This window comes from Sphingomonas lycopersici, assembly GCF_026130605.1.
Lineage (GTDB): Bacteria > Pseudomonadota > Alphaproteobacteria > Sphingomonadales > Sphingomonadaceae > Sphingomonas > Sphingomonas lycopersici.
The window spans coordinates 1-51,913 of sequence record NZ_JANFAU010000021.1 but is presented as its reverse complement, the minus strand read 5'-3'; the positions used below and the strand labels follow the sequence as shown (position 1 = coordinate 51,913).

The 51,913-nt window shown below is 66.6% G+C and carries 50 protein-coding genes and 2 pseudogenes; 29 read left to right on the top strand and 23 right to left on the bottom strand.

The window, feature by feature from the left end; translation table 11 throughout:
- From NED98_RS22445 to queE, 10 genes are all read left to right on the top strand, one after another.
- On the top strand, positions 1-496 hold a 496-nt coding region (locus NED98_RS22445), incomplete at its 5' end, for a GcrA family cell cycle regulator (protein WP_265314558.1).
- A gap of 233 nt (positions 497-729) precedes the next feature.
- Positions 730-1,146, top strand: coding sequence for a TadE/TadG family type IV pilus assembly protein (locus NED98_RS22440; RefSeq protein ID WP_179510790.1), 417 nt, complete (start codon positions 730-732; stop codon positions 1,144-1,146).
- Entirely contained in the window at positions 1,146-2,807 is a 1,662-nt protein-coding gene (locus tag NED98_RS22435) for a pilus assembly protein TadG-related protein (protein ID WP_265314557.1), read from the top strand. Before NED98_RS22440 ends, NED98_RS22435 begins: the two co-directional genes overlap by 1 nt.
- 112 nt (positions 2,808-2,919) lie before the next feature.
- Entirely contained in the window at positions 2,920-4,902 is a 1,983-nt protein-coding gene (gene parE / locus NED98_RS22430; protein WP_265314555.1) for a DNA topoisomerase IV subunit B, read from the top strand.
- Between the two features lie 320 nt (positions 4,903-5,222).
- Positions 5,223-6,413, top strand: a complete 1,191-nt coding sequence (locus NED98_RS22425; protein ID WP_179510794.1) for an aspartate aminotransferase family protein — start codon at positions 5,223-5,225, stop codon at positions 6,411-6,413.
- A gap of 42 nt (positions 6,414-6,455) precedes the next feature.
- A complete protein-coding gene (gene argF, locus NED98_RS22420) occupies positions 6,456-7,379 on the top strand; it encodes an ornithine carbamoyltransferase (RefSeq protein WP_265269076.1) in 924 nt (307 codons plus the stop codon).
- 80 nt (positions 7,380-7,459) lie between these two features.
- Complete coding sequence (gene hslO, locus NED98_RS22415; RefSeq protein ID WP_265314554.1) at positions 7,460-8,368, top strand: Hsp33 family molecular chaperone HslO; 909 nt, start codon at positions 7,460-7,462, stop codon at positions 8,366-8,368.
- A 47-nt stretch (positions 8,369-8,415) separates the two neighbouring features.
- A complete protein-coding gene (locus NED98_RS22410; protein ID WP_265269078.1) occupies positions 8,416-8,817 on the top strand; it encodes a hypothetical protein in 402 nt (133 codons plus the stop codon).
- A 179-nt stretch (positions 8,818-8,996) separates the two neighbouring features.
- On the top strand, positions 8,997-9,695 hold the full coding sequence (gene queC, locus NED98_RS22405; protein WP_265269079.1) for a 7-cyano-7-deazaguanine synthase QueC: 699 nt from the start codon (positions 8,997-8,999) through the stop codon (positions 9,693-9,695).
- A 1-nt stretch (position 9,696) separates the two neighbouring features.
- On the top strand, positions 9,697-10,329 hold the full coding sequence (gene queE / locus NED98_RS22400; RefSeq protein ID WP_265314552.1) for a 7-carboxy-7-deazaguanine synthase: 633 nt from the start codon (positions 9,697-9,699) through the stop codon (positions 10,327-10,329).
- 141 nt (positions 10,330-10,470) lie between these two features.
- Here queE and NED98_RS22395 read toward each other — a convergent pair whose 3' ends face one another.
- The 3 genes from NED98_RS22395 to lipB all read right to left on the bottom strand — a co-directional run bounded on the left by NED98_RS22395 (position 10,471) and on the right by lipB (position 12,366).
- Entirely contained in the window at positions 10,471-11,109 is a 639-nt protein-coding gene (locus tag NED98_RS22395; protein WP_265269081.1) for a hypothetical protein, read from the bottom strand.
- A gap of 242 nt (positions 11,110-11,351) precedes the next feature.
- Positions 11,352-11,600: a hypothetical protein gene (locus NED98_RS22390; RefSeq protein WP_265269082.1), complete on the bottom strand. Its 249-nt coding sequence runs from the start codon at positions 11,598-11,600 to the stop codon at positions 11,352-11,354.
- 88 nt (positions 11,601-11,688) lie between these two features.
- Positions 11,689-12,366 carry a lipoyl(octanoyl) transferase LipB gene (gene lipB, locus NED98_RS22385; RefSeq protein ID WP_265314550.1) on the bottom strand — a complete coding sequence of 226 codons (678 nt, stop codon included), beginning with the start codon at positions 12,364-12,366 and terminating at the stop codon, positions 11,689-11,691.
- Positions 12,367-12,473: 107 nt separating this feature from the next.
- Between lipB and NED98_RS22380 the strand changes: the two genes are divergently transcribed.
- Both NED98_RS22380 and NED98_RS22375 read left to right on the top strand, forming a co-directional pair.
- Positions 12,474-13,244: a hypothetical protein gene (locus NED98_RS22380; protein WP_265314548.1), complete on the top strand. Its 771-nt coding sequence runs from the start codon at positions 12,474-12,476 to the stop codon at positions 13,242-13,244.
- The gene (locus NED98_RS22375) at positions 13,241-13,987 is read left to right on the top strand and encodes a hypothetical protein (protein ID WP_265269085.1); all 747 of its coding nucleotides are present in this window, start codon (positions 13,241-13,243) and stop codon (positions 13,985-13,987) included. Before NED98_RS22380 ends, NED98_RS22375 begins: the two co-directional genes overlap by 4 nt.
- On the opposite strand, the gene NED98_RS22370 is transcribed toward NED98_RS22375, so the two are convergent.
- Both NED98_RS22370 and hemF read right to left on the bottom strand, forming a co-directional pair.
- Positions 13,957-14,550 carry a GNAT family N-acetyltransferase gene (locus NED98_RS22370; protein WP_265314546.1) on the bottom strand — a complete coding sequence of 198 codons (594 nt, stop codon included), beginning with the start codon at positions 14,548-14,550 and terminating at the stop codon, positions 13,957-13,959. The two genes, NED98_RS22375 and NED98_RS22370, sit on opposite strands and share 31 nt — an antisense overlap.
- Before the next feature lie 8 nt (positions 14,551-14,558).
- Positions 14,559-15,401: an oxygen-dependent coproporphyrinogen oxidase gene (hemF, locus tag NED98_RS22365; protein WP_265314545.1), complete on the bottom strand. Its 843-nt coding sequence runs from the start codon at positions 15,399-15,401 to the stop codon at positions 14,559-14,561.
- A gap of 181 nt (positions 15,402-15,582) precedes the next feature.
- Here hemF and NED98_RS22360 point away from each other — a divergent pair, with 181 nt between their 5' ends.
- Complete coding sequence (locus NED98_RS22360) at positions 15,583-16,977, top strand: amino acid permease (RefSeq protein WP_265314544.1); 1,395 nt, start codon at positions 15,583-15,585, stop codon at positions 16,975-16,977.
- A gap of 54 nt (positions 16,978-17,031) precedes the next feature.
- Here NED98_RS22360 and NED98_RS23435 read toward each other — a convergent pair.
- The 5 genes and pseudogenes from NED98_RS23435 to NED98_RS22340 form a co-directional block, all read right to left on the bottom strand.
- Positions 17,032-17,142: pseudogene (locus NED98_RS23435) on the bottom strand (PEPxxWA-CTERM sorting domain-containing protein); the annotation flags it as partial.
- An 84-nt stretch (positions 17,143-17,226) separates the two neighbouring features.
- Positions 17,227-18,285 (bottom strand): annotated as a pseudogene (locus NED98_RS22355) (NF038122 family metalloprotease); the annotation flags it as partial.
- Between the two features lie 145 nt (positions 18,286-18,430).
- The gene (locus NED98_RS22350; RefSeq protein WP_265269090.1) at positions 18,431-19,726 is read right to left on the bottom strand and encodes an NF038122 family metalloprotease; all 1,296 of its coding nucleotides are present in this window, start codon (positions 19,724-19,726) and stop codon (positions 18,431-18,433) included.
- A gap of 188 nt (positions 19,727-19,914) precedes the next feature.
- Positions 19,915-22,602 carry an aconitate hydratase AcnA gene (gene acnA / locus NED98_RS22345; RefSeq protein WP_179510809.1) on the bottom strand — a complete coding sequence of 896 codons (2,688 nt, stop codon included), beginning with the start codon at positions 22,600-22,602 and terminating at the stop codon, positions 19,915-19,917.
- Positions 22,603-22,877: 275 nt separating this feature from the next.
- A complete protein-coding gene (locus NED98_RS22340; protein ID WP_265269091.1) occupies positions 22,878-24,191 on the bottom strand; it encodes an MFS transporter in 1,314 nt (437 codons plus the stop codon).
- A 115-nt stretch (positions 24,192-24,306) separates the two neighbouring features.
- On the opposite strand from NED98_RS22340, the gene cyoA reads away from it, so the two are divergent.
- Genes cyoA through NED98_RS22305 form a run of 7 tightly spaced genes read left to right on the top strand, consistent with a single transcriptional unit; the run spans position 24,307 to position 30,822 of the window.
- On the top strand, positions 24,307-25,320 hold the full coding sequence (cyoA, locus tag NED98_RS22335) for a ubiquinol oxidase subunit II (protein ID WP_432423358.1): 1,014 nt from the start codon (positions 24,307-24,309) through the stop codon (positions 25,318-25,320).
- A gap of 4 nt (positions 25,321-25,324) precedes the next feature.
- Entirely contained in the window at positions 25,325-27,325 is a 2,001-nt protein-coding gene (gene cyoB, locus NED98_RS22330) for a cytochrome o ubiquinol oxidase subunit I (protein ID WP_179510811.1), read from the top strand.
- A gap of 36 nt (positions 27,326-27,361) precedes the next feature.
- A complete protein-coding gene (cyoC, locus tag NED98_RS22325) occupies positions 27,362-27,976 on the top strand; it encodes a cytochrome o ubiquinol oxidase subunit III (RefSeq protein ID WP_265314560.1) in 615 nt (204 codons plus the stop codon).
- Complete coding sequence (cyoD, locus tag NED98_RS22320; RefSeq protein ID WP_265314540.1) at positions 27,973-28,356, top strand: cytochrome o ubiquinol oxidase subunit IV; 384 nt, start codon at positions 27,973-27,975, stop codon at positions 28,354-28,356. Before cyoC ends, cyoD begins: the two co-directional genes overlap by 4 nt.
- A complete protein-coding gene (locus NED98_RS22315) occupies positions 28,353-29,021 on the top strand; it encodes an SURF1 family protein (RefSeq protein ID WP_265314538.1) in 669 nt (222 codons plus the stop codon). The genes cyoD and NED98_RS22315 overlap by 4 nt, the downstream gene beginning before the upstream one ends.
- Positions 29,018-30,295 (top strand): ATP-binding protein, encoded by a 1,278-nt coding sequence (locus NED98_RS22310; RefSeq protein WP_265314536.1) that lies wholly within the window; start codon positions 29,018-29,020, stop codon positions 30,293-30,295. The genes NED98_RS22315 and NED98_RS22310 overlap by 4 nt, the downstream gene beginning before the upstream one ends.
- A complete protein-coding gene (locus tag NED98_RS22305; RefSeq protein WP_265314535.1) occupies positions 30,292-30,822 on the top strand; it encodes a response regulator transcription factor in 531 nt (176 codons plus the stop codon). Before NED98_RS22310 ends, NED98_RS22305 begins: the two co-directional genes overlap by 4 nt.
- Before the next feature lie 88 nt (positions 30,823-30,910).
- On the opposite strand, the gene NED98_RS22300 is transcribed toward NED98_RS22305, so the two are convergent.
- The 3 genes from NED98_RS22300 to NED98_RS22290 all read right to left on the bottom strand — a co-directional run bounded on the left by NED98_RS22300 (position 30,911) and on the right by NED98_RS22290 (position 33,490).
- Complete coding sequence (locus NED98_RS22300; protein ID WP_265314534.1) at positions 30,911-32,095, bottom strand: acyl-CoA dehydrogenase; 1,185 nt, start codon at positions 32,093-32,095, stop codon at positions 30,911-30,913.
- Positions 32,096-32,156: 61 nt separating this feature from the next.
- On the bottom strand, positions 32,157-32,501 hold the full coding sequence (locus NED98_RS22295) for a DUF6285 domain-containing protein (RefSeq protein ID WP_265269098.1): 345 nt from the start codon (positions 32,499-32,501) through the stop codon (positions 32,157-32,159).
- A complete protein-coding gene (locus tag NED98_RS22290) occupies positions 32,498-33,490 on the bottom strand; it encodes a phosphotransferase family protein (RefSeq protein WP_265314532.1) in 993 nt (330 codons plus the stop codon). The genes NED98_RS22295 and NED98_RS22290 overlap by 4 nt, the downstream gene beginning before the upstream one ends.
- A 79-nt stretch (positions 33,491-33,569) precedes the next feature.
- Between NED98_RS22290 and NED98_RS22285 the strand changes: the two genes are divergently transcribed.
- Positions 33,570-34,940, top strand: coding sequence for an acyl-CoA dehydrogenase family protein (locus NED98_RS22285; RefSeq protein WP_265269100.1), 1,371 nt, complete (start codon positions 33,570-33,572; stop codon positions 34,938-34,940).
- A gap of 165 nt (positions 34,941-35,105) precedes the next feature.
- Complete coding sequence (locus tag NED98_RS22280) at positions 35,106-36,101, top strand: NAD(P)H-dependent flavin oxidoreductase (protein WP_265314531.1); 996 nt, start codon at positions 35,106-35,108, stop codon at positions 36,099-36,101.
- Positions 36,102-36,233: 132 nt separating this feature from the next.
- Here the strand turns inward: NED98_RS22280 and NED98_RS22275 are convergent, their stop codons facing one another.
- Complete coding sequence (locus tag NED98_RS22275) at positions 36,234-36,683, bottom strand: tRNA (cytidine(34)-2'-O)-methyltransferase (RefSeq protein WP_265269102.1); 450 nt, start codon at positions 36,681-36,683, stop codon at positions 36,234-36,236.
- A gap of 219 nt (positions 36,684-36,902) precedes the next feature.
- On the opposite strand from NED98_RS22275, the gene petA reads away from it, so the two are divergent.
- From petA to NED98_RS22255, 4 genes are all read left to right on the top strand, one after another.
- Positions 36,903-37,487 carry a ubiquinol-cytochrome c reductase iron-sulfur subunit gene (gene petA, locus NED98_RS22270; RefSeq protein ID WP_179510821.1) on the top strand — a complete coding sequence of 195 codons (585 nt, stop codon included), beginning with the start codon at positions 36,903-36,905 and terminating at the stop codon, positions 37,485-37,487.
- A 12-nt stretch (positions 37,488-37,499) separates the two neighbouring features.
- On the top strand, positions 37,500-38,789 hold the full coding sequence (locus NED98_RS22265) for a cytochrome b (RefSeq protein ID WP_179510822.1): 1,290 nt from the start codon (positions 37,500-37,502) through the stop codon (positions 38,787-38,789).
- A gap of 24 nt (positions 38,790-38,813) precedes the next feature.
- Positions 38,814-39,656, top strand: coding sequence for a cytochrome c1 (locus tag NED98_RS22260; protein WP_265269103.1), 843 nt, complete (start codon positions 38,814-38,816; stop codon positions 39,654-39,656).
- 227 nt (positions 39,657-39,883) lie between these two features.
- Positions 39,884-40,417, top strand: a complete 534-nt coding sequence (locus NED98_RS22255) for an adenine phosphoribosyltransferase (RefSeq protein ID WP_179510824.1) — start codon at positions 39,884-39,886, stop codon at positions 40,415-40,417.
- Positions 40,418-40,498: 81 nt separating this feature from the next.
- Here NED98_RS22255 and NED98_RS22250 read toward each other — a convergent pair whose 3' ends face one another.
- On the bottom strand, positions 40,499-41,008 hold the full coding sequence (locus NED98_RS22250; RefSeq protein ID WP_265314529.1) for a hypothetical protein: 510 nt from the start codon (positions 41,006-41,008) through the stop codon (positions 40,499-40,501).
- Between the two features lie 235 nt (positions 41,009-41,243).
- Between NED98_RS22250 and NED98_RS22245 the strand changes: the two genes are divergently transcribed.
- Positions 41,244-41,624 (top strand): hypothetical protein, encoded by a 381-nt coding sequence (locus tag NED98_RS22245; RefSeq protein WP_265269106.1) that lies wholly within the window; start codon positions 41,244-41,246, stop codon positions 41,622-41,624.
- A gap of 108 nt (positions 41,625-41,732) precedes the next feature.
- On the opposite strand, the gene NED98_RS22240 is transcribed toward NED98_RS22245, so the two are convergent.
- The 8 genes from NED98_RS22240 to NED98_RS22205 all read right to left on the bottom strand — a co-directional run bounded on the left by NED98_RS22240 (position 41,733) and on the right by NED98_RS22205 (position 49,723).
- Positions 41,733-42,188, bottom strand: coding sequence for a MaoC family dehydratase (locus NED98_RS22240; protein ID WP_265314527.1), 456 nt, complete (start codon positions 42,186-42,188; stop codon positions 41,733-41,735).
- A gap of 14 nt (positions 42,189-42,202) precedes the next feature.
- Positions 42,203-43,477 carry an alkaline phosphatase family protein gene (locus NED98_RS22235; protein WP_265314525.1) on the bottom strand — a complete coding sequence of 425 codons (1,275 nt, stop codon included), beginning with the start codon at positions 43,475-43,477 and terminating at the stop codon, positions 42,203-42,205.
- A 186-nt stretch (positions 43,478-43,663) separates the two neighbouring features.
- On the bottom strand, positions 43,664-44,764 hold the full coding sequence (gene ychF, locus NED98_RS22230; RefSeq protein WP_265269109.1) for a redox-regulated ATPase YchF: 1,101 nt from the start codon (positions 44,762-44,764) through the stop codon (positions 43,664-43,666).
- A 79-nt stretch (positions 44,765-44,843) separates the two neighbouring features.
- On the bottom strand, positions 44,844-46,658 hold the full coding sequence (locus NED98_RS22225; RefSeq protein WP_265314524.1) for a hypothetical protein: 1,815 nt from the start codon (positions 46,656-46,658) through the stop codon (positions 44,844-44,846).
- Between the two features lie 115 nt (positions 46,659-46,773).
- The gene (locus NED98_RS22220) at positions 46,774-47,355 is read right to left on the bottom strand and encodes a TIGR02466 family protein (RefSeq protein ID WP_265314522.1); all 582 of its coding nucleotides are present in this window, start codon (positions 47,353-47,355) and stop codon (positions 46,774-46,776) included.
- A 2-nt stretch (positions 47,356-47,357) separates the two neighbouring features.
- A complete protein-coding gene (gene pth, locus NED98_RS22215) occupies positions 47,358-47,927 on the bottom strand; it encodes an aminoacyl-tRNA hydrolase (RefSeq protein WP_265314520.1) in 570 nt (189 codons plus the stop codon).
- Between the two features lie 81 nt (positions 47,928-48,008).
- On the bottom strand, positions 48,009-48,632 hold the full coding sequence (locus tag NED98_RS22210) for a 50S ribosomal protein L25/general stress protein Ctc (protein WP_179510833.1): 624 nt from the start codon (positions 48,630-48,632) through the stop codon (positions 48,009-48,011).
- Between the two features lie 194 nt (positions 48,633-48,826).
- Positions 48,827-49,723 (bottom strand): TraB/GumN family protein, encoded by an 897-nt coding sequence (locus NED98_RS22205; RefSeq protein ID WP_265314519.1) that lies wholly within the window; start codon positions 49,721-49,723, stop codon positions 48,827-48,829.
- A 129-nt stretch (positions 49,724-49,852) separates the two neighbouring features.
- Between NED98_RS22205 and NED98_RS22200 the strand changes: the two genes are divergently transcribed.
- Complete coding sequence (locus NED98_RS22200; protein ID WP_265269114.1) at positions 49,853-50,722, top strand: glycine--tRNA ligase subunit alpha; 870 nt, start codon at positions 49,853-49,855, stop codon at positions 50,720-50,722.
- On the top strand, positions 50,719-51,913 hold a 1,195-nt coding region (glyS, locus tag NED98_RS22195), incomplete at its 3' end, for a glycine--tRNA ligase subunit beta (protein ID WP_265314518.1). The genes NED98_RS22200 and glyS, both read left to right, overlap by 4 nt.

The window sequence follows — 51,913 nt, the reverse complement described above, 5'->3', positions numbered from 1 at the left end:
TGCGCCGTCGCCGCCGGTCGCCGCTGCGCCCGCGCCGGTCGTGGCACCGCCGGCGCCGCCGGCCGCCCCTGTTGCGGCGGCGCCCGCGGCACCGCGCGCGTCGGAGCCCAAGCCGATCACGATCACCACCGATCTGTCGCCGCGCACGCCGTCGGACCAGCAGCCGGTGCTGCGCTCGGTCGGGCCGGGCGGTTTCGTGCGTCAGGCGCCGGGCGAGCAGCAGCCGCCGATCGCCCCCGCGCCGCCGCGCCGACTCGTCCCCGCCAAGCCCTCGCCCGAGATCGCCGGCAAGACCAGCCTGCTCGATCTCAACGACAAGGTCTGCAAATGGCCGCTCGGCCACCCCGGTGAGCCCGATTTCCACTTCTGCGGCGACAAGGTGAACCCCGGTTTCCCTTATTGCGTCGAGCATTGCGGCCACGCCTATCAGGCGCAATTGCCGCGTCGTGACCGTCGCGCCCCGCCGCTGCCGTTCGGCGGCCCGCGGATGCGCTGACAGGCAGTCGCTAGTTCTTCTCCCCTCCCTTGAACAAGGGAGAGGTCGGGGGTGGGTTGGCCCGCGAGGCTACCGTTGCGCGCGCCTCATACCCACCCACCCCCAGCCCTCCTTTCACCAGGGAGGGGAGTTAAGGGAAATGGGCGCATCGCCATTCGAGCCATTGTCGCTGCGTATTTAAGTCAATGTTAATAGGGAAATGGGACCTTCCTCTCTCATGAGGGGGGGTTCTCATGGCACGTCATGTCGTTCGGTTTTTTCCCAACGATTCGCGCGGCGCGAGCCTGGTTGAATTCGCGCTGATCGCACCGCTCTTGATGATGATCCTGCTGGGGATACTCGGCTACGGCCAGTATTTCCTGCTTGCGCATAGCGCGCAGCAGATCGCGAATGACGCCGCGCGGGCGACGGTCGCCGGGATGAGCAGCGCCGAGCGTCAATCGCTCGCCCAGGCCGCGCTGACGCGCGAGCTTCCCAATCTGCCGGAGGTCGCCAGCGCGACGCTGTCGGTGAGCGAGTCGCTGCCGTCGGTGACGGTGCAGGTGCGAGTCGATGCCAGCCGGATCGGCCTGTACCGGCTCAATTTGCTGCCGATGCCCGATCCGACGATCGTTCGCAGCGCGGTGATCCAGCAGGGCGGTGTCCTGTGATGTGGCCGCATCCCCTCCGTTTGCTCCGCGATCGCCGCGCGGGCGCCGGGATATTGGTCGCGGCGGCGCTGCCGGTGGTGATCGGGATGGCCGCTTTCGCGGTCGATCTCGGCGCGGTGCAGCTCGATACCCGGCGGCTGCAAGGGGTGGCGGATGCCGCCGCGCTCGCCGCGGCGTCGGGCGATCCGACCAAGGCGCAGGTGACGGCGCAGGCGGCGGTCACCGCCGCCGGCTTTCCGCGATCGGTGACAGCGCAGGTCATTCCCGGCAATTACGTACAGGACGCGTCGATCGCGGCCGCGTCGCGCTTCACCCCGTTGAGCAACGGCAGCGGCAACGCCATGCGGGTCGTGCTGCAATCGACCTCGCCGACCTTCTTCGCGCGGATTTTCGGCAAGACCAATATCGTCATCTCGCGCCAGGCGACCGCGGCGCAACAGCGTTATGCGGCCTTCTCGATCGGGTCGCGGCTGGCGAGCCTCAACGGCGGGCTGCTCAATTCGTATCTCTCCGCGCTGACCGGCAGCAATGTCTCGCTGTCGGTGATGGATTATCAGTCGCTGGTCGGCGCCGATGTCGATCTGTTGCGCTTCCTGCCGCTGCTGCGCACCTCCGCCGGGCTGAAGGCGCTGACGTTCGGCGACGTGCTCAACAGCAATGTCTCGACGCCGCAGGTGCTCAACGCGATCGCCTCCGCGCTGTCGGCGGACGGCCAGCCGGCGGCGGCGACCGCGATCAAGAATCTGCTCAACGTCAGCGGCGGGCAATCGCTCACCTTGTCCGCGCTGATCGATGCCGGGCCGTTCGCGACGCAGAGCGAGGGCGGGACCGGGCTCGCCAAGGTCAATGCGCTGGCGATGGCCACCGCGGTGCTCCAGCTCGCGTCGCAGCAGCGACAGGTGGCGCTCGATCTGGGCGCGAGCGTGCCGGGGCTCGCCTCGACCAAGGTGTTTCTGGCGGTGGGCCAGCGGCAGGCGCAATCGCCGTGGATCACGATCACCGCCGCAGGCACGCCGATCCTCCATACCGCGCAGACGCGGCTGTTCGTCCAGGCCCAGCTCGCGCCGACGCTGATCTCCGGGTTGGGCGGGCTGGTCTCGATCAACCTGCCGCTGTTCGTCGAGCTCGCCGGCGCGGAGGGGCGGCTCAACGCGATCAACTGCGCCGGCGGGACGACGCCGAGCACGACGCTCGACGCCCGGACCGATGCGGTGCGCGCCGCGATCGGCAACATCAACACCTCGGCGCTCAACGATTTTTCCACGCCGATCAACCCGACGGAAACCACGCTGGTCCACGCCTTGCTGGTCGACGTGGTCGGCAGCAGCAACATCTCGACCGGGGCAAGCGAACCGTGGCAGCAGCTGACCTTCGGCCTGCCCGCGATCCAGGCCGGGCAGAGCCAGACGATCAGCCAGACGGTGCCGGTCAACGGGCTCGCCACCTCGCTGGTCCAGCAGGCTAATCTGGCGGTGGTGCTCGGCGGCCTGCGGGTGCCGGTCTCGCCGCTGCTCCAGCCGGTGACCTCGGCGCTGCAGCTCGTCTCGCCCGCGCTCGATACGTTGCTGATGACCGTCACCGGCACATTGGGGGTGGGGATCGGCCAGGCCGATCTGCGCGTCACCGGGATGCGCTGCGGCGCGGCGGTGCTGGTGGGGTAACCCTCTCTTTTCGTCATGCCGGGTCGAGCCCGGCATGACGATGTGATGGAAGAGCGTAGATCGCGCGGGCGCCGGGGTTTGCTGTCGCCGCGCGCCCCGATATAGCCGTTCCATGTCCGACGATCTGTTCGCTTCCCCCTCTTCCGCTACCGCCAACAGCTACGACGCCTCGTCGATCGAGGTGCTCGAAGGGCTGGAGCCGGTGCGGCGGCGCCCCGGCATGTATATCGGCGGCACCGACGAGCGCGCGCTGCACCACCTCGCGGCCGAAGTGCTCGACAATGCGATGGATGAGGCGGTTGCGGGCCATGCGACGCGGATCGAGGTGACGCTGGCGGTCGGCAACCGGCTGACGATCGTCGACAACGGACGCGGGATGCCGGTCGATCCGCACCCCAAATTCCCCGGCAAGAGCGCGCTCGAGGTGATCCTCTCGATGCTCCACTCGGGGGGCAAGTTCACCGGCAAGGCCTATGCCACGTCGGGCGGGTTGCACGGCGTCGGCGTGTCGGTGGTCAACGCCTTGTCGTCGGACACGGTGGTCGAGGTGGCGCGCGACCGCCAGCTCTACCGCCAGAGCTTCTCGCGCGGGCAGACGCTGACCCCGCTGGAGACGGTCGGCGCGGCGCCCAACCGGCGCGGCACCTCGGTCTCCTTCACCCCCGACGAGGAGATTTTCGGGAGCGAGCTGCATTTCAAACCGGCGCGGCTCTATCGGCTCGCGCGCTCCAAGGCCTATCTGTTCGCGGGCGTCGAGATCCGCTGGAAATGTGCCCCCGAGCTGATCACCGACGACACCCCGGCCGAGGCGGTGTTCCAATTCCCCGGCGGGCTCGCCGATCATCTGCGCGAACAGCTCGGCGGGCGCGAATGCGCGACCGCGGATTTCTTCGCGGGGACGCAGGAATTTCCCGACGGGCAGGGGCGGCTCGAATGGGCGGTGGCGTGGCCCTTGTGGTCCGACGGCAGCTATAGCTGGTATTGCAACACGATCCCGACGCCGGACGGCGGCACCCACGAACAGGGGCTGCGGCAGGCGCTGGTGCGCGGGCTTCGCGCGTTCGGCGAGCTGGTCGGCAACAAGCGCGCCAAGGATTTGAACGCCGACGACGTGATGGTCGGATCGGAACTGATGCTCTCGGTGTTCATCCGCGATCCGCAATTCCAGTCGCAGACCAAGGACCGGCTGACCTCGCCCGAGGCGGCGGGGCTGGTCGAAAAGGCCGCGCGCGACCATTTCGATCATTTCCTCAGCGACAATATGGACCGCGGCAAGGCGCTGCTCGGCTATGTGCTCGAGCGGATGGACGATCGCCTGCGCCGCAAGCAGGAGCGCGAGGTCAAGCGCAAGACCGCCACCTCGGGGCGCAAGCTGCGCCTCCCCGGCAAGCTCACCGATTGCGCCGCCGACAGCCCCGAGGGGACCGAGCTGTTCATCGTCGAGGGCGATTCGGCCGGCGGCTCGGCCAAGCAGGCGCGCGACCGCAAGACGCAGGCGATCCTGCCGATCCGCGGCAAGATCCTCAACGTCGCCTCGGCGACCTCGGCCAAGATCCTCGCCAATCAGGAAATCGCCGATCTGATCCAGGCATTGGGCTGCGGCACGCGCAAGGATTGTCTGGCGGACAACCTGCGCTACGAGCGCGTCATCATCATGACCGACGCCGATGTCGACGGCGCGCATATCGCGACGCTGCTGATGACCTTCTTCTTCCAGGAGATGCCCGATATCGTGCGCCGCGGGCACCTCTATCTCGCGCAGCCGCCGCTCTACCGCCTGACCGCGGGGAGCAAGTCGCTCTACGCGCGCGACGATGCGCACCGCGCCGAGATCGAGGCGGGGCCGTTCAAGGGCAAGAAGGTCGAGGTCGCGCGCTTCAAGGGGCTGGGCGAGATGAACCCGGGTCAGCTCCGCGAAACGACGATGGACAGCGCGACGCGCAGCCTGATCCGCATCACCCTGCCGCAGGAATATGAGGAGCGCGCCGGCGTGAAGGACCTGGTCGACCGGCTGATGGGCACCAACCCGGCGCACCGCTTCGCCTTCATCCAGGAAAATGCTGCGCGGATCGACGAGGAAACGATCGACGCGTGATGCCTCCGTCATTCCCGCGCAGGCGGGAATCCATTCTTGCTGGCGGTGCGATTCTTTCGACGACCTGCGCGAATGGATTCCCGCCTGCGCGGGAATGACGGAAGAGAAGAGGGATCGAGCAGACAGCCGTAAATCCCTTCCACCCCGGCGCAGGCCGGGGTCCAGCATCGAACCGGTCGTAACTGGACCCCGGCCTTCGCCGGGGTGGTTGTGCGGGCCGAAAGGCGGGATGTTGACGCTCCCGCGCTCCCCCCGGTATTAGCGGCTTCCGGGCGACCCCTTTCCGGGGTCGCCCTTGCTCTTTTTGCAGGAGATGCCCCGTGACCATCACCGCCCTGATGCCCGTTTATCCCCGGTCGGGGGTGCGGCCGGTGCGAGGCGAGGGGGCGTATCTGTTCGGCGAGCGCGGCGAGAAATATCTCGATTTCGCCAGCGGCATCGCGGTCAATTGCCTCGGCCACGGCCACCCGAAGCTGGTCAAGGCGATCGCCGATCAGGCGGCGACGCTGATGCATGTCAGCAATCTCTACGGCAGCCCGCAGGGCGAGCATTTTGCGCAGCGGCTGGTCGATGCGACCTTCGCCGATACGGTGTTCTTCACCAATTCGGGCGCCGAGGCGGTGGAATGCGCGATCAAGACCGCGCGGCGCTATCATTTCGCCAACGGCAACCCCCAGCGGCATGACCTGATCGCGTTCGATACCGCCTTCCACGGCCGGACGCTCGGGACGATCTCCGCGACCAACCAGCCCAAGATGCGCGACGGGTTCGAGCCGCTGTTGCCGGGCTTTAAATATGCCCAGTTCAACGATCTCGCCGGCGCGCTGGCGCTGATCGACGACAATACCGCCGGTTTCCTGGTCGAGCCGATCCAGGGCGAGGGCGGCATCCGCCCGGCGACGCAGGAATTCCTCCAGGGGCTGCGCAAGGCGTGCGACGAGCACGGCCTGCTGCTGGTGCTCGACGAGGTGCAGGCGGGCTATGGCCGCACCGGCAAATTGTTCGCGCATGAGCTTTACGGCATCACCCCCGATATCATGGCGGTGGCCAAGGGGATCGGCGGCGGCTTCCCGCTCGGCGCGTGCCTCGCGACCGAGGAGGCCGCCAAGGGGATGGTGATCGGCACCCACGGCTCGACCTATGGCGGCAACCCGCTGGCGATGGCGGCGGGCGAAGCGGTGCTCGACGTGATCCTCGAAGAAGGCTTCCTCGCCAATGTCGAGAAGATGGGCAACCGGTTGCGCCAGGCGCTCGAACAGATGATCCCCAACCATGATCATCTCTTCGCCGGGGTGCAGGGCCACGGGCTGATGCTCGGGCTCAGGCTCAAGAGCGACAGTCGCCGCTTCGTCGCGCATGCGCGCGACAATCATGGGCTGCTGCTGGTCGCGGCGGGCAACAATGTCGTCCGCATCCTGCCGCCGCTCAACATCGACGACAGCCATGTCGCCGAATGTATCGAGCGGCTGAGCGAAGCGGCGCGGGTCTACGTCCCGGCGGCCGACGATTGAGGTGACGCCCGGCATGCCGGGCGGCTTCTCGGGGGAGATATCATGACCATCCGTCATTTCCTGAATCTGTCCGACGCGGGTGCGGACGGCGTCGCCGCGATGCTGGCCGATGCGATCGACCGCAAGGCGGCGCGCGTGGGACTGCCCAAGGGCGCGCCCGACGCCGATGCGCCGCTCGCCGGCCGCGTGCTGGCGATGGTGTTCGAAAAGAATTCGACGCGCACCCGCTTCAGCTTCGACATGGCGATCCGCCAGCTCGGCGGCACCTCGATCGTCGCCGATGCGGGGACGATGCAGATCGGGCGCGGCGAGACGATCGCCGATACCGCGCGGGTGCTGTCGGGTTATGTCGACGCGATCATGATCCGCACTGACGATCATGCCAAGATCGAGGAAATGGCGGCGCACGCCAGCGTGCCGGTGATCAACGGGCTCACCGATGCCTCGCACCCGTGCCAGATCGTCGCCGACCTCCAGGCGATCCTCGAACACGGCAAGGCGCTGCCCGGGCTCAAGGTGGCGTGGCTGGGCGACGGCAACAATGTGCTCGCCTCGATCATGGAGGCGGCCGGGCTGCTCCATTTCGACGTGGTCGCGGCCTGCCCGCAGGGCTTCATGCCGAGCGACGCCGATGTCGCGCTGGGCAAGGGCCGCGCGCGCATCGTCGCCGATCCGCGCGAGGCGGCGGCGGGGGCCGACGTGATCGTCACCGATACCTGGATCTCGATGGGGCAGGCGCATGCCGAAACCAAGCTCAAGGCGATGATGCCCTATCAGGTCGATGCGGCGCTGATGGCGCAGGCCAAACCCGATGCGGTGTTCCTCCACTGCCTCCCCGCGCATCGCGGTGAGGAAGTGACCGCCGAGGTGATCGACGGGCCGCAGTCGCTGATCTGGGAAGAGGCGGAAAACCGGCTCCACGCGCAGAAGGCGGTGCTCCGCTGGTGCTTCGGACAGATCGGTTGATCGCCAACCGATAATCCCCATTTAAGCCCGGTTCGCCGGCGCTTCGTCCCGGCCGGTGCCGGGATGAGGGCTGATTCTTGATGGCTGACGCTAACCATATCCATGTCGATCGCGCGCTCGGTTTCGCGATTCCGGGGCGCAGCGCGCGTGGGCGTGTCGTGCGGCTGGGGCAGGTGGCGACCGATATCCTGTCCGCGCATGCTTATCCCCGCGCGATCGAGGCGCTGCTGGCCGAGGCTTTGGCACTGGGCGCGCTGATCGGCTCGACGCTCAAGGACGATGCCGGCCAGCTCACGCTCCAGGCGCAGACCGACAATGGCGTCGTGCGGCTGCTCGTGGTCGATTATCGCGCGGGGGAATTGCGCGGCTATGTCGATTACGACGCCGACCAGCTTGCCGCCGCGCCGGCCGAGCCGACCTTGTTCGCGTTGTTCGGGCAGGGCTATCTCGCGATCACCTTCGACATGGCGACCACCGGCGAGCGCTATCAGGGCATCGTTCCGCTTGACGGCGCGACGCTGACCGAGGCGGCGGAGAATTATTTCGTCCGCTCGGAGCAGATCCCCAGCCTGTTGCGCGTCGGGGTGCAGCGCGTGGGCGGCCGCATCGTCGCGGGTGGGCTGTTCCTCCAGTATCTGCCCGAGGGCGAGGAGGGGCGCGAGCGGCTGCATGTCCGGCTCGATCATCCCGAATGGGAGCATGTCGCCGCGCTCGGCGCGACGATGGGGGCGGACGAACTCGCCGATCCGACGCTGCCGCTCGAAAATCTCGTGTGGCGGCTGTTCAACGAGGAAGCCGAGGTGCGCGTGCTCGCGGCAATCCCGTTGACGCGCGGTTGTCGCTGCAACCCGGAGCATATCCTGTCGGTGATCGCGAAATTCCCGGCCGAGGAGCAGCGCGAGATGGCCGATGAAAAGGGCGTGATCGCGGTCGATTGCAAATTTTGTTCGAAAATTTTCCCGGTTCGGCTCGATTCCCTGGCCGCCTAGCGGTCAGGCGGTCTTGGATTGCGGTGAATCGTTGATATGTTTCGCTCGTGAAAAGATTCGGCTTTCTTCGTCCGGCGGCACTGCTGGTGGTTGCGCTCAGCGCGGGCGCGCTGGCGCAGAATGTGCGCATGGCGGCGCTCGGCAATGTCGAGCGCGGCAATTGGGGTTTGCACGAGATCGGCCACCGCGGTGCCGCCGCGCGGGAGATTTGCGTGCGCGATCCGCGGCAATTGCTCCAGCTGATGCATGGCCCGGCGCAATGCCCGCAATATGTGATCGAGAACGCGCCCAATAAGGTGACGGTGCAATATCAATGCCCCGGCGCCGGCTATGGCCGGACGACGATCAAGGTCGAGGATCGCAACCTGATCCGCCTCCAGACGCAGGGGCTGGTGAAGGGCGCGCCGTTCGATCTCGATTACGAGGGGCGGCTCGCCGGAAAATGTTGATCCCGGTGAGTGCGTTAGGAAGCTGTTAAGTCTTATCGGCTAGACGGGAGTGGTGCTTTTTTACGTGGAGCACGTTCTCTCCCTGATCCGGCCGGCGACGGCCGTGAATCCTTCGGGTCGCCTTCGGGCGGCCCTTTTTCTTGCGCGACGCGCGGCGAGACCCTAGCTGACGTTTTCTTATGACAAGCCAATCCCCGCTGGCGGTCGTCCTGGTTTCGGGCGGCCTCGATTCACTGGTTTCCGCCGCTTTGGCGCGCGAGGCCGGTTTTCGCGTGCTCGCGCTGTCGGTCGACTATAATCAGCGGCACCAGGTCGAGCTCGCCGCGGCGCGGCGCGTCGCGAAGATGCTGGGGGCGGAACGGCATGTCGTGCTCCCGCTCGATCTGCGCGCGTTCGGCGGCTCGGCGCTGACCGACGATATCGACGTGCCGAAGGACGGCGTGGGGGAGGGGATTCCGATCACCTATGTCCCCGCGCGCAACACGATCTTCCTCAGCCTCGCGCTCGGCTGGGCCGAGGCGAGCGGCGCGCGCGACATCTATGTCGGGGTCAATGCACTCGATTATTCGGGCTATCCCGATTGCCGGCCCGAATTCATCGCCGGGTTCGAGACGCTTGCCGAGCTCGCCACCAAGGCGGGGGTCGAGGGCACGCCGTTCCGCATCCGCGCGCCGCTGCAGATGATGACCAAGGCCGATATCGTGCGCGAAGGCGCGCGGCTCGGCATCGAGATGGGGGTGAGCTGGTCATGTTACGATCCCGCGCCCGGCGGGCTGCATTGCGGGCTGTGCGATAGCTGCCGGCTGCGCCACAAGGGGTTCGAGGATGCCGGTGTGCCCGATCCGACCGCTTATGCGGTCACCCCGCCGGCGCCGTGACATGAGCTACGCGGTCAAGGAAATGTTCCTGACCCTCCAGGGCGAGGGCGTGCAGGCCGGGCGCCGCGCGGTGTTCGTGCGCTTCGCCGGCTGCAACCTGTGGTCGGGCCGCGAGGAGGATCGCGCGACCGCGATCTGCCGTTTCTGCGATACCGATTTCATCGGGATGGACGGCGCGGGCGGCGCGCGCTTCGCCGATGCGGCAGCGCTGGCGGCAGCGGCGGCGGCGATGTGGGACGGCGATACCGCCGAGCGCTTCGCGGTGCTGACCGGGGGCGAGCCGATGCTGCAGGTCGACGACGCTTTGGTCGATGCGCTCCACGCGGCGGGCTTCGCGATCGCGATCGAGAGCAACGGCACCCTGCCGGTCCACCCCGCGATCGACTGGGTGTGCATCAGCCCCAAGGCCGGCAGCGAGACGGTGCAACGCTCGGGCGACGAGCTCAAACTCGTCTGGCCGCAGCCGGGCAGCGATGTCGATGCTATGGAGCGCTGGGATTTCGCGCACCTGCTCGTCCAGCCGCTCGACGATCCGCACGCCGAGGCGAACCGCGCGGCGGCGATCGCCTTCGTGATGCAGCGGCCGCGCTGGCGGCTGACGCTCCAGACGCACAAGATGCTGGGGTTGCGTTAAGACGCATTGAGGGGCGAAACCCGAACCTTCCCAAACCGTCCACCCCGGCGCAGGCCGGGGGCCAGTGTCGGGCCGGTCGTAACCGGACCCCGGCCTGCGCCGGGGCGGCAGGGGATAGTAATTCCGATCGAGCGCTTCGTCTCAGCGCTGCGCGATACCCGTGCCCGCGGGCGGGAAATTCTGCGCGCCGCACTTCTTGACCTGCCACTCGCCGTTCTTCCAGCAGATCGGATCGAGCCGCGGCAGCGTCGTCTGCGGCCAGACGAAGCGCGGGAAGCGCTGCTCGCCCCACGGCGTCAGGCTGTTGCGCAATTCGCGGATCCGCTGGAGCGCGACCGTGCCGAAGCCGCCGCGCGGCGCGAAAACGATATCGCGGCCGACGTCATTGGCGGCGAGGCAGAAATTATATTGTGCGGCAACCGTGGTGAAGCTCGAATAGGTCTTGGTGCCGAACTGGTCGAGCGCGTTCTGCGCGGCCTTGGGCGTCTTGTTGTTGCGCGCGAAATATTTGCCGAGCACGTCCCAAGAACGTTTCAGCTCGACCTTATGATCGACGAGCATCGCATTGTAATTGCTCACCGCCAGCAGGGTCGGCTCGAACTGGCATTGCAGCGCGGCGACGTTCAGCGCGGCACGCACGTTCCATATGATCGCGGCTTTCGCCTCCTCCGGGGTGGCCCCCGGCAGCGACGGGCCGAGCCCGGTTTCGGTGCCGGTTACCGGCTGGCCGGAGACGTCCTTGGCCTGCATGAAGAATTGCGCGGCGGCAGGCCCGGCCATCAAGAGAGCCCCCGCGGCTGCTCCCGCTCCGATGATCCGCCCCAACGACATTCCAGGTCCTCCCACGCTACGCGCGGGATTCTAGGCCGATTGGGCCGCCAACCCAACCCCGATTCGTCACAACGTTGACTCGATCCGTCGCATTGCGCTTGCCCGGCGTGTCATGGCCCGTCCCCGCCAATGAGAAGGGCCGCCCGGTCGCCCGGACGGCCCCTTTCTTTTCCTGATTGCCTTGCGGCCTATCAGTGGGCGTTGCCCGGCGCAGCCGCATTGGCATCGGCCGCACCCGCGTCGTTCGCCATCGCGCCAGCGTTCATGGAGCTGTCGACCGCGGTCATGTTGTCGCTGGTGGTGTCCATGCCCTCGGTGGCGTTCATGTCGGTAATCGTGGTGTTCTCGGTGCTGGTCTCGGTCTTCGAGCCACAGGCCGAGACGGCCAGAGCCGCCGCCGCAATGGCCGTACCGGTCAGGATCTTGGAAATAGCACGCATTGAAAGCTCCCTAGACAGTAGATTTGGACGGCAGCTTGGCCATTAATCCCCAAATCGAGGGGGACATTAGTCGCATCTGGCCGCGCTCTCAAGTCTCGTTTTCACGAGCACAAGAAAGCCTTTCGAGAAATCGGTCCCGCGTCAACGCCAAAGCCGCGTCAAAGGTTGCAAGATTATGTGGTGCGCCAAGCATTTCCGCGCTGGTGACGGGATATTCGGCGATCCCGCACGGCACGATCCCGCCGAAATCGGCGAGGTTCGGCGAGAGGTTCACCGAAAAGCCGTGAAAGGTCACCCAACGCCGCACGCGCACCCCGATCGCGCCGATCTTCGCCTCGTGCCCCGCGCGATCGATCGTCCAGATGCCGATCCGCCCCGGCGCGCGGAAGCTTTCGATCCCCAGCTCGGCCAGCGCATCGATCACCCAGCCTTCGACCGAATGGACGAAATGCCGCACGTCGCGCCCGCGCCGCGTGAGATCGAGCATCAGATAGCCGACGCGCTGCCCCGGCCCGTGATAGGTGTAACGCCCGCCGCGCCGGGCGCTGACCACCGGGAAACGGGGGTCGATCAGCTCGGCGGGATCCGCGCTGGTGCCCGCGGTATAGACCGGGGGATGCTCGACCAGCCAGATCAGCTCGGCCGTCTCTCCCGCGGCGATCGCGGCGGCGCGCGCCTCCATCTCGGCCAGCGCGGCGGTATAATCGGTAAGCCCGGGCGATACGCGCCATTCGATCGCGGCTGATGGGTTGGCTGCTTGGTCCACGCGCGCCCAGATGCGACCGCGACGCTCGATTGGCAAGCGCGGGGGCAATGGGTTACAGGTGGCGCATGATGATACGGATCGGCACGGTTTGGGATCGAACGTGCGAAGTGATCGCTGGCCGCGCCGGCCTATTAGCATGGCTCGCCGGGCTGTTCCTGTTCCTGCCCTCGTTGCTGCAGACGATCCTGCGCTTCGTCGCGGCGAGCGGCGGGGCGGGGGGTGGCCTGCGCGTGCTTGCCGCGCTGGTCGGGCTGGCGGTGCTGGTGCTCGCCATCTGGGGCGTGCTGGCGATGACCGCGATGGCCAGCGACCCCGCGGTCGACCGGCATCAGGCGATCGCGATCGCGCGCCGGCGCTTGCCCGCGGGGATCGGGGTGCTGCTGGTGGCGATGCTGGTGACGGTCATCGTCGTCGCGGTGCCGATGACCTGGCTGCTCGCGGGCAATGTCGACATGGCGAAGCTGCAGCAGGGCGCGCCGCCGGTGATCGATCCGTCGCGCGCCGGCAGCGCGATGATCGGCTTCCTGATCCTTGCGATCGCCGCCTTGTGGGTCAGCGCGCGGCTCGTCCCGCTGTTTGCGGTGGTCACCAATGAGCGGCGCGGGCTCGGCGCCTTTGCCCGCGCCTTTGCGCTGACGCGCGGCAGCACGTTGAAGCTGCTCGGGGTGATGCTTCTTTATGCCATCGTCGCGGTCGTCCTGCTCACCGCGGTGACCTGGGTGTTCGGCAGCGTCGGGCAGATCGTGTTCGGCCGGACCGGCGCGTTCCTGCTCGTCGCGCTCGCGACCAGCGTGCTCACCGCGGGTTTCAGCGTGGTGCAGGCGGTATTCAGCGCCCAATTCTACGGCGCCGCGCGCGAACAGCTCGACCGGGCATGAAACTCACTCTTGGTCGCGTCCTCGCCGACGCATGGACGATCCTGCGCCGCGAGGGCGATCTGGTGCTGCGCGTCGCGGCGCCGTTCCTGTTCCTGCCCAATTTCGCGGTGCAATTGCTCGTCGCGCCGCCGCCCGCGCTGCCGCAATCGACCGGCGATCGCGCCGCGATGCAGGCATGGGCGCAGGCGATCTATAGCTGGATGCAGGCCAATGCCGGCTGGTATCTGCTGGTCAATCTGGTCGGCATCTATGGGATGGCGGCGCTCACCATCCTGCTGATCCACCCGGCGCGCCCCGATGTGCGCACCGCGCTGATCACCGCGGCGCGGCGCTTCGGCCGGTTCTTTCTCGCCTATCTGCTGATGGCGATCCCGATCTCATTGGGGTTCTGGCTGTTCGTGCTGCCCGGCCTCTACATGCAGGCGCGGCTGATCGCGACGATCCCCGCTTTGGTGGTCGAGGCGCCGATCGGCGCGGCGCGCGCGGTCGGGCGAAGCTGGCGGGTGACGCGCGGCGAATGGTGGGGCGTGCTCGGCGCGGTGGTACTGATCTTCCTCGCGCAATATCTGATCCGCGTGCCGCTGAGCCCGGCGGACAGCTTCCTGCGCTCGGCGGGGCATGAGAATCCGATCGTGCTCGCGCTGGCCGATGCGGTGATGGCAGCGGCCGAGGCAGCCTATCAGATCGCGATCCTCGGGGTCGGGATCGCGATCTATCGCCGGCTCGCCAGCAACGGGATGTGAGGCGCGGCGTCCGCCGGCAACAGCCCCAGCGCGCGCGGATCGGGAAAGGTCTCGATCGTCCGCTTGACCGCGACAAAGCCCTGCGCGCGATAGAAATTGAGCGCGGACGGGTGATCGAGCGTGCAGGTGTTGACCGTCACCTTGGTCACATCCGCGCGCCACGCCCGGGTCATCGCCTCGCTCATCAGCCAGCGCCCGTGGCCCCTGCCGGCCAGTTCGGGCACCAGCCCGAAATAGGAAAGCTCGCACACGCCGGGATGCGCGTGATCGAGCTCGACCATCCCCACCTCGATCCCCGCGCGATCGACCACCGCGAAGACCGACACCGCGGGCGCGCGGATGATCTCGCTCAGCCGCGCATCGTCCATCGCCAGCCGCGAATACCACAGCCACGGCCCGCCGACGCGGCGGAACAGGGCGCGATATTTGTCGGGCTCCGGCGCGAGCCAATGCACCAGCCGCAGCGCGCTCGGCGCGGAGGGGCGGAGCGGCGGGCGCCGCGTCATCACCAGCGAGGTGACGATCGTCGCGAGCTGGTCGTCGGGAACCGGGGTCAGGCCCATCGCGCGGCTCAGCTCCAGGTCGCGAGCGGGGGCAGGCTCATCAGGATCGCGTCGATATTGCCCCCGGTCTTGAGCCCGAACAATGTGCCGCGATCGTAGACGAGGTTGAATTCGGCATAGCGCCCGCGCCATTCGCGCTGCGCGGCCAGCTCCGCCTCGGTGAACGGCAGCCCCATCCGCCGCCGCACGATACGCGGGAAAACCGCGAGAAACGCGCGCCCGACATCCTGGGTGAAGGCGAAATTGGTCGCGAAATCGCCCTCGAGATGATCGTAGAAGATCCCGCCCACCCCGCGATGCACCTTGCGATGCGGGATATAGAAATAATCGTCCGCCCATTCTTTGAAGCGCGGATAATGCACCGGGTCGTGCGCATCGCAGGCGGCCTTCAGCGTGGCGTGGAAATCCTCGGTATCCTCGGCCACCGGCAGCGGCGGGTTGAGATCCGCCCCGCCGCCGAACCAGCGCTTGGTGGTCACCAGGAAACGCGTGTTCATATGCACCGCGGGGACGTGCGGGTTGGCCATATGCGCGACGAGGCTGATCCCGGTGGCGAAGAAGCGCGGGTCCTCGGCGGCGCCGTGGATCGTCTTGCCGAATTCGCCCTCGAACGCGCCGCCGACGGTCGAGACGTTGACCCCGACCTTCTCGAACACGCGGCCCTTCATCACCCCGCGCACCCCGCCGCCGCCCGGCGCGCCGCTCGGATCGGTGCGATCCCAGGCGATATAATCGAACCGCGCGTCGGACCCGGCCTCGCGCTCGATCGCCTCGAATTCGGCGCAGATCAGATCGCGGAGTTGCTCGAACCAGGCACGCGCGGTGGATTGTTGTTCGTCAAGCGGTTGCATCGGACAGGCGGTAAGCATCGGCCGGCGGGCTGGCAACCGTTGCGCGGATTCTTCTTCCCTCGGTTCGCGCCAGAGCGAGGAGAAACCAGCAGCAGCGCGAGCAGAACGGGGGCGAGGTTTGCACCGCTCGTCTCATCTGTTACGGCCTGACCATCCAGCAAAGCCATTGAGGGGGGCGTGAATGGCCAGCCTGTTGCGTCGCAAGACGATCGTCGAACAACCGCCGGAGCGCGCCCTGGCGCGGACTTTGTCGTGGCCGCATCTCGTCGCACTTGGCGTCGGCGCGATCGTCGGCACCGGCATCCTGACGCTGATCGGGGTCGGCGCGGATCGCGCCGGGCCGGCGGTGATCCTGTCGTTCGTCATCGCCGGCGCGATCTGCGCCTGTGCCGCGCTCGCTTATGCCGAAATGGCGACGATGATCCCCGCCTCGGGGAGCGCCTATACCTATAGCTATGCGGTGCTCGGCGAGGTGATCGCCTGGGTGATCGGCTGGTCGCTGATCCTCGAATATTCGCTCGTCGTCTCGACCGTCGCGGTCGGCTGGTCGGGCTATGCCGCGCCGCTGCTGACCCCCTTCGGCTTCCCGGCCGAGCTCACCAAAGGACCGGCGCTGGGCGGGCTGATGAACGTCCCTGCGGTATTCATCATCGCGGTGGTCGCCGGGCTGCTGATGGCCGGCACGCGCGAGAGCGCGACGCTCAATGCCGTCCTCGTGGTGATCAAGATGATCGCGCTGGCGGTGTTCGTCGCGATCGCGCTGCCGCATTTCAACGGCGCCAACCTCGATCCGTTCATGCCGTTCGGCTTCGCCAAGCATGTCACCGACAGCGGCGCCGAGCGCGGGGTGATGGCGGCGGCGGCGATCATCTTCTTCGCCTTCTACGGCTTCGACGCGATCTCCACCGCGGCGGAGGAGACGCGCAATCCGGGGCGCGATCTGGCGATCGGCATCGTCGGATCGATGATGGCATGCATCGCGATCTATATGCTCGTCGCGGTCGCCGCGGTCGGCGCCTTGTCGTTCACGCGTTTCGCCGACAGCCCCGAGCCGCTCGCGCTGATCCTGCGCGAGATCGGGCGCCCGGGGTTCGCGACCTTCCTCGCGGTCAGCGCGGTGGTCGCGCTGCCGACGGTGCTGCTCGGCTTCCTGTTCGGGCAGAGCCGCATCTTCTTCGTGATGGCGCGCGACGGGCTGCTGCCCGAGGCGCTGGCGAAGGTCTCGCGGCGTGGCTCGCCGGTCCGCATCACCTTGCTCACCGCGGTGCTGGTCGCGATCATCGCCGGGGTGATGCCGCTCGACGCGATCGCTGCGCTCGCCAATGCCGGGACGCTTGCGGCGTTCGTCGCGGTGTGCGTGTGCATGCTGGTGATGCGCCGCCGTGCGCCCGATGCCCCGCGCACCTTCCGCACCCCGTTCGCGCCGCTGGTGGGGACGATCGGGGTGCTGGGGTGCATCTATCTGTTCTTCAGCCTGCCGCATCGCACGCAGGAATATTTCCTGCTGTGGAACGTTGCCGGGCTGGTGCTCTATTTCCTCTACGGCCGCCGCCGCGCCAACGCCGGCGTGGCCTGATCGGGGGCGGCCCGCCTTGCACGGCGGGCCGCATTTTTTGGTGTCCGGCGCCGCTCAGGCGGCGAAGCGCACGTTCCTCTCGCGTGTGCGGGCGCGCATCGCGCCGCCGATGAAGCCGAAGCCGAGGATCATCATCGCCCAGGTCGTCGGCTCCGGGACGGCTGCCAGCCCATCGAGGCGAAAGACGTCGGCGGTGGTGAACAAATAATCCCTGTTCTGCAGAATATCGAAATCGAGATTATAGCCCATCGCGTCGAATGCCGCGAGATCGTTGGCGGTAACGGCGCCCATCTTGCAGTATTCGGACGCAGGGGCCAACACGCCGATTTGTTTGGAGACGGCGCAGCCGAAGCCGGAACTCTGCAGTTTCCAATGCGACGCTTGATAGCCGTCGCCGTTGAACGTGCCGGTTGGAGTTTCAGCGGCAAAGCCGTTGCCCTCGAACACGGTGGCGCCATCGATGCTGAAGATGGCGTCTTCGCCTGGCGTAAGCTGGATCTGATCCGGCGAGATCGCATCGCGCCGGAACAGATCGAAGACCCTGGTGACCTGATAATCATCCAGACTTTCGCCCTGGTAACCGAATAGCGCGGGATTGGGGCTCACGATCGAATCATAAGGGTCCGTGGAGCTTTCGAAACCGAGCGCATGGCCGAACTCATGCAGCGCGACCGCGGTAAAATCCAAGCGATACGATATGTTGTTGGATGGATCGTAATCGAATGTGAAAGAGCTTGACGAGAATTTGATCGTGCTGTCGATCGTATTGTTTCCGATATCGAAGCCAAGCGCCTTCAAACCGGCGGTCCCGGTGTAGAGATAGGTGTTGTTAAGCGAGTTGTTGTTGTCGACCACCCCCTCCACCGGGTTTTTCATCCCGGATCCGCTCAGGGTTCCGTCGCTTCCGACGGGTCGGATCACGTTCAGACCCCCCGCGGCGCTTAATGGCACCAGACTCGCCACCGCACTGGCATCGAGCGCTGTCGCTGCGTTCGCCGCGAGCGCCTGATAAACCGCCCGTGTCGATGCGCTGGTGTAGTTGTTATAAGTGATGGCCGCTGAGCCGGAAGACAGTTTCTCGAATGAAACGGCGATGTTGATGTTCTGCATATTATCGCTGCCGGAAAGTATCGTATTCCAGTAATTCGCTGCTTTCCGAATTGAGTAGAGCGCGCGCGCACCGTTCGCGGTCGTCGTGAAACTACTGTCCGGGCGCAAAATGATCTTGATCGCGCCGGCTGGCGTGGCCGATAAAACGGTCCCCGAAATCGCCAAAGCGATAAACAAGCTGCTCCGCAATGCCGCCATATGCTCTTCCCCTCCTTCGGCGGAGAGAGAATAGGGTTAACGCAGAAAAACCATTTGATCGGGGTCAAATGGTGCGCGCTGGGCGCATCGCCAAAAAAAAAGCGCTCCGCGTGGGGGCGGAGCGCCTGTCGTTTCGCAATCGGGGTCAGCCGGCGAAGCGCACCTTCGGCTGGCGCGCGCGAACGCGCAGCGCGCCGCCGATGAAGCCGAACCCCATGATCATCATCGCCCAGGTCGACGGTTCCGGCACCCCGGCCAGCCCGGCGAGACGGAAGATGTCGGCCGAGCTGAATTCATATCCCTTGTTCTTGAGGATATCGAATTTGAGGTTGTAGCCGATCGCGTCGAACGCGGCGAGGTCGTTCGAGGTGACGATCCCGAGCTGGCAATAGCCCGAGCTCGGATCCATCACGCCGACCTGCTGCGGCGAGGGGATGAAGCAATTGTTCTGGTCGTAATAGCCGGTGCCTTCCTTCCAGTGCGAGGTCTGGTCGCCATCGCCGTTGTAGCGCCCGGTGGCGAACTGCGAATAGCTGCCGTCGCCGTTGAACGGATTGACCCCGTCGACCGTGAACAAGGCGTTGCGGTTGGGATCGAGCTGGATGTAGCGCTCGCCGGTCGCCGGATCGAACCCGGACGCCCCGCCATTGGCCGAGCGGCGGAACAGATCGAGCACCGACAGCACCGATTCATTGTCCCAGTTGATCCCGGTCTCGCCCGCGCCGGGGCCCTTGCCGCCGTAATAATCGTAATAATCCGAGCCGCTGACGAAGCCCAGCGCGTGGCCGAGCTCATGCACCGCGACCGCGGTGAAATCCTCGGTGCCGACCGAGATGCCGTCGGTCGGATCGAAATCGAACGCGAAGTTCGAGCTGAAGGTGATATTGGCGTCGATCGCTGAATTGCCGACGTCATAGCCGAGCGCCTTCAGGTTGGCGCCGTTCGCGTAGAGGTAGCGGTTGTTGTAGCTGTCGTTATTGTCGAACACGCTGCCGGTGGTGATGTTCAGCCCGCCCCCGGTGAGCGTGCCGTCGAGCCCCGGCGCGCGGCGATAGCCGATGCCGCCCGCGGCCGTGAGCGGGACGAGGCTGTTGACCGCGCTGGCGTCGAGCGCGCCGCCGGCGTTCGCCGCGAGCGACTGATAGACCGACGCGGCCGACACGTCATAGGCGTAGCTGCGGGTCGATCCGAGGATATTCGGGGCGAGCGAGGCGAACGACACGTTGATGTTGATATTCTGCATGCCGCTCGCGCCGCTGAGCGTCTGGTTCCAGTAATTGGCGGCTTTCTGGAAGGCGAAGAGTGCCGCGGCGCCATTGGGTGAATTGGAGAAGGTGGAATCGGGCCGGAGGATGATGTTGACGGCCGCCGCGGGTGTGCTGGCGAGGCCGATCCCCGATACGGCCGACACGACAAGCAATGCGTTTTTCAACGTCTTCATATGCTTCCCCTGATTGATTGTGGGACGGATCTGCGCCCGCCTTATGTGGTTAACAATCAGTTAATTGGAGAAGGGCGTCAATTCGGTTTCGATGGCCGATCGGCGGAATTACAATCACTTCGGCTACAAAAAAGGGCGCCGTGTCGCACACGGCGCCCCTTGCTCGACGGTGGCTGGTCGCGCGCCGCTCAGGCGGCGAGCTTGCGCAGCACGTATTGCAGGATGCCCCCGTTGAGGAAGTAATCCAGCTCGTTGACGGTATCGATGCGGCAGCGCGCGACGAAGGTCTCGCTGCTGCCGTCCGCGCGGGTGAGCGTCACCTCGACGTCCTGGCGCGGGCGCAGGCCGCCGACGTTGCGGATCGTGAAGGTCTCCGACCCGTCGAGCTTGAGCGTCTTGCGATCGACGCCCTCGGCGAATTGCAGCGGCAGCACGCCCATCCCGACAAGGTTGGAGCGGTGGATGCGCTCGAAGCTCTCCGCGATCACCGCGCGCACGCCGAGCAGATTGGTGCCCTTTGCCGCCCAGTCGCGCGACGAGCCGGTGCCATATTCCTTGCCCGCGACGATCACGAGCGAGGTGCCGTCCGCCTTGTAGCGCATCGCCGCGTCGTAGATCGGCATCACCTCGCCGTCATACTTGGACATGCCGCCCTCGACGCCCGGCACCATCTCGTTGCGAATGCGGATGTTGGCGAAGGTGCCGCGCATCATCACTTCGTGATTGCCGCGGCGCGCGCCATAGCTGTTGAAGTCCGCCTTGGCGACCTGATGCTCCTGCAGATAGATGCCCGCCGGGCTGTCCGCCTTGATCGAGCCGGCCGGGGAGATATGGTCCGTGGTGATCGAATCGCCCAGGATCGCCAGCGGCTTGGCCTCGATGATGTCGGTCACCGGCTTGGGCGTCATCCCCATCCCGTCGAAATAGGGCGGGTTGGCGACATAGGTGGAGCCGGCGCGCCACTTATAGGTATCGCTGCCCTCGACCTGGATCTCGCGCCACTTGGCGTCGCCGGCATAGACGTTGCCGTAGCGCGAACGGAACATCGCATCGTCGATGTTCGCGGTCATCAGCGAATTGACCTCGTCGTTGGTCGGCCAGATGTCCTTGAGATAGACGTCGCTGCCGTCCGACGCGGTGCCGATCGGGGTCGAGACCATATCCTCGGTCACCGTGCCCTTGAGCGCATAAGCGACGACCAGCGGCGGGGAGGCGAGGAAGTTGGCGCGCACGTCGGGGCTGACGCGGCCCTCGAAGTTGCGATTGCCCGAGAGGACGCTCGCCGCGACCAGATCGTTGCCGTTGATCGCCGCCGAGATCGGCGCCGCGAGCGGCCCCGAATTGCCGATGCAGGTGGTGCAGCCATAGCCGACGAGGTTGAACCCGATCGCGTCGAGATCCTCGCTGAGCCCCGACTTGTCGAGATAGTCGGTCACCACCTGCGACCCGGGCGCGAGCGAGGTCTTCACCCACGGCTTGGGCTTGAGCCCCTTGGCGCGCGCCTTGCGGGCGACGAGCCCGGCGGCGACCAGCACCGACGGGTTGGAGGTGTTGGTGCACGAGGTGATCGCGGCGATCACCACGTCACCGTCGCCGATATCGTGATCGCGGCCCTCGACCGGGACGCGCGCCGGCTGCGCCTTGTTATAGAGCTTGGCGAGATCGCTGTTGAACACGTCGTCGACGGTGTCGAGCGTCACCTTGTCCTGCGGGCGCTTCGGCCCGGCGAGCGACGGCACGACGGTCGACATGTCGAGCTCGAGCGTGTCGGTGAACACCGGATCGGGCGACATCGCGTCGCGCCACATGCCCTGCGCCTTGGCATAGGCCTCGGTCAGCGCCACCGTCTCCTCGGGGCGCCCGGTGAGGCGCATGTAATCGAGCGTGCGGTCGTCGACCGGGAAGAAACCGCAGGTCGCGCCATATTCGGGCGCCATATTGGCGATCGTCGCGCGATCGGCGAGCGTCATCGAGGCGAGGCCCGGGCCGTAGAATTCGACAAAGCGGCCGACCACGCCCTTGGCGCGCAGCATCTGCGTCACGGTCAGCACCAGATCGGTCGCGGTGATGCCTTCGCGCAGCGCGCCGGTCAGCTTGAAGCCGACGACCTCGGGGATGAGCATCGAAACCGGCTGACCGAGCATCGCCGCCTCGGCCTCGATCCCGCCGACGCCCCAGCCGAGCACGCCCAGGCCGTTGATCATCGTGGTGTGGCTGTCGGTGCCGACCAGCGTATCGGGATAGGCGATCGTCGCGCCGGTCTTGGCATTCTCGCCGGTCTCGACCGCCGACCACACCGCCTGGCCGATATATTCGAGGTTCACCTGATGGCAGATGCCGGTCCCCGGGGGAACGACCTGGAAATTGTCGAGCGCCTTCGAGCCCCACTTCAGGAACTCGTAACGCTCGCCGTTGCGGGCATATTCGAGATCGACGTTATCGCCGAACGCCTTGGGGGTGCCGAATTCGTCGACCATCACCGAGTGATCGATGACGAGGTGGACGGGGACCTGCGGGTTGATCTTGGCCGCGTCGCCGCCGAGCTTGGTGATCGCGTCGCGCATCGCGGCGAGGTCGACGACGCAGGGAACCCCGGTGAAATCCTGCATCAGCACGCGCGCCGGGCGATATTGGATCTCGCGGTCGGAGCGGCGCTCCTTCTGCCAGTCGACGATCGCCTGCACGTCCTCGGGCGTCACGGTCACGCCGTCCTCGAAGCGCAGCATGTTCTCCAGCAGCACCTTCATCGAGAAGGGCAGGCGGGTGATGTCGCCATATTTCTCCGCCGCCTTGGCGAGCGAGAAATAGTCGTAAGCCTTGCCGTCCACAGTGAGCGTGGTGCGGGCGCCGAGCGTATCGTGGCCGATGGCGGTCATGCGGGTCCTTTCCCCTTGGTGGGCCTGTCGGGCGCGGCGGGGAGGCGGTGGCCGCGGCACGCGCCGGGCCCCCGCGCGAGCGCGCCCGGACGGGCGTAAGCGACGGAGTCGGGAGGGCCGATAGCAGCGGGTGGGGCAGGGGGGAAGGGGCCTACGCTGCCTCCCCTAGCTCGTCACCCAGCGAAAGCTGGGGTCTCGCGCCACAGGCGTCGCCCCTGCCGCCCGAGATCCCAGCTTTCGCTGGGATGACGGGTGGGGGAACGGCTTGGGAAAGCTCAATCCAGCCGGCGCGCGAGTTCCGAATTGAGTGCCAGCGCTGCCAGCGTGCCGAGCGCGCCCGACAGCAGATAGCCGCCGGCCGCGATCAGCCCGAAATTCTTCGCCAGCACCAGCGCCGCGAGCGGGGCGAAGCCGGCGCCGAACAGCCAGGCGAGGTCCGAGGTCAGCGCCGCGCCGGTGTAGCGTGCGCGCTTGGGGAAATTGTTGGTCACCGCGCCTGAGGACTGGCCGAACGACAGCCCGAGCAGGATGAACCCGGTCACCATGAACACCGCCTCGCCCGCGCCGCCCGCGTCGAGCAATTGCGGCGCGAACCCCGAGAAAGCCGCGATCGCCGCGGCGGTATAGCCGAGCAAGGAGCGCCGCCCGATCCGGTCGGCGAGCAGCCCCGAGACGACGATCGCCGCGACGCCGAACGCCGCGCCGACGATCTCGATCATCAGGAAGCGGGTGATGCTCTCATGCGTGAACAAGGCGACCCAGGAAAGCGGGAACACCGTCACCATATGGAACAGGGCGAAGCTCGCCAGCGGGGCGAAGGCGCCGATGATGATATTGTGCCATTGCGCCTTGACCGTCGCGATGACCGGCGAGGGGGTCAGCTCGCGCGCCTTGAACAGCTCGTTATATTCCGGCGCGACCGAGATGCGCAGCCGCGCGAACAGCGCGACGACGTTGATCGCGAAGGCGACGAAGAACGGGTAGCGCCAGCCCCAGCTGAAGAAATCGTCGAAGCCCAGGGTGCCGATGAAGAAGGCGAACAGCCCGCTCGCGACGATGAGGCCGAGCGGCGCGCCGAGCTGCGGCACCATCGCATACCACCCGCGGCGCTTTTCCGGCGCGTTGAGCGCGAGGAGCGAGGCGAGCCCGTCCCACGCGCCGCCCAGCGCGATCCCCTGACCGATGCGCAGGATGGCGAGGATCACCGCCGAGGCGATGCCGACCTCGTTATAGCCGGGCAGGAAGCCCACCGACACCGTTGCGGTGCCGAGCAGGAACAGCGCGATGGTCAGCTTCGTTCCCCGTCCGTGGCGGCGGTCGATCGCAAGGAAAATCTGCGAACCGATCGGCCGGGCAAGGAAAGCGAGCGGAAACAGCGCGAAAGAGTATAAGGTGCCGGTCACGCGGTCGACGAACGGGAAGATCAGCTGCGGGAACACCAGCACCGAGGCGATCGCGTAGACGAAGAAGTCGAAGAATTCGGAGGTGCGGCCGATGATCACCCCGATTGCGATCTCGCCCGGACGGACATGGCCCGTCGCAACGGCGTCGCGCGCGGCAGGGGTGGGGTGGGCAATTGCTTCGGCCATCTGTCGTCAACTCTCGAACGAAAACCGCGCTCCCTTAGGCCGCCCCGCCCGGCCTGGGGATAGGACAAATTGTCCTATTTCGCACCTGCACAAACAGGACTAGCGCCCGATGATTATGCACATCATGCACCCTCAGACTCGAAACGGGAAGTGGCGCCGGGCGCTCGCGACGTTGCCGCTGATCGCGGCGCTCGGCGGGTGCGATATGGTGGTGATGAATCCCGCCGGAGACGTCGCGCGCCAGCAGGCCGATCTGATCCTGTGGTCGACCGGGCTGATGCTGCTGATCATCATCCCGGTGATGGCGCTGACGGTGATCTTCGCGTGGCGTTATCGCGCGTCGAACAAGGATACCGATTACGCGCCGGACTGGGATCACTCGACCGCGCTCGAGCTGGTGATCTGGTCCGCGCCGCTGTTGATCATCATCGCGCTCGGCGCGCTGACCTGGGTCGCGACCCACACGCTCGATCCCTATCGCGAGGTCGGGCGGATCGCCGCGGGCAAGCCGGTGCCGGCCGATCAGAAGCCGCTCGACGTTGAGGTGGTGTCGCTCGACTGGAAATGGCTGTTCATCTACCCCGAGCAGGGCGTCGCGACGGTCAACGAGCTGGTCGTGCCGGTCGATCGCCAGGTGCGCTTCCGCCTCACCTCGTCAGACGTGATGAACACCTTCTACGTCCCTGCGATGGCCGGGATGATCTATACGATGGCCGGGATGGAGACCAAGCTCCACGCCGTGCTCAACAAGCCCGGCAATTATGCCGGCATGTCCGCCAATTACTCGGGCGCCGGCTTCTCCGGGATGCATTTCCGCACCCACGCGCTCGACGAGGCGGGGTTCGCGCGCTGGGTCGCCTCGACCAAGGCGGCCGCCGGCAAGCTCGATACCGCGACCTATCTCAAGCTCGAACAGCCGAGCGAGCGCGTGCCGGTGATGCATTTCGGCACTGTCGAGCGCGGGCTGTTCGATCGCGCGGTCAACCAGTGCGTCAGGCCGGGCGCGCCGTGCATGAGCGAATCGATGCACGGCCACGGCCATATCCCGGCGCCCGCGGCCACCGCCGCGCCGGCCGCCGCCGCCGGGCAGCATCCGCACCATCCCTCCACTTCCTCCACCGGGGCCTGAGGCAATGTCCGAAGCCGTGACCAAGTTCCTGTTCGGCCGCCTGACGCTGGAGGCCATTCCCTATCACGAGCCGATCCTGCTCGGCACTTTCGCGATGGTCGCGCTCGGCGGCATCGCGCTGGTCGGCGCGCTCAGCTATTACAAATTGTGGAATTACCTGTGGCGCGAGTGGTTCACCACCGTCGACCACAAGCGGATCGGCATCATGTATCTCGTGCTCGGCACGGTGATGCTGCTGCGCGGCTTCGCCGACGCGATCATGATGCGGCTGCAACAGGCGATTGCCTTCAACGGCAGCGAGGGCTACCTCCCGGCGCACCATTATGATCAGGTGTTCACCGCGCACGGCGTGATCATGATCTTCTTCGTCGCGATGCCGTTCGTCACCGGGCTGATGAACTATATCGTCCCGCTGCAGATCGGCGCGCGCGATGTGTCCTTCCCGTTCCTCAACAATTTCAGCTTCTGGATGACCACCGCGGGCGCGATCCTGGTCATGATGAGCCTGTTCGTCGGCGAATTCGCGCGGACCGGCTGGCTGGCGATGGCGCCCTTGTCGGGGCTCGATTACTCGCCCGATGTCGGGGTCGACTATTACATATGGGCGCTGCAGATCGCGGGCGTCGGCACCTTGTTATCCGGCGTCAATCTGATCGCGACGATCGTCAAGCTGCGCGCGCCGGGGATGACGCTGATGAAGATGCCGGTGTTCACCTGGTCGGCGCTCGTCACCAACGTGCTGATCGTCGCCGCCTTCCCGGTGCTCACCGCGGTGCTCGCGCTGCTCGGCGCCGATCGCTACCTCGGCACGCATTTCTTCACGAACGAAGCGGGCGGCAACCCGATGATGTACGTGAACATGATCTGGATCTGGGGCCACCCGGAGGTCTACATCCTCGTCCTCCCCGCATTCGGCGTGTTCAGCGAGGTCGTCTCGACCTTCTCGAGCAAGCGGCTGTTCGGCTACACCTCGATGGTCTACGCCCTCATCGTCATCTGCATCCTCTCCTACCTCGTGTGGCTGCACCATTTCTTCACGATGGGGTCTGGCGCGACGGTCAACAGCTTCTTCGGCATCACGACGATGATCATCTCCATCCCGACGGGGGCGAAGATCTTCAACTGGCTGTTCACGATGTACCGCGGCCGCATCCGCTTCGAGCTGCCGATGATGTGGTCGATCGCGTTCATGCTGACCTTCGTCATCGGCGGGATGACCGGGGTGCTGCTCGCGGTGCCGCCCGCCGATTTCGTGCTGCACAATTCGCTGTTCCTCGTCGCCCACTTCCACAATGTCATCATCGGCGGGGTGCTGTTCGGGATGTTCGCGGGGATCAATTACTGGTGGCCCAAGGCGTTCGGCTTCAAGCTCGATCGCACATGGGGGCTGGTGAGCTTCTGGAGCTGGGTGATCGGCTTCTGGGTGGCGTTCACCCCGCTCTATATCGTCGGGCTGATGGGGGTGACGCGCCGGTTGCGCACCTTCGAGGATCCGTCGCTGCAGATCTGGTTCGTCATCGCCGCGGTCGGCGCCGGGATCATCGCGATCGGCATCGCCGCCTTCCTGATCCAGATCGCGGTCAGCATCCGCAACCGCGAGGCGCTGAAGGACGTCACCGGCGATCCGTGGCACGGTCGCACGCTCGAATGGTCGACCTCGTCGCCGCCGCCCGACTATAATTTCGCCTTCACGCCGGTGATCCACGATCTCGACGCGTGGGACGATATGAAGGCCAAGAACCAGATGGCGCCGACGCAGGGCTGGCTCGACATCCATATGCCCCGCAACACCGGCGCGGGCGTGATCCTCGCCGGGCTGTCGATGATCGTCGGGTTCGGGCTGATCTGGCACATCTGGTGGATGGTCGGGCTGGGGATGCTCAGCGTGATCGGCTACGCGATCTTCCACAGCTTCGATTACGATCGCGATTTCAACATCCCGGCGGCCGAGGTCGCCGCGACGGAGACCGCGCGCCTCAAGGCGCTGGCGGCAGCAGGGGCCTGAACCATGGCGCATAGCAACCCCACCGCCGCCGCCCCAATGACCGAGGGCGCCACCCCGATCTATTGGGAGACCGAGCCGCATCATCACGAGAGCGGGTCGAGCACGATGCTCGGCTTCTGGCTCTACATCATGAGCGACTGCCTCATCTTCGCGATGCTGTTCGCGTCGTGGGGCGTCTATGGCCGCAGCTTCGCGGGCGGCCCGACCAGCCACGAATTGTTCGATCTGAAGCTGGTTGCGGTCAACACCGCGCTGCTGCTGTTCTCGTCGATCACCTACGGCTTCGCGATGATCGCCGCGCACGAGCAGCGCAAATCGGCGGCGTTGCGCTGGCTGCTGGTCACGCTGCTGTTCGGCCTCGGCTTCCTCGGAATCGAATTGTTCGAGTTTTCGGAGCTGATCCACGAGGGCGCGGGGCCGGGGCGCTCGGCGTTCCTGTCGAGCTTCTTCGCTTTGGTCGGCACCCACGGGCTGCACGTCTTCTCGGGCTCGATCTGGCTCGTCACCTTGATGGTGCAGGTCGCGCGCAAGGGGCTGATCCCTGCCAATGTCCGGCGGCTGGAATGCCTGTCGCTGTTCTGGCACTTCCTCGACGTCGTGTGGATCGGCGTCTTCACCTTCGTCTATCTGCTGGGGTCGATGGCATCATGAGCGCGCACGAAAACGACAGCGGTGCGCCGCACGGCACGCGGCGCGATTACGTCACCGGCTTCCTGCTGTCGGTGGTGCTTACCGCCATCCCGTTCGGGCTGGTGATGAGCGGGGTGATCGCCGATGTCCGCGTCACCGCCGCGATCATCGCCGGGCTGGCGATGGTGCAGATCGTCGTCCACATGGTCTATTTCCTCCATATGAACGCGCGGTCCGAACACGGCTGGACGCTGATGGCGTTGATCTTCACGGTGGTGATCGTGGTGATCGTGCTGGCGGGGTCGCTGTGGGTGATGTTCAACATGAACCATTATATGATGCCGCAGATGGCGCCGCCCGCGGCGCATGGCGCGCCGCCGATGGATATGGGCGGGATGTGAAGGGCGTCGCCGCGCGAGCGCTGACCATTGCGGCGATCCTGGGGTTCGTCGCGCTCGGCATCTGGCAGCTCGAACGGCGGACGTGGAAGCTCGCGCTGATCGAGCGCGTCGATGCGAAGCTGGCGGCGGCCCCGGTGGCGGCCCCGCCGGCGAGCAAGACGCTGACCGAGGATGACGCCTACACCCGCGTCGTCGCCAGCGGCCGCTACCTCCCGGGGCATGATGTCTATGTCCAGGCGCTGACCGCGCTCGGCGGCGGCTATTGGGTGATGACCCCGCTCGATACCGCAAACGGGCGCATCCTGATCAACCGCGGCTTCGTCCCCGCCGACATGCGCGGCCGCGCGCCGCCTGCCGCCGGGCCGGCGACGGTGACCGGGCTGATCCGGCTGAGCGAGCCGGGCGGGGGCTTCCTGCGGTCCAACGATCCCGCCGCCGGGCGCTGGTATTCGCGCGACGTGGCGGCGATCGCCGCGGCGCAGCGGCTCGGCGCGGTCGCGCCGTGGTTCATCGACGCGGGGCCGAACGGCAGTGACTGGCCGCGCGGCGGGCTGACCGTCGTCGCCTTCCGCAACGCGCATCTCAGTTATGCGCTGACCTGGTTCGCGATGGCCGCGCTGCTCGCCGTGCTGGCGTGGCGGGCGATGCGAAAGCGCGCGCGGTGACGGCATTTGTGGGCCGCGAGGATGCCGCGCGGCGCAACCTGCTGCTGCTTGTGCTGCTGCGCTGGCTTGCGGTGGGCGGGCAGCTCGCGACGATCCTGCTGGTCGAGTTCGTCCTCGATATCCGGCTCCCGCTGTTCCCGATGCTCGCGACGCTCGGCGGGCTGGTCGCGCTCAATCTGCTCCAGCTTGCCTCGGTCCGCTTCCGCTCGGTCAGCAACGGCGAATTGCTCGGCGCGCTGCTGATCGACGTCGCCGCGCTCACCGTCCAGCTCGCTTTGTCGGGCGGGGCGACCAATCCGTTCATCACCTTGTTCCTGCTGCAGGTCGTGCTCGGTGCGGTGCTGCTCGAGGCGTGGTCGAGCTGGCTGCTCGTCGCGGTGACCAGCGCCGCCTTCGCCCTGCTCACCGTCGTCCACCACCCGCTGCCGTTGCAGCCCGGCTTCGTCAGCCATCTGTCGGTGGCCTATAAGGCGGGAAGCTGGTTCAGCTTCGTCCTCGCCGCGGTGCTGGTGGTGGCGTTCGTCACCCGTATCGCGCGCAACCTGCGCGAGCGCGACGCGCATCTCGCGACGATGCGCCAGCGCGCGACCGAGCAGGAGCATATCGTGCGGATCGGCCTCCTCGCGAGCGGCGCGGCGCATGAGCTCGGCACCCCGCTGGCGACCTTGTCGGTCGCGCTCGGCGACTGGCGCCGCGAGGCGCACGACCCGGCGCTCGCCGCCGAGGTGGCGGAGATGGAGGCGGAGGTTGCGCGCTGCAAGGAAATCCTCGCGGGCATCCTGTTCGCCGCGGGCGAGGTGACCGGCGAGGCGCCCGCACGCACCACCTTGCGCCGCTTCGTCGGCGGGATCGTCGAGCGCTGGGGGCGGCCCGAGCTGGTGACGTTGGTCGACGGGCTTGCCACCGATCCGCCGATCGTCGCCGATCGCGCGCTGGCGCAGACGCTGATCAACCTGCTCGACAATGCGATCGAGGCGGGGGCGTCGGGGGTTACGTTGCTGCTCGAACTGGTCCGTGACGCCGCGGGCGAGGCGGATATCCTGATCACCGCGCGCGACGACGGGCGCGGCTTTCCGCCCGCCTTCCTCGAAACCATCGGGCGGCCGTATCAGAGCAGCAAGGAGCGGCGCGGCGCGGGGCTGGGCCTGTTCCTCGCCGCCAATGTGCTGCGGACGCTGGGCGGCGCGCTGGAGGCGCGCAACGATCCGCACGGCGGCGCATTGGTCACCTTGCGCATCCCGCTCGCCGCGCTGGCGCTGGAGGAACGACGATGACCGAACGGCGGCTGCTGATCGTCGAGGATGACGCGGTGTTCGCGCGCACGCTGGCGCGCTCGTTCGAGCGGCGCGGCTATCGTGTCGCGGTGTCCAACGCGCCCGACGGGCTGGAGCAGGTGGCGCGCGATTTCGCGCCCGATCATGCGGTGGTCGATCTGCGGCTCGGTGGCGGCGCCTCGGGGCTGACCTGCGTGCAGATGCTCCACGCGCTCGATGCGACGATGCGGATCGTGGTGCTGACCGGCTTCGCTAGCATCGCCACCGCGGTCGAGGCGATCAAATTGGGCGCGACCAATTACCTGACCAAGCCCGCCAATACCGACGATATCGAGGCCGCCTTCGCGCGCGTCGACGGCGATCCCGACGCCGACATCGCCACCCGCACGACGAGCATCAAGACGCTCGAATGGGAGCATATCCACCAGACGCTGGTGGATACCGATTTCAACATCTCCGAAGCCGCGCGCCGCCTCGGCCTCCACCGCCGCACCTTGGCGCGGAAATTGGAGAAGCGGCATATTTAATGCCGTCATCCCAGCGGAAGCTGGGATCTCGGCCGCAGGGGCGCGGTTTGCGGCACGCGGCCCCAGCTTTCGCTGGGGCGACGGTTCGTTAAAAGGCTGCGATCCCCGTAATCGCCCGCCCGAGGATCAGCGCGTGGACGTCATGCGCGCCCTCATAGGTGTTGACCGTCTCGAGGTTCATCAGGTGGCGCATCACCTGATATTCGCCGGAAATGCCGTTGCCGCCGTGCATGTCGCGGCTCATCCGCGCGATATCGAGCGCTTTGCCGACATTGTTGCGCTTGACGATCGAGATCATCTCCGGCGCGAACTTGCCCTCGTCCATCAGTCGCCCGACGCGCAAGCTCGCCTGCAGCCCGAGCGCGATCTCGGTCTCCATATCGGCGAGCTTCTTCTGGTAGAGCTGGTTGGCGGCGAGCGGGCGGCCGAACTGGTTGCGATCGAGGCCATATTGCCGCGCGGCGTGGAAGCAGAATTCGGCCGCGCCCAGCGCCCCCCACGAAATCCCGTAACGCGCGCGGTTGAGGCAGCCGAACGGCCCCTTCAGCCCCTGCACCTCGGGGAGCAGCGCCTCGTCGCCGACCTCGACCTCGTCCATCATCACCATCCCGGTGATCGACGCGCGCAGCGAAAGCTTGCCCTCGATCTTCGGCGCGGAAAGCCCCTTCATGCCCTTTTCGAGCACGAAGCCGCGGATGCCCCCGCCGTGCGCGTCGGACTTGGCCCAGATCACGAACACATCGGCGATCGGCGCGTTCGAGATCCACGTCTTGCTGCCCGAGATGCGATAGCCGCCGTCGGTCTTGACCGCGCGCGTCTTCATCCCGCCCGGATCGGAGCCGGCGTCGGGCTCGGTCAGCCCGAAACAGCCGATCCATTCGCCGCTCGCCAGCTTGGGCAGATACTTACGCTTCTGCTCCTCCGAGCCATAAGCGTAGATCGGATACATCACGAGGCTCGACTGGACGCTCATCATCGAGCGATAGCCCGAATCGATCCGCTCGACCTCGCGCGCGACAAGGCCGTAAGCGACGTAGCTCGCGCCGACCCCGCCATATTCCTCCGGCACCGTCGGGCCGAGCAGCCCGAGCTGCCCCATCTCGCGGAAGATCGCCGGATCGGTCACTTCTTTGGCGAAAGCATCGATGATCCGCGGCGCCAGCCGGTCTTCGGCATAGGCGCGCGCGGTATCGCGCACCATCCGCTCGTCGTCGGTGAGCTGCTCGTCGAGCAGGAAAGGATCGGACCAATCGAACGCGCCAATACCGGCCATCATCATCTCTCCTCAGAGGCTGAGGCGCGGCTTCGCGGGAATGGCGCGGCTTGTCCAGTGGTCAGCCGAGTTCGTGGGCGTATTTCGGCTGGTCGATCGCGAGCGAATCGAGCGCGCAGGCCTTCATATGCGCGATCAGCGCGGGGTCGTCGGGGGCGATCTCGCCGGCGCGGATCATCTCGGTGAGCCGCCGGTCGAGCGCGTCGCGCGTGCCGTCGCCGCCGGTCAGCGCGCGCAGCCGCTCGACCGCGCGGGCGTCGGCGGCGGGGCCGAGCGCCATGTCGCGCGCTGCGATCTCCAGCGCGTTGCGCGCGACGCGCAGGGCAAAGCCGCTCGCGCTGCCGTCGACCGGCAGCCAGCGCGCGACGCCCTCCACCAGCGCCTGTGCGGTCGGGTGGGTGATCATGAAGCGCTCCGTTCGATGATCGCGACGATATCGGTCTCGGTCTCAGAAAGCCGCCGCCCGATCACCGCACGTTCGGGGCCGGCGGAAGGGTCGGCGGCCCAACGCGCGTGCATCATCGTCGTCATCACTCCCCATTTGAGGCTGCCGAGCATCTGCCAGAAATCGACGCGCGCGGCGTCGATCGGCGCGCCGCCCGCCTCGACATAGCCCGCGAGCAGATCGTCGAGATCGCCAAATCCGCCGACGCGCTTCCCCGGCTGGCCGAAGCGCCAGCTGTTGCAGCAGATCCAGCCGATATCCTCCGCCGGATCGCCGACATGCGCCAATTCCCAGTCGAGCACCGCGGCAAGCCCGGTTTGGGCGTCGACCATTATATTGCCATTGCGGAAGTCGCCGTGGACCAGCGTGAGCGCACCCGCCGTCGGCACGCGTCGTTCGAGCCAGCGGAACGCAGCCTCGATCGTCGGCCGCACCAGCCCCGAGGCGCGCCATGTCTCCTCATAACCGCTGAGCGTCGCGCGCACGTCGAGCGTCTCGACCCCGGCGACCGGCGGCGTGGCGTGAATCCGCGCCAGCGCCGCCCCGCATTGCCGCGCCAGCACCGCGCGCGCCGGGGCAAAAGCCGGGTCGGTGGCGATGCGCTTGCCCAGCGTCTCGCCCGAGACGCGCGCCATGATATAGGCCTCGCCCAGCCCGTCGGGCTCGCTGCAGATATGCACGACATTCGGGGCAGGGACGCCGTTCGCCACCGCGGCGGCGATCAGCTCGGCCTCGATCCGCAGCGGCGGCTTCTTCCCCGGGTGGCGTGCGAGCGGGGAGGTGCCGCGGCGCAGGATTAGCGGGATCGCATCGCCCGCCGCTGGCACCGCGGAAAATGCCCATGTCTCCATGCTCGCGCCGCCGGTCAGCCGCGTCAGCCCGTTGATCTCGGCGCCGTCTCCGGCCAGTTTCGGCACCAAAGCGGCCAGTCGTTCGGCGATCTCGCTCATTTTTTCCCGGTCACTTTTCGCTTGTCGTTTGGCGGTCCGATAATTCACTAAGCATACTAAGTAATTTCGGAGAGGATCAATGGATTTTGCGCTGCCCGAGGATCTGGTCAACTATCTGGCCGAGCTGGACGCCTTCATCGACGCCGAAATCCGGCCACTCGAGGAGGCGGACGACAATATCCGCTTCTTCGATCACCGCCGCGAATGGGCGCGCACCGATTTCGACAATGGCGGCCTCCCGCGCGAGGAGTGGGAGGAGCTGATGCGCGAGGCGAAGCGCCGCGCCGACAAGGCGGGGCATCTGCGCTTCGCCCTGCTCCCCAAATTCGGCGGCAAAGGCGGGTCGAACCTGTGGATGTGCGTGATCCGCGAATATCTCGCGGCCAAGGGGCTGGGGCTGCACAACGATCTGCAGACCGAGCATTCGATCGTCGCCAACAACCCCTTCGCCAAGATGTTCGACGATTTCGGGACCGAGGCGCAAAAGGCCGAATTCATCCCTGGCATGCTCGACGGCAGCAAGCGAATCACCTTCGGGCTGACCGAGCCCGATCACGGATCGGACGCCACTCATATGGCAACCCGCGGGGTGCGCGAGGCGCGTGACGGGGTCGACGGCTGGCTGCTCAACGGCGAAAAGATGTGGACGACCGGGATGCACGTCGCCAGCCATTGCGCCTTGTTCGCGCGCACCTCGGGCGAGGACGGCGCGGCGCGCGGGATCACCTGCTTCCTCGTGCCGGCCGATGCGCCGGGGGTGAAGGTCGAGGAATATCTGTGGACCTTCAACATGCCGACCGATCACCCGCGGGTCAGCTTCACCGATGTGTGGGTGCCCGACAGCGCGATTTTCGGACCCGTCGATAACGGGCTGCCGCTCGCGCAGAGCTTCGTCCACGAAAACCGCATCCGGCAGGCGGCGTCGTCGCTCGGCGCGGCGGTCTATTGCATCGAGGAAGCGGTGCGTTACGCGCGGCAGCGCAAGCCGTTCGGCGAGGATCTGGCGCGCAACCAGGCGATCCAGTTCCCGCTGGTCGAGCTGGCGACCCAGGCCGAGATGCTGCGGCTGCTGATCCGCAAGACCGCGTGGGAAATGGACCAGATGCCCCACCCGGAGGTGGAGAAGCGCATCTCGGACAAGGTCTCGATGTGCAATTACTGGGCGAATCGCTTGTGCTGCGAGGCGGCAGACCGCGCGATGCAGGTCCACGGCGGGATCGGCTATTCGCGGCACAAGCCGTTCGAGCATATCTATCGCCACCACCGCCGCTATCGCATCACCGAGGGCGCGGAGGAGATCCAGATGCGCAAGGTCGCGGCGTTCCTGTTCGGCTATATCGGGCCGCGGCGGCAGGAATTCGCCGACCTTGGGTGGGACGATGTCGATTACCGCGAGGAGAGCCAGATCCGCCCGCGCACCGGCTGGCAGGCGATCGGGAAGCGCGATTGAGTAAAGTATACCACCCCGGCGAAGGCCGGGGTTCAGCAACGGGCCGGTCGTGACTGGACCCCGGCCTTCGCCCGGCTGGAGGGTAGGCGGTCCCCCCAAGCAGGGCTTGCGGCAGCGCAGCGAATCGGCGTAACATATGTTACGGAGAGGTTAGGAGAGACAGGGATGCTCAAGACGCGGTTCACCGAGGCGTTCGGGATCGACTATCCGATCGCGCAGGGCGGGATGCAGTGGGTCGGCCGCGCGCCGCTCGTCGCTGCCGTGGCCAATGCCGGCGCATTGGGCTTCATCACCGCGCTGACCCAGCCGACCCCCGAGGCGCTGGCGAAGGAGATCGCGCGCTGCCGCGACATGACCGACAAGCCGTTCGGGGTGAACCTCACGATCCTGCCGACGATCACCCCGCCGCCCTATGCCGAATATCGCCGCGCGATCATCGAGGGCGGGGTCAAGATCGTCGAGACCGCGGGGTATAAGCCGCAGGAGCATGTCGACGATTTCAAGGCGCACGACATCAAGGTGATCCACAAATGCACCGCGGTCCGCCACGCGCTTTCCGCAGAGCGGATGGGGGTCGACGCGATCTCGATCGACGGCTTCGAATGCGCCGGGCATCCGGGCGAGGATGATATCCCCGGGCTGATCCTGATCCCCGCGGCGGCGAACAAGGTGAAGGTGCCGATGCTCGCCTCGGGCGGGTTCGGTGACGGGCGCGGGCTGGTCGCGGCGCTCGCGCTCGGCGCCGACGGGATCAACATGGGCACGCGCTTCTGCGTCACGCAGGAGGCCGAGATTCCCGAGAGCTTCAAGCAGAAGATGGTCGAGAATGACGAGCGCGCGACCGATCTGATCTTCCGCACGTTGCACAATACCGCGCGGGTGATGAAGAATGCGGTCAGCCAGGAAGTGGTCGCGATCGAGAAGCGCGGCGGGGCGAAGTTCGAGGATGTCCAGCATCTTGTCGCCGGCAAGCGCGGGCTCGCGGCGATGGAACATGGCGATACCGACGGCGGCATCTGGTCCGCCGGGATGATCCAGGGGCTGATCAACGACATCCCCACCGTCAAGGAACTGGTCGACCGGATCGTCGCCGAGGCGGAGGAGATCATCGACGGCCGGCTGGCGCAGATGGTCCACCGCTATGCCGAGGCGGCGCAGTAAGCCGTAGTTTCTCCCCTCCCTTGAACAAGGGAGGGGGCGGGGGTGGGTTGGTGTGGGGGGACCGTCACGCGCGCCTCAAGCCCACCCACCCCCGGCCCCCCCTTCACCAGGGAGGGGAGAAAGTGGGTCGAATCACTCGGCCCATCCCCCCGTCTGGCGCAGCGCTTCGCCGAGCATCATCGCCGCCGACACCGCGACGTTGAGCGAGCGGAACCCCGGCTGCATCGGCACGCGTACCCGCATGTCGGCGCGATCGTGGACCGTGATCGGCACCCCGGCGCCCTCCGATCCGAACAGCAGGATATCGTCCGTACGGAAGGTCGCCTCGGGCAACGGAATCGCCCCCGTGGTGGTGGCGAGGACGATACGCCCCGGCGCCTGCGCGATGAACGCCGCCCAATCGGCATGGCGCGTCACCGCGACTGCCCCTGCATAGTCCATCCCGGCACGCGCGAGCGCGCGGTCGCTCCACGGGAAGCCCATCGGCTCGATCAGGTCGACCCCGAGCCCCATGCACGCCGCGAGGCGCAGGATCGTGCCGACATTGCCCGCGATATCGGGTTCGTAAAGAGCGATGCGCATCGTCGGTGCGGATAGCGCCGCGGGCGGGTCGACGGAAGGCGCGAGCGTAAGGGAAGTTCAAGGAAATGCCCGCGCGGGGTTGCGCAAAATGCTGTTGGCAGGCAGGGGGGGCGAGGCTATCAGGCCATCAACTCCGTGGGGACGGGGGCGATGGCGGGCGTGGGAGGAGCAGATCCGACACCGTTCGCCCGCCTGACAGGAAGGGATAAGGGTTAGCGAATGGCGACGGTCGAAGAGGCGATTCCCCCGGGTGCGAACCCGACCCGGTATCATGAGGAAGGTCACGATCCCCGCCGCCGCGATTTCATCAACATCGCTGCCGTGGCGTGGGCCGGGGTCGGCGCGGGCGTCATCGTCCTGCCGCTGATCAACCAGATGAACCCCTCCGCCGACGTGCTGGCGCAGGCGACCACCGACGTCGACCTGTCGAAAATCGCGCCGGGCCAGGCGATCAAGACGATCTTCCGCAAGCAGCCGCTGTTCGTCCGCAATCTCACCCCGGCGGAAATCGCCGAGGCCGATGCGGTGCCGGTGAGCTCGCTGCGCGATCCCCAAACGCTGGAGCAGCGCACCAAGCCGGGCAAGAAGAACTGGCTGATCACTTTGGGGGTCTGCACCCACCTCGGCTGCGTGCCGCTGGGTGCGGGCGAGGGCGAGAATCGCGGGCCGTTCGGCGGCTATTTCTGCCCGTGCCACGGCTCGGCCTATGATACGGCCGCGCGCATCCGCCAGGGGCCGGCGCCGCTCAACCTGCACGTTCCCGATTACACCTTCACGTCTGACACGACCGTCAAGGTCGGCTGAGGTAGCACGCACATGAGCTTTCCCTGGGCCAAGCACTATGAGCCTAAGCAGCCGCTGATGCGGTGGCTCGACGAGAAGCTGCCGTTGCCGCGCCTCGTCTACAATTCGATCGGCGCCGGCTATCCGGTGCCGCGCAACCTCAATTACTGGTGGAATTTCGGCGTGCTCGCCGGGGTGGCGCTGGTGTGCCAGATCATCACCGGCGTCGTGCTGGCGATGCATTATGCGCCGAACGCGCTGGTCGCCTTCGGTTCGACCGAGCATATCATGCGCGACGTCAACGGCGGCTGGTTCCTGCGCTATGCGCACGCCAACGGCGCCTCGATGTTCCTCTTCGTCGTCTATGTCCACATCGCCCGCGGGCTCTATTACGGCTCGTACAAGGCGCCGCGCGAGATGGTGTGGCTGCTGGGCGTGGTGATCTTCCTTCTCATGATGGCCACCGCCTTCATGGGCTATGTGCTGCCGTGGGGCCAGATGAGCTTCTGGGGCGCGCAGGTCATCACCGGCTTCTTCTCGGCGATACCGGGCGTGGGCGAAACGATCCGCGTGTGGCTGCTGGGCGGTTTCGCGCCGGACAATGCCGCGCTCAACCGCTTCTTCTCGCTCCACTATCTGCTGCCGTTCGTGATCGCGGGTGTCATCATCCTGCACATCTGGGCGCTGCACATCCCCGGCTCGAACAATCCGACCGGCGTGGACGTGAAGGGCGAGCAGGATACCGTGCCGTTCCATCCTTATTACACCGCGAAGGACGGCGTCGGCGTCGGCGCATTCTTCCTGGTGTTCGCGCTCCTGGTGTTCTTCGCGCCGAACCTGCTCGGCCACCCGGACAATTATATCGAGGCGAACCCGCTCTCGACGCCGGCGCACATCGTGCCCGAATGGTATTTCCTGCCGTTCTACGCGATCCTGAAGTCGTTCACCTTCAACTTCCTGTGGATCCCGGCGAAGCTGTGGGGCGTGCTGGCGATGTTCGGCTCGATCCTGTTGCTGTTCTTCCTGCCGTGGCTGGATTCGTCGCCGGTGCGCTCGGCCAGCTATCGCCCGAAGTATCGCGTGTTCCTGGGCGTGCTGCTGCTCGACGTGCTGGTGCTCGGCTATGTCGGCGGGGCGGAGCCGATCGCCCGCAACGTGATCATGGGGCAGATCGCGTCGATGTATTACTTCGCGCACTTCCTGATCATCCTGCCGTGGATTTCGCGTTCGGAGCGTCCGCTCCCGCTGCCCACGTCGATCACCGAAGCGGTGCTGGCGAAGCATGGGGAAACCGCGCACGCCGAACCGGCGCTGGCGCACTGAGCCGAACGGGGGACTGATAAGACAATGGTTCGTACCATCGCACTCCTGATCGGCGCGGCGTTCGTGGCGGCCCTCGGCTTCGCGCTGTTCGGCACGATCAAGACCGCCATCACCGATCCGGCGCCCGAATCCGCCGAGCACGTGTTCCACGTTCACCCCGAGGATATCGGGCTGAAATCGGCGGGGCTGCTCGGCAAGTTCGATCTGCAGCAGGTCCAGCGCGGCTTCCAGGTCTACAAGGAAGTCTGCTCGGCGTGCCATTCGCTGAAGTACGTCCACTTCCGCGATCTCACCAAGATCGGCTATTCGGCCGGCCAGGTGAAGGCGATCGCCGAGGCCTGGGTGATCGAGCAGCCGACGATCAACCCGGAGACGGGCGAAGCGGCGACGCGCAAGAACGTGCCCGCCGATCCCTTCCCGTCGCCGTTTGCCAATGAGATCGCCGCGCGCGCCGCGAACAACAATGCGCTGCCGCCCGATCTGTCGCTGATCACCAAGGCGCGCGAGGACGGGTCGAACTACGTCCATGCGCTGCTGATGGGCTATCGCGATCAGCCGGCCGAACTGGTGAAGGATTTCCCCGGCTCGAAGACGCCGAAGGGTCTGCACTACAACCCGGCGTTCGCGAACCTCAACATCGCGATGCCGCCGCCGCTGACCCAGGACGGGCAGATCACCTACGCCGACGGCACCAAGGCGACCAAGGACCAGATGGCGCGCGACGTCGCCGCCTTCCTGACCTGGAGCGCCGAACCGAACCTCGAATCGCGCCACGGCGCGGGGCTGGCGACGGTGGTGTTCCTCGCGATCTTCCTGTTCCTCGTCTGGGGCGCCTATCAGAACGTGTGGCGCGACCAGAAGCATTGAGAATCGCGTCGCCCCTTCGCATGAAGGGGCGGGCAAACCGAGCGGCGGCCGCGGGACCAACCCCACGGCCGCCGCTTCGCGTTTGAGATGAGAGCGAGGCTTCTATCGTCCCGCCCCGGCGCAGGCCGGGGCCCAGTATCGGGCTGATCGCAACTGGACCCCGGCCTGCACCGGGGTGGAAAGACGGGCGATCGCTATTGTAGGCGGCATGATCTAGGACCGAAAGAATGGCGAACGACGATCTCAAGGCACTGATCCGCACGATCCCGGATTTTCCCAAGCCCGGCATCCAGTTTCGCGACATCACCACGCTCCTGCTGTCGCCCGCGGGGCTGGCGGCGTGCGTCGAGCGGATGGTCGCGGCGACCGACGGGCCGGTCGATCTGGTCGCGGGGATCGAGGCGCGCGGCTTTCTGTTCGCAGCGGCGCTGGCGGTGCCGCTCGAGGCCGGGGTGCTGCTGATCCGCAAGGACGGCAAATTGCCCGGCGCGACGATCGCCGAGGATTATGCGCTCGAATATGGCCAGGATCGCATCGCGATGCACGCCGATGCGCTTGCGCCGGGCGCGCGGGTGTTGCTGGTCGACGATCTCATCGCCACCGGCGGCACCGCGCGCGCCGCGATCCGGTTGCTGCGCAAGGCAGGGGCGGTGGTGACGCAGGCGCAGTTCCTCGTCGATCTGCCCGATCTCGGCGGCGCGGCGGCGTTGCGCGGCGACGGGCTGCGGGTCGACGCGCTGGTGGCGTTTCCGGGGCATTGAGGGGAGCGCCGCCAGGTGCGGCGCTTTCTCTCTCCTTGGGCTCCCGCGAAGGCGGGGACACAAGAAGCGGGGCGAGGCAGATCAGTGGTGCGGGTTGTGCCCGTTGTGTCCGCCGTTTGCATGTCCGCCGCCGGAATGGCCGTCTCCGCGATGAGCGCCGCCGTGCTGGCCCCCGCTCGCGTGGCCGCGACCGGGGTTACCGACATGTGGGCGTGCAGCCGGGGAATGGCCTGCGTCCGGGCGACCGGCGTGCGCTCCATGGCCGAAATCACGCCAGTTCGGCCGCAGATCATGTGAGCGCGCGGGGGACGTGCCGCCCGGGTGAGTGCGACGAGCGTCGATTCTATTCTGCCAATAGTGGCGCTGGTTGTCGTCCCAATGGTGCGCGCGGCGATGGCGATCGTAGACGTAAACCCCTGTGCCGGGGTAATAATAATTGCCGTACCAGCGCCAGTAAGGCGCGTATCCGCTATAATAACCCGATGCGTAGCCGGCTGAAATGCCGTCATGTCCGTAGCGTTCGGTGCACGCCGCTGCGGCAATGCTTGCGATGCCGATCAACGGCAGCACCGCGATATGCTTGCGATTCATTGCCACTCTCCCGCGCGGCATAAGGATTGTTATTTTGCCGACAATTTTTAATAGCGAGATTGCGCTTAAGCAGGGATGAACTCAGCGTTACAACGCGCGCCGCTGCTTCGCCGCGATGCTGAACGGGAGAGAAAGCGTCAATTCAGCACCGCTTAAGCCGAAAAGGCCCATAACCGCGGCATAGCGGATCGATGCGCGGCGCAATCTCCGCGCGCGACCCCGTGGGAGAAAAGCGATGAATCGCAAGCGCATCGCGCTGTTGGCGCTGATCGGTGCGGCGGGGTTGGGTGTCGCGGCCTGCAATGACGGCTATGGCTATAGCGGCGTCGCGGTCGGTTACGGCCCGAGCTATTATGACGGCTACGGCCCCGGCTATTGGGGCTGGTACGGCGATTATTATTATCCCGGCACCGGCATCTACGTCTACGATCGCTACCGGCGCTCGTATCGCTGGAACGACGACCAGCGTCGTTACTGGCAGGGCAGGGGCGACAGCTATTGGCGCGGTCGCCCCGGCGGCGGTGCGCCGGGCGTCCGCCCCGGCGGTCCGCGCCCCAATTGGCACGATTTCCGCGGCGGCCCGCGCGGCGGCGGCCACGGCGGGCGTCATCCGTAATTAAGGTCGGGCCGCGCCGCTGCCGGTCGGTACCGGCTTCCGGCGCGCTCGAAGGCGGACGGTCGGCAGCACCTCCTGCCGGCCGTCCGTCACCTCGATTCTCGCGCCTCAATTCTCATTGTCGGGCCGCGTGCGGATCAGCCCGTTCGAGATCATCGACATCACCGCGACGCCGTCCTGATTGAATACCGTCATGCGGCTCTTGAAAATCCCCATTTCGGGGCGGCTTTGCGAGCGCCGCTTCTCGATCACCTCGGTCTCGCAGCGCAAGGTGTCGCCGGGATAGACCGGCTTGAGCCAGCGCAATTCGTCCACCCCCGGCGATCCGAGTCCGGCCTGGCGGTGGTTCTTCAGATTCTCGACGACCATCGACATCACCATCGCGCAGGTATGCCAGCCGCTCGCCGAGAGCCGCCCGAAATGCGTCCCCGCCGCCTCCTCGTCGGAGAGGTGGAACGGTTGCGGATCATATTTCTGCGCGAAAGCGATCACCTCTTCGCGCGTCACCGGATAATTGCCGAAGCTCGATTTGGCCCCGACCGCGATATCCTCGAAATATTGCATCCGCTCCCTTTCGCTTATTGCCGCTTCAGCACCCCGCGGAACGGCGCGTCGTCGCCGTCCAGCCCGGTGCCGGCGGGCAGCCCGATGAGATCGCGCAATAAGGGCGCGACATCAACATTGTCGAATGTCGGCAATGTCTTGCCCCGCGCGAACGCCGGGCCATTGGCGATGAACAAAGCGCGCATATCGGCCTGTTCATTGTCATAGCCGTGCTCGCCGCGGGTGAAGGGCTTGGCGGGCGCGGTCTTCATCGTCACCCAGCCGTCCTCGGCGAGACAGAAATAGGGCGGGACGCGGACGTTGGCGCCATAATGGAGACGCGCGGGAATCTCCGCCTTGCGCCAGCATTGCAGATGGGCGTGTGGCTTGAGCAACGTCGCCTCCACCACCTGTTCATGGCCCGGAATCGGGACGAAGCTGGCATAAGGCCCCGATTCGATGATCCGCGCGTCGGCCGGGCCGATCAGCTGGTCGAGCGCGATCACGCGATTGTTGCTGGTTTCGGCCATGCCGTGATCGGCGACGATCACCAGATTGGCGGGCTGACCCAGCTCCGCGAGCCCCGCGACGAGATCGCCGATCGCGCGATCGACCTCGCCCACCGCCGCGGTCACCTTGTCGCTCGCGGGGCCATATTCGTGCCCGGCGGTGTCCACGGTATCGAAATAGAGCGTCACGAACCCCGGCCGCGTCGCGGCGGGGCGGCGCAACCAGTCGATCACCGCGCGGACGCGATTCTCGTCGGGCATTTCCTGGGTGAATTGCTGCCAGTCGGTCGGGCGGGTGCCGCCGACGACCTTATACGGCCACGCGCTCCCCCGCGTCCCGCCCCAGCCGACCGCAGAGCCGGGCCAGAACATCGCCGCGGTGTGGATGCCGGCCTTTTCCGCGGTCACCCAGATCGGCTCGGCAGTGTTCCACCAGAACGGGTCGTCATTGGCCATCGTGAACAATTCGCCGGGGCGGGCGGGGTCTTCCATATTGTTGGCGACGACGCCGTGGCGATCGGGGCGCAGCCCGGTGACCAACGTCCAGTGATTGGGAAAGGTCTTCGACGGGAAGGACGGCCGCATCGCCGCCGACACCCCGCCCGCGGCGAGCCGCGACAGGTTCGGGCTGGCGCCGCGATCGAGATAATCGGGGCGGAAGCCGTCGATCGAGACGAGGATGGTGACCGGCGCGCGCCGCTCCGCCGCCGATTGCGCGGCAGCAACGGGAGCGGGCGTGGGGGCGGTGGCGCAGCCGCCAAGGGCCACGAGCGCGGCGAGCGCGAGCAAACGAGCGATCATAATGAAGCGCTTACGCCCGACAGATGACAGGCGGAAGGCGGAAATCGCGGCGTACCCGAGACGCGCGCTTACAGCGTTACGGTCCACCCCCCGTTCGCCCTGAGCTTGTCGAAGGGCGTCCTGCCGTTCGTGAGTTGGGGCCGCCCTTCGACAAGCTCAGGGCGAACGGGGAAGACAGTGAACCTATTAAACGTTGAACCGGAACAGCATCACGTCGCCGTCCTGGACGACATATTCCTTGCCTTCCTGACGCAGCTTGCCCGCCTCGCGCGCGCCGGCTTCGCCGCCGAGCGTGACATAATCGTCATAGGCGATCGTTTCCGCGCGGATGAAGCCGCGTTCGAAATCGGTGTGGATCACCCCGGCGGCCTGCGGCGCCTTCGCCCCGGCCTCGACCGTCCAGGCGCGTGCCTCCTTCGGCCCGACGGTGAAGAAGGTGAGGAGATGCAGCAATTTGTATCCAGCGCGGATCACGCGGGCGAGCCCGGTTTCGCCCAGCCCCAGCTCGGCGAGGAACTCGCCGCGATCCTCGACCGGCATCGTCGCGATCTCGGCCTCGATCGCAGCGGAGACGACTACCGCCTCGGCGCCCTCGGCCGCGGCCTTTTCGAACACCCGCGCCGAATGCGCATTGCCGTTGGCGGCATTCGCTTCCTCGACGTTGCAGACGTAGAGCACCGGCTTGGCGGTGAGCAATTGCGCCTGCGCGAAGACCCGCGCTTCCTCCACATCCTTGGGCTGGGTCAGCCGCGCTGGTTTGCCGTCGCGTAGCAGATCGAGCGCCTGGCCGAGCACGCTGGCGGCGATCTTCGCTTCCTTGTCGCCCGACTGGCCTTTCTTGACGAAATTGGGCACGCGCTTTTCGAGGCTTTCGAGATCGGCGAGCATCAATTCGGTCTCGACCGTCTCGGCATCGGCGATCGGATCGACCTTGCCCTCGACATGCGTCACGTCGCCGTCCTCGAAGCAGCGCAGGACGTGGACGATCGCGTCCACCTCGCGGATATTGCCGAGAAACTGATTGCCGAGCCCCTCGCCCTTGGAGGCGCCGCGCACCAGCCCGGCGATGTCGACGAAGGCGAGTTGCGTCTCGATGATCTTGGCCGAGCCCGCAACCGCGGCCAATTTGTCGAGCCGCGGATCGGGGACCCCGACATTGCCGACATTGGGCTCGATCGTGCAGAACGGATAATTCGCGGCCTGCGCCGCCGCCGTTTCGGTCAGCGCGTTAAAGAGGGTGGACTTGCCCACATTGGGCAGGCCCACGATGCCGCAACGGAAACCCATGTTCGTTCCTCAAGGTATAGGGGACGCGGGCGCCGTACAGCCTATGCCCGCGTCGCGCCACCCCGAGGCCCGAGTTTCCTCACCGTCCGCCGTGCGGGTTTTCGCGATGCGGCGCCGGGCGCTGCGGCTCGGGGCGAGGGGCAGGGCGCGATTCCGCGCGTTGCACCGCACGGGCCTGCGCCTGTTGCGCACGGGCGGCTTCGGCCTGCTGGCGACGCTGCGCCATCTCCTGCGCGCGCGCCTGCTGCTGTTCGGCACGCGCAGCCTGCTGTTCGCGCTGCACATTGGCGCGTTCGATGCGGGCCTGCTGCTGTTGCTCACGCTGCATCGTCGCGCGTTCCGCCCGCATCTGCTGATCGCGCTGAGCACGAGCGGCCTGTTGCTCGCGTTGCGCGGCGGCGCGTTCCTGCTGCTGCTGCATCCGCGCGGCTTGCTGCTCGCGTTGCATCGTCGCGCGCTCGCTGCGGACCTGCTGGTCCCGCTGCGCACGAGCCGCCTGCTGCTCGCGCTGCGCGACGAGGCGCTGCTGTTGCTGCTGCGCGCGGGCCGCCTGCTGCTCGCGTTGCGCGGCGACGCGCTGCTGTTGCTGCTGGACCCGCGCCGCCTGCTGTTCGCGCTGGATCGTCGCGCGTTCGTTGCGAAGCTGTTGCGCGCGCTGCGCATTGGCCTGCGCCTGCTGACGCCGCGCGAGGATACGCTCGTTCTGCTGCTGGCGGGCGGCCTGCGCCTGTTGCTGGCGGGCGAGCGCGGCCTGCTGCTGCATCTCGCGCTGCTGCCCGGCCTGGAAGCTGCGCGCCTGCGCCTGTTCGCGCGCGGCAAAGGCGCGCTGCTGTTGCTGCTGCAGCGCCTGCTCGCGCTGGAGCCGCACCGTATTGGCCTGTTGCGCCTGCATCAATTGCTGCTGCTGCTGGCGGTGGAGCTGCGCATTGTGCGCGATCAGCGCCCCGGCGGCGACCGCCGCGCCGCCGGCGACGGTGGCGGCAACCGGGGTGAAGCGATGCGGATCGCGCGCCCATGAGGCCTGCTGCCATTGCGCCGGAATTGCGCGTGGCGGCGGCGCGGCGCGGAAGCCCTGCGCCTGCCAGGCGTCGAAACGCTGCTGATCGATGCGGCGGCGCGCCTGCTCGGCCTGCCAGTGGCGTTGCGCGGCGGCATCCTGTTGCGCGTAATTCACCCACAAGGGCTGGCGCGATCGGGCCGCGTCCCAGCGTTGCTGCTGGTTGAAGTAATTGATGCGGTAATTGGTCCAGTTCTGGACATTGATCGAAATCCGGTCGCCGCGCGACGCACGCCATAGATCGCGCCCGCGGACGAGATAGCGCGAGGCATAGACCACCTGCGGCCCATAATCCTCCCACGGCACGATATCCCCGCCCGCGTCATAGACCACTGCGAGCTGCCCATTGTCATAACCGTAGGAATAATAAGGATCCCGGACAAAATACGGCTGTTCCTCGCCGGGCTGGTAATAATAAGTGCGATAGCCGCCGGAGACCGGCTCGGCGAAGACGAGCGAATCGTCATAGCCCTCCCATGCCCAGGGCTGGACCCCGGCATAGTCGAAGCCGTAATCCGGGGGCGCCTCGCCCAAAGCGTCGGAGAATCGGGAGGCCGCGTCGGCATAGGCATATTCGGCCCCGCGGCGCGGATCGTGCACCCGCACCGTGCGGATCGGGCGGGTGTCGGGCAGCGCGGCGGCGGCCGGCGCGGGGGCTGGGGGCGGCGCGGCGATATCGGTCATCGGCAAGGTCGCGGGCAGCGTCGGCAGCGGCGCGGCGGCGCTTTGGTTGTCGAGCAGCGCCTGATTGGCGTTGGGGGTGCGGTTGCACCCGGCGACGGCGAGCGCGGCAAGCGCCACCGTCGCGCTCAGATGCGAAATGCGAAATCCGGCCATGGCATCACGACTCCATCCATCCCGGTAAGTCGGTTTGGATAACGCATCGGTGATGAACCGGTTCTGGGTCGCCGGTTCATCCGGGAGCAATTTGCCCTCCGCGCCCCGGCCCGGCCTAGCTATAATTGAAGCTGATGCTGATCCGCGGTTCCTTGGCGTCGCTCGGCATCACTTCGTGGCGCAGCCAGCTCTCCCACAGGAACACGCTACCCTGCGCCGGCTCGGCATAGACGAAGGTATCGGGGCGCAAGGGCGCGGCCATCAGCAGCGGCAGCCGCGGGTCCTCCAGCTTGAGCGCGCCCGAACCCGGCGGCACCGCGACGTAGAAGGTGCCCGAAATCGCGCTATGCGGGTGGATATGCCCGCTATGCGTCGCGTGGCGCTGCATGACATTGACCCACAGGCTGTCGAGCCGCAGCCGCCGCCCGCCCAGATCGAGCTGCAATTCCTCCGCAAAGGCCGCGACATGCCGGTCGAGCTTGCGCTTGAGCGTGGCAAAGGCGGGATCGCGCGCCGGCAGGTCGTTGAGCGAGGCATAGCTGGTATAGCCGCGATAGCCGTTGGCACGCGACCACGCCCGGCCCGCGCGATCGTCCTGCGCCAGCTGCAGCGCGGATTGCTCGAGCTCGGCGATCAGCGCGTCATCGTCGATCTGGCCCTCGTAGAACAATGTCGGGAACAAGGCGCGGACCGGCATGATTATTCCCCCAGCCGCAGCGCGACATCGTTCATGAACCGCGCATCGTCGCCCGCGGCGAGCAGCGGCGCCTCCGCCGCGATCGCGCCGAGCAGGTCGCTCAGTGGCTCGATTTCGCTCTTGGCATAATTGCCGAGAACGTGCCCCGTCACGCGATCCTTATGCCCCGGATGCCCGATGCCGATCCGCACGCGGCGGAAATCGGGGCCGAGGTGGCGGTCGATCGAGCGCAGCCCGTTATGCCCCGCGGTGCCCCCGCCGGTCTTCACCTTGACGCGGAACGGCGCGAGATCGAGCTCGTCGTGGAACACGGTCAGCGCGTCGGTGCCGAGCTTGTAGAAGCGCAACGCCTCGCCGACGCTGCGGCCGCTTTCGTTCATGAAGGTCGCGGGCTTCAGGAGCAGGATCTTGTCCGATCCCAGCCGGCCTTCCTGCAGCCAGCCCTGGAATTTCTTACTCGTCGGGCCGAAGCCGTGCACCTCGGCGATCACGTCGAGCGCCATGAAGCCGATATTGTGCCGGTGCATCGCATATTGCGGCCCGGGATTGCCCAGCCCCACCCACAATTGCATGATTTCACCCTCCCGACATGAAACGGGCGGGGGACGTTGCCGTCACCCCGCCCGAAACTGGCTATCAACCGAGGCGACGGATTACTCCGCCTTGTCGGCCTCGCCCTCGTCCTCGGCAGCAGCTTCAGCCGCGCCTTCCGACGACTTGAGCGCCGACGGCGCAACGATCGTCGCGATCGTGAAATCGCGGTCGTCGATCGCCGAGGCGGTGCCCTTGGGCAGTGTCACATGCGAGATGTGGATCGATTCGCCCACGTCGAAGCCCTTGAGCGAGATCGTGATCTCGGCCGGGATCTCCGCCGCGTCGCACACCAGCTCCAGCTCGTGGCGGACGATGTTGAGCACGCCGCCCTTCTTCAGGCCGGGCGCGGCTTCCTCATCTGCGAACACCACCGGGACAGCGACCGTCACCTTGGCGTGCGCGCTGATGCGCAGGAAGTCGACATGGACCGGACGATCGGTCACCGGATGGAAATGCACGTCCTTCGGCAGCGTCCGCTCGCCGTTGACCATGATCACCGAGTTCATGAAATGCCCGGTGCCCAGCGCCTTGACGAGCGCCTTCTCCTCGAGGTGAATCGAGGTCGGTTCCTTGTTCTGGCCGTAAATGACGGCGGGGACGCGGCCGTTGCGACGCAGATCACGGGAGGCTCCCTTGCCAACCCGATCACGCGTCTCGGCTGCGAGCGTCAGCGTGTCGCTCATTGCAGTATCTCCGAAACGAATAAGGTTCATCTCCCGCCACGCCTCCAGGGATGACCATGACGGGAAGCCGGCGCGCTTAGCGGGAGATGGCGGGAAAATCAATAATGGCGCTTCCACCCCGGCGAAGGCCGGGGTCCAGCATCGGGCCGGTCGTGACTGGACCCCGGCCTTCGCCGGGGTGGTAAGAGGGGCGGTCAGTAGCGAATCCGCACCGCCTTGAGCCTGTAGCGCTGCAGCTGATCCTGCACGCTCCCCGGCCCGGCGAGGTGGCCCGCGCCGACCGCGATGAACACCGTCCCCGGCTTCTTCATCCGCTCGGCGATCCAGCCGGCCCATTGCTTGTTGCGGTTGATCAGCAGTGTCTCGGCCACCTCGGGGGTATCCTTGAGCGAGGCGTTCATCTCCTTGGCCAGCTCGTCCGGCCGCCCGGCCGCCCAGTCGGCGACCATCTTGTCCATATTCTCCTGCGCCTTGGGCAGTTCGTCGATCGTCGAGGCGAGCAAGTCGACCTGCCCCTTGTGCGACAATTTGTCGAACAGCGACATCTGCCCCTCGAAGGTCTCCAGCCCCATGACCTGCTTGTGCTGCGCCTTGGCCGCGCGGGTCAGGATGCCCTCGGGGCCGTTGGCGGGATCATAGCCGAGCTTTTCCAAGGGCAGGATCGACAGGCTGATCGCGGCGAACCACGGCCGCATCCGATCATATTGTGCGAGCGGCAGCCCGTTGTCCTTCAGCGCCTTGGCAAAGGCGGGGCGCTTCTCGGCGGGCAATTGCTCGCTCAGCGTCGGCCCGTCGAGCGCGAACGCCTTGGACAGCACGACCTTCTGCTGCGTCGCCTGATCGGGCTCGACCATTTCGAGCACCAATGTCCCCGATTTGTCGAACGCCTTCTTCACCGCCTCGTCGAACCACGAGAGCCCGGGTTTCAGCACATGGATCGTGCCGAACAGATAGATCGTGGTATCCTTGTCCTTCACCACCCACAGAGCGGGATCGGCATCCTTCGCCGCGACCGGCGCGGGCTGGGCGCAGGCGGGAAGGGCAAAGGCAAGGCCAAGCGTGGCGAATGCGGCGGTGACGGATCGGAACAACGCGGGCTACCTCGTGGCGAGAGCGGGACAATGTGATTTACGCATAGACTTGCCTGTTGGCGAGCCATCCGTCATGGCCCGCGCGCGATGAACACGAGGTCAACAGACGCACCGCTTTCGTTTCAGGACATGATCCTGCGCCTCCATCATTATTGGAGCGAGCGCGGGTGCGTGATCCTGCAGCCCTATGACATGCGGATGGGCGCCGGCACCTTCCACCCCGCCACCACGTTGCGCGCGCTGGGGCCGGAGACGTGGAACGCCGCCTTCGTCCAGCCCAGCCGCCGCCCGACCGACGGCCGCTACGGCGAAAATCCCAACCGGCTGCAGCATTATTACCAATATCAGGTGATCCTGAAGCCGAGCCCGCCCGATCTCCAGCAGCTCTATCTCGGTAGCCTCGCCGCGATCGGGGTGGACATGAGCGTCCACGACATCCGCTTCGTCGAGGACGATTGGGAAAGCCCGACGCTCGGCGCCTGGGGGCTCGGCTGGGAAGTGTGGTGCGACGGGATGGAGGTGACCCAGTTCACCTATTTCCAGCAGATGGGCGGGTTCGATTGCAAGCCGGTGGCGGGCGAGCTGACCTACGGGCTCGAGCGTCTCGCGATGTACATCCAGAATGTCGATAACGTGTACGACCTGCGCTTCAACGACGCCGGCGTCAGCTATGGCGACATCTTCCTCGAAAACGAGCGGCAGATGTCGACGTGGAATTTCGAGGTCGCCAATACCGACGCTCTGTTCGATCTGTTCCGCAAGGCGGCGGCCGAATGCGAGAATGCGCTGGCGGCCAAGCTGCCGATCGCGGCCTATGAGCAAGCGATCGAAGCGAGCCATATCTTCAACCTGCTCAACGCGCGCGGCGTGATCTCGGTCGCGGAGCGCCAGGCCTATATCGGTCGCGTGCGCGATCTCGCCAAGGCGAGCTGCGCAGCGTGGATCGAGAAGAACACGCCGCAATGGCAAGAAAAATATCCCGATTGGACCGCGGCGTGACCGATTTCCTGCTCGAACTCCGCTCGGAGGAAATCCCGGCGCGCATGCAGGCCAAGGCGCGCGACGATCTCGCGCGGCTGTTCGCTGCCGAACTCGCGCAATCGGGCATCGCCGCCGCCGCGACGGTGACCTATGCCACCCCGCGCCGCCTCGCGCTGATCCTGCGCGATCTGCCGCAGGCGACCGAAGCGGTGCGCGAGGAAGTGAAGGGGCCGCGCAGTTCGGCGCCGCCGCAGGCGCTCGACGGCTTTCTGCGCAAGACCGGGCTGACCCGCGAGCAGCTCGAAGAGCGCGACGGGGTGTTCTTCGCGGTGACCGAGCGGCCCGGCCGCGCGACTGCCGAGGTGCTCGCCGCGGCGATCCCGGCGGTGATCCGCGCGTTTCCGTGGCCCAAGTCGATGCGCTGGGGCGCGACCTCGCGCTCGACCGAATCGCAGCGCTGGGTGCGTCCGCTGCACGGCATCGTCGCGTTGTTCGGCGGGGAGATCGTGCCGGTCTCGGTCGCCGGGGTGGATAGCGGGGCGGCGACGCTCGGGCATCGTTTCCATCATCCGGGCGCGATCACGATCGGCTCGGCGGCGGATTATGTCGAGAAACTGCGCGCCGCGCATGTCATCGTCGATCAGGACGAGCGGATGGCGCTGATCCGCACCCGCGCCGCCGCGCTGGCGTGCGAGGCGGGGCTGGAGCTGATCGAGGACGAGGGGCTGGTCGCCGAGAATGCCGGGCTGACCGAATGGCCGGTGCCGTTGCTCGGCCGCTTCGACGCGGCGTTCCTCGAAGTGCCGCCCGAGGTGATCCAGCTCACCGCGCGGGTGAACCAGAAATATTTCGTCTGCCGCTCGGCCGACGGGAAGCTCGCCAATGCCTTCGTCTGCACCGCCAATATCGCCGCGAGCGACGGCGGCGCGAAGATCGTCGAGGGCAACCGCAAGGTGCTCGCCGCGCGGCTGGCCGATGCGCGCTTCTTCTACGACACCGATTTGAAGGTGCCGCTGGAGGAGCAGGCGAAGAAGCTCGAAAAGATCGTCTTCCACGAAAAGCTCGGCACGGTGGCCGACAAGGTCGAACGCGTCGCCAAGCTGGCGCGCTGGCTGGTGGAAGAAGGCATCGTCGGACCCTCCGGCAACCACCCCGGCGAAGGCCGGGGTCCAGCATCGGGCGGTTCGCAACTGGACCCCGGCCTTCGCC

Excerpts from the sequence above, each read along its gene's own strand:
- NED98_RS22440 (WP_179510790.1), top strand. The coding sequence starts at position 730 with ATGGCACGTCATGTCGTTCGGTTTTTTCCCAACGATTCGCGCGGCGCG.
- NED98_RS22435 (WP_265314557.1), top strand. The coding sequence starts at position 1,146 with ATGTGGCCGCATCCCCTCCGTTTGCTCCGCGATCGCCGCGCGGGCGCC.
- parE (WP_265314555.1), top strand. The coding sequence starts at position 2,920 with ATGTCCGACGATCTGTTCGCTTCCCCCTCTTCCGCTACCGCCAACAGC.
- argF (WP_265269076.1), top strand. The coding sequence starts at position 6,456 with ATGACCATCCGTCATTTCCTGAATCTGTCCGACGCGGGTGCGGACGGC.
- hslO (WP_265314554.1), top strand. The coding sequence starts at position 7,460 with ATGGCTGACGCTAACCATATCCATGTCGATCGCGCGCTCGGTTTCGCG.
- queC (WP_265269079.1), top strand. The coding sequence starts at position 8,997 with ATGACAAGCCAATCCCCGCTGGCGGTCGTCCTGGTTTCGGGCGGCCTC.
- queE (WP_265314552.1), top strand. The coding sequence starts at position 9,697 with ATGAGCTACGCGGTCAAGGAAATGTTCCTGACCCTCCAGGGCGAGGGC.
- NED98_RS22395 (WP_265269081.1), bottom strand. The coding sequence starts at position 11,109 with ATGGCCGGGCCTGCCGCCGCGCAATTCTTCATGCAGGCCAAGGACGTC.
- NED98_RS22390 (WP_265269082.1), bottom strand. The coding sequence starts at position 11,600 with ATGCGTGCTATTTCCAAGATCCTGACCGGTACGGCCATTGCGGCGGCG.
- NED98_RS22375 (WP_265269085.1), top strand. The coding sequence starts at position 13,241 with ATGAAACTCACTCTTGGTCGCGTCCTCGCCGACGCATGGACGATCCTG.
- NED98_RS22370 (WP_265314546.1), bottom strand. The coding sequence starts at position 14,550 with ATGGGCCTGACCCCGGTTCCCGACGACCAGCTCGCGACGATCGTCACC.
- hemF (WP_265314545.1), bottom strand. The coding sequence starts at position 15,401 with ATGCAACCGCTTGACGAACAACAATCCACCGCGCGTGCCTGGTTCGAG.
- NED98_RS22360 (WP_265314544.1), top strand. The coding sequence starts at position 15,583 with ATGGCCAGCCTGTTGCGTCGCAAGACGATCGTCGAACAACCGCCGGAG.
- NED98_RS22350 (WP_265269090.1), bottom strand. The coding sequence starts at position 19,726 with ATGAAGACGTTGAAAAACGCATTGCTTGTCGTGTCGGCCGTATCGGGG.
- acnA (WP_179510809.1), bottom strand. The coding sequence starts at position 22,602 with ATGACCGCCATCGGCCACGATACGCTCGGCGCCCGCACCACGCTCACT.
- NED98_RS22340 (WP_265269091.1), bottom strand. The coding sequence starts at position 24,191 with ATGGCCGAAGCAATTGCCCACCCCACCCCTGCCGCGCGCGACGCCGTT.
- cyoA (WP_432423358.1), top strand. The coding sequence starts at position 24,307 with ATGCACATCATGCACCCTCAGACTCGAAACGGGAAGTGGCGCCGGGCG.
- cyoB (WP_179510811.1), top strand. The coding sequence starts at position 25,325 with ATGTCCGAAGCCGTGACCAAGTTCCTGTTCGGCCGCCTGACGCTGGAG.
- cyoC (WP_265314560.1), top strand. The coding sequence starts at position 27,362 with ATGACCGAGGGCGCCACCCCGATCTATTGGGAGACCGAGCCGCATCAT.
- cyoD (WP_265314540.1), top strand. The coding sequence starts at position 27,973 with ATGAGCGCGCACGAAAACGACAGCGGTGCGCCGCACGGCACGCGGCGC.
- NED98_RS22305 (WP_265314535.1), top strand. The coding sequence starts at position 30,292 with ATGACCGAACGGCGGCTGCTGATCGTCGAGGATGACGCGGTGTTCGCG.
- NED98_RS22300 (WP_265314534.1), bottom strand. The coding sequence starts at position 32,095 with ATGGCCGGTATTGGCGCGTTCGATTGGTCCGATCCTTTCCTGCTCGAC.
- NED98_RS22295 (WP_265269098.1), bottom strand. The coding sequence starts at position 32,501 with ATGATCACCCACCCGACCGCACAGGCGCTGGTGGAGGGCGTCGCGCGC.
- NED98_RS22290 (WP_265314532.1), bottom strand. The coding sequence starts at position 33,490 with ATGAGCGAGATCGCCGAACGACTGGCCGCTTTGGTGCCGAAACTGGCC.
- NED98_RS22285 (WP_265269100.1), top strand. The coding sequence starts at position 33,570 with ATGGATTTTGCGCTGCCCGAGGATCTGGTCAACTATCTGGCCGAGCTG.
- NED98_RS22280 (WP_265314531.1), top strand. The coding sequence starts at position 35,106 with ATGCTCAAGACGCGGTTCACCGAGGCGTTCGGGATCGACTATCCGATC.
- NED98_RS22275 (WP_265269102.1), bottom strand. The coding sequence starts at position 36,683 with ATGCGCATCGCTCTTTACGAACCCGATATCGCGGGCAATGTCGGCACG.
- petA (WP_179510821.1), top strand. The coding sequence starts at position 36,903 with ATGGCGACGGTCGAAGAGGCGATTCCCCCGGGTGCGAACCCGACCCGG.
- NED98_RS22265 (WP_179510822.1), top strand. The coding sequence starts at position 37,500 with ATGAGCTTTCCCTGGGCCAAGCACTATGAGCCTAAGCAGCCGCTGATG.
- NED98_RS22260 (WP_265269103.1), top strand. The coding sequence starts at position 38,814 with ATGGTTCGTACCATCGCACTCCTGATCGGCGCGGCGTTCGTGGCGGCC.
- NED98_RS22255 (WP_179510824.1), top strand. The coding sequence starts at position 39,884 with ATGGCGAACGACGATCTCAAGGCACTGATCCGCACGATCCCGGATTTT.
- NED98_RS22250 (WP_265314529.1), bottom strand. The coding sequence starts at position 41,008 with ATGAATCGCAAGCATATCGCGGTGCTGCCGTTGATCGGCATCGCAAGC.
- NED98_RS22245 (WP_265269106.1), top strand. The coding sequence starts at position 41,244 with ATGAATCGCAAGCGCATCGCGCTGTTGGCGCTGATCGGTGCGGCGGGG.
- NED98_RS22240 (WP_265314527.1), bottom strand. The coding sequence starts at position 42,188 with ATGCAATATTTCGAGGATATCGCGGTCGGGGCCAAATCGAGCTTCGGC.
- NED98_RS22235 (WP_265314525.1), bottom strand. The coding sequence starts at position 43,477 with ATGATCGCTCGTTTGCTCGCGCTCGCCGCGCTCGTGGCCCTTGGCGGC.
- ychF (WP_265269109.1), bottom strand. The coding sequence starts at position 44,764 with ATGGGTTTCCGTTGCGGCATCGTGGGCCTGCCCAATGTGGGCAAGTCC.
- NED98_RS22225 (WP_265314524.1), bottom strand. The coding sequence starts at position 46,658 with ATGGCCGGATTTCGCATTTCGCATCTGAGCGCGACGGTGGCGCTTGCC.
- NED98_RS22220 (WP_265314522.1), bottom strand. The coding sequence starts at position 47,355 with ATGCCGGTCCGCGCCTTGTTCCCGACATTGTTCTACGAGGGCCAGATC.
- pth (WP_265314520.1), bottom strand. The coding sequence starts at position 47,927 with ATGCAATTGTGGGTGGGGCTGGGCAATCCCGGGCCGCAATATGCGATG.
- NED98_RS22210 (WP_179510833.1), bottom strand. The coding sequence starts at position 48,632 with ATGAGCGACACGCTGACGCTCGCAGCCGAGACGCGTGATCGGGTTGGC.
- NED98_RS22200 (WP_265269114.1), top strand. The coding sequence starts at position 49,853 with ATGATCCTGCGCCTCCATCATTATTGGAGCGAGCGCGGGTGCGTGATC.